This is a genomic window from Phenylobacterium sp. (assembly GCF_030680185.1).
Classification (GTDB): domain Bacteria; phylum Pseudomonadota; class Alphaproteobacteria; order Caulobacterales; family Caulobacteraceae; genus Phenylobacterium.
Genome location: NZ_JAUXVZ010000027.1, coordinates 1 through 56770, shown reverse-complemented (window position 1 = coordinate 56770; position 56770 = coordinate 1). Strand labels below are relative to the sequence as shown.

Here is a 56770-nt window from a genome sequence, read left to right as displayed (position 1 = left end):
GATCACGACTGTCCCGGAAGGAGACAGAGCCGGCTTGGTCCGAATTCTTCTGCAAGCCCCATGCGGCCGCGATTGGCCGCGACTGGAGCCGCGCAGCGATGTCGATGTGCCATCCAAACACGGAACGGTTGATAGACTATTGGCAAGATCGGGCTCTTCCGGGGGGGCCGCCGCCGCGGACGTCGATCAGTCCGGCTGACTTTGCCGACCTGCTGCCCCAGGTCGTGATGCTGGGGCGGGTCTGTTCGGGCATCTATCCGATCCGTCTGGCCGGCGCCCTGGTCGGTGAACTGCACCAGCGCGATCTGCGCCAGCAGAACGCCCTTTCGCTGTTCAGCGCTCAGGATCGGATGGACTTGCAGACCGCCCTGGAGATGGCGCGCCGACGGCCAGAGCCCATTGTCGTGACCGCCAAGGCCCATGCTGAAGGCGTCGCCATCGGCATGGAGATTCTGTTCGCGCCGCTGGCCGGCCCGGAAGACGGTCCCGACCGCTTCCTCTGCCTCTACCAGCCCCTGACCATGGTCGCCCGGCTCAAGGGCCTGCCGCTGCTGAGCTTTTCCCTGGTGGATATCCGCAAGGGCGGCGCCTCCAACCAGGCCGCGCCGCGCCTGCGCCTGGCCGCCATCGACGGGCGCCGCATCGCCTAGGATCCTGGGCGCGCGGCGCGCCACCTCTCCAGCGCTCTCGGCGCCGAGGATGACCCTGCGGCGCCGATGAGATAAGCTTAAGACGGAAAAGCGGCCCGTCCGCGCGACAACTCCTGATGAGGTGAGATGCCCAAGCGCGTAGCGCTGCCCGCCGAGCCGATGCTCGTCTCGCTCGACGCCCGCGCCACGCCTTCGCAAAGCCGCGCGCGCAACACGTTTGAGGCCGTGCTCTCGACGGCGGGCGAGCTTCTGGGCGAGGTGGGCTTCGAGCGCCTGTCCACCAACCTCGTCTGCGAGCGGGCGGGGATCACGCCGCCTGCCCTCTACCGGTACTTCCCGAACAAGTACGCCATCCTCGGAGAGCTGGCGCGCCGGTTGATGGAGGCGCAGGACGAAGCCGTGTTCGCCTGGGTTCAGTCCGGCGGTCTGCAGGCCGCCAGCCTTGATGAGGCCGTCGCGAAGAACCGGGAGATGCAGCGCCAGGTGAATGAAATCACCCGCAACAGCCCCGGCGGGATCTGGATCATGCGCGCCCTTCGCGCTGTGCCACTGTTGCGGGACATCCGCATCGCGTCGCGCGACCAGGTCGCCGCGCAGATCAGCGCGCGCCTCACCAGCTCTTATCCGGACGTTCCCGAAGTCGAGCTGTTCCGCTCAGCGCGCCTCACCACCGAGATGATGTACGCCGCCACGGAGATGGTGCTGGAAGAGCCGACCGAGGACGAGGATCGGATCAACGAGGACGTCTGCTGGATGGTGGCGATGCATTATCGCCGGCTGGCCGAGCGCTACGCCAAGAGCTAAACGCCGCTTGGCAGCGGGCCTTTGCGCGCAAGCGCCACCACGACGCCGACAAACAGGACAAGCGCCGCGGCCAGGCAGACGCCGGCCAGCTTCATCGCCCCGTCCGCATTGCTTTCGCCCACCAGCAGCGCCGCCGCCAGCGGGCCTGCGCTGCTGCCCAGAAGCTGGGCGGCGCCGAGTTGCATGGCGGAGCGGCGGGTCGGGTCAATGCCGATCAGAAGCACGGTGTAGAACGGAAGCACGAACAGCCACAGGAAGCCAAAGGCGGCCACCAGGCCGATGAACACCAGCCCGGCGGGATGGGCCGACAGGCCGACCACCAGGCCAAGATTGATGACTGCTGCGGTGATGATCACGTGGCTCGCCCTCAGGCGCGCGCCGATCAGGGTCGCCGCCAAACCGCCCAGGACCTGCATGGCCAAGGCGGCCGCCACAGCGTCGTGAGCCTGCGCCGGCGCCAGGCCCGCAGCGGCGGCCAGGGGCTCCAGATAGACCCAGATCGCCACGATGAAGGCCATGTAGAGGAACACCGCAAACAGCCCGACCCAGGCCAGCGGCGGCAGGCCCGTCGCACCGGCGGTCGGTCGCGGCAAGGGGGCGAAGCTGCGCGGCGCGCCTAGGGCGGCCAGGGCTGCAGTCAGCGAAATTACGGCCAGGGCCACAAGGGCGCCGTCCACGCCAAACGCCGTCATGACCGTCCGCGGCAGCAGCGCCGCCAGCAACAGCTGGGCCAGGGTCTGACCCGTGATGAAGATGCCGGCCTGACGCTCGGGCCGGACCGAGCGCGAGATCATCCCGATGGTCGACCAGAGCATCACGCCGGCCGCAGCCCCGGCCAGGCCCCGCAGGCCGATCAGGACCCCATCGGCGCCCCAGACACTGGCAAGGTTACAGGCGGCGTGGGCCAGGCAGGCCACCGCCAGCTTGGCCCGCAGATGTGTGGGCCGCAGCAGGGCGGCGGCCAGGCCGCAGACCGCCCCCAGGGCCAGCAGTTCAGCCGTGGCGGCAAGCCCGATGCCCGAGACCGTCAGTCGACCGGCCTCGGCCAGCCCGCCCAGCACCAGGGGCTGCAGGCCCGCGATCAGAAGGGCGACGATGCCGATATGCAGGATGGCAAAGTTCAGTGGCTCGGGCCGCTCCAGAGTCTCGGCCGACGCGCTCACTTCGTCTGCCCGTAGGAGCCGAACCGCACCAGAATCTCGTCCATCTGGTCGTCTGACAGCAGATTAGGACCGCCGATGGCCAGACAGCCCCAATAGACCGCGGCCTGTTCCTCAATCTCCTCGGCGATCATCAGGGCCGCGCCGAGCGTCGGGGCCACCGTGATCTGGCCATGGTTGGCCATCAGGGCTGCATTCCGGCCATCCAGCGCCGCCACGACGAGATCGGCGAGCTCTTCGGAGCCGAAGGTCGCATAGGGCGCCAAGGGGACGCTCGGCCCGCCGCTGACGCCGACCATGTAATGAACCGCCGGGATCGGCCGCCCGGCGCAGGCCAGGATGGTGGCGTGGCGGGAGTGACAATGGACGACGGCGCCGACATCGGGCCGCCGTCGCAGGATCTGCATGTGCATCCGCCACTCGCTGGACGGCTTCAGCTGGCCTGCGGGAATGGAGTCGTCAGCAGCGACGAACACCATCGCTTCGGGGGTGAGCCGCTCCGGCGGCACGCCGCTGGGGGTCACCAGCATCCCCTCGCCCAGTCGGGCCGAAAGATTGCCCGAAGTGCCACGGTTCAGGCCGCGGGCGTCCATGGCCCGCATGGTCTCCACCATTCGGCTCCGTAGCCTGGCTTCCTTGTCCGCCGACATCAGCCCGGCTCCTTCAAGCGCATCGTCCTCATCGCCTGAAGGACGCCGTCATAGGAGTCCAGCTTGCCCAGGGTGGCCAGGCCTTGCGCCACCAGCGCCGCCACCGCCGTCGCGAAACGGGCGGCGTCCAACGGGGCGAGGCCGCGGCTCAGGCCGGCGATGAAGCCCGCGCAGTAGGAATCGCCACAGCTCGTCGTGTCGACAGGCGTGATGTCATAGGCCGGCAGAACCGTCCGCTCCGCCCCCAGCGCGACATAGGAGCCGGCCCCCCCGTTCTTGATGATTACGGCGCCGGCGCCCAGACCCAGGAACACATCAGCCGCCGCCGAGAGATCCTGCGCGCCCGACAGGGCGAAGGCCTCGCTGACGCTGGGCATGAAGTAGTCGGTATAGGGCAGCAGCCGTTCCAGCTCGGCCAGCGCCGTGGCCTGCGGCGAGATCAGGTCGCAGGTCACGACCGCGCCCGCCGCCTTCGCCGCCTGCATGACGGCCAGGCCAGGCCCGCCATCCGTGGCCGGCCCGCCGATGGCGCCGTAGTGGAAAAAGGCGGCCGCCTTTGCGGCGGCGATGACCGGCTCGCCGACCGGCGCAAACAGCCCGGCGCCGAGGGCGTGGAAGTTCGGGCGGCCCCCGCCTGAATCGATCGTCAGGACCGTGGCCGAGGTCGGAGACCCTTCGATGACCTGGAGGAGAGAGGTGTCGACGCCCTGCTCTTCCAGGCCAAGCCGCACCACCCGACCCATGAAATCGGAGCCGATGCTGCCCGCCAGCTGCGTCGCGACGCCGAGGCGGGCGGCCACCATCGCCGCCCCTGCGGCTGTGCCCGCCGGCGCGACGGCGACCCCCTCGATCAGGCGCGTCCCCTCGCCCTTCGGCAGCGCGTCGATGGGGCGGGCCGCCACGTCCAGCGTGGTCAGCCCGATACAGAGTAGGCCGCCAGTCATGCTATCTCCGTCCGATGCGTGGTTGATTTGTAGCCTTGCGCATATAAGGTAGTCAAAGCTATCTTTTCTGATGGGGTTACAGGCGATGAGCTGGACCAACAGCAAGAACAAGGCGCTCGTCGAACGCGCGCAAGCGGTTATCCCCAGGGGCATGTACGGGCATCAGTCCGTGGCGCTCCTGCCTGACGACTACCCTCAGTTCTTCGCCCGCGCCGAGGGCGCCCACCTGTGGGACGTGGACGGCAACCGCTACCTCGACTTCCTCGGCGGATATGGCCCGAACCTGTTTGGCTATGGCGACCGCGAAATCGACGACGCCTATGTCGCGCAGATGCGCCAGGGCGACACCATGACGGGGCCGGCCGAAGTCATGGTCGAACTCGCCGAGACCATGGTGGGCATGGTCGGCCACGCCGACTGGGCGATGTTCTGCAAGAACGGCACAGACGCCACGACCATGGCGCTGATGATCGCCCGCAACCACACCCGCAAGAATACGGTCTTGCTGGCCCGCGGCGCCTACCATGGGGCCGCCCCCTGGTGCACGCCGCTGAAGCGGGGCGTCTCGCCAGGCGATCGGGCCCATCAGGTCTTCTACGACTATAACGATGTGGAGAGCCTTGAGGCCGCCGTGCGCGAAGCCGGCGACGACCTGGCGGCCATCTTCGCAGCCCCGATCAAGCACGACACCTTCATCGACCAGGAACTGCCCGATCCGGCCTATGCCCGGCGGGCCCGAGAGCTCTGCGACGCGCACGGCGCCCTGCTGATCGTCGATGACGTGCGCGCAGGCTTCCGGCTGGCGCGGGACTCAAGCTGGTCCCTGGTGGGCGTGAAGCCTGACCTGTCGTCCTGGGGCAAGGCCATCGCCAACGGCCACCCCATCTCGGCCCTGATGGGGGCGGAGGTCGCCCGCGAGGCGGCGATGACGATCTACGCCACCGGCTCCTTCTGGTTCTCGGCGGCGCCCATGGCGGCCAGCCTGAAGACATTGGCCCGGATCCGGGACACCGACTATCTCGAGCGCACGGAGACCCTGGGCCAGCGGCTGCGGGATGGCCTGGACGAAAGCGCCCGCCGCCACGGCTTCCCCCTGCGCCAGAGCGGCCCGGCCCAAATGCCCTTGATCATGTTCGAAGACGACCCGGCCCTGGCCAAGGGCTACTTCTGGGCCCAGGCGCTGATGAAGCGGGGGGTCTACGTGCACCCCTGGCACAACATGTTCATCTGCGCGGCCATGACGGACGGCGATATCGACTTCGCGGTCCAGGCCGCCGACGACGCCTTCAAGCTGATGAAGGCCGCCGGTCCCCTGGAGGCGCCGGCCAAGCTGGCCTTCATGACCCAGATGCTCGACCACTGATCGGACGGCCGAACGCGCCCCGCCTTCAGATCAGGCGGGCGCGCCCGGCCGGCTGACGCCGAAGCGGCGCAGGACATTATGGGTGATGGTCTCGACGAACGGGTCCCGCGCGCCCAGGCCATGGGCCCATTCGGTCGTGCCGCTGTTGAACACCTCGCCCGCGCCGCGCTTGAAGCTGGCCAGCACCGCATGGCCCCGCAGCACCTTAGCCTGCGCCTCGGGGCTGCTTTCCCCGAACATCACGTCGGCGATCACGTCCAGCTTCTCTGGCGGGATGATCGGATTGTAGCCGCGGCCGGCCTCCTCGCCGAAGGCGCAAGGCGCGATGCCGATGATCTCCAGGTTCGCCGGCACGCCGAGGGCAGGCGTCGCCCGCGGCAGGCCGTCATCCCCGAACTGGAAGCGACAGCCGTCGCTCTCATAGCCGATCAGCGGCAGGTCGCCGCCCAACAGGTCGCCATAGAAGAGGTCTGATCCCTCGAGCGCCCAATGGCGGTCGTCATAGACTGTGAAGCCCCCCTGCCCGCGCGCCACGCAAAGGCCCAGGCGGTGGTAGCCGGCGAAGACGAAGCTCAGGCCCGTAATCTCGGCCTCGGGCTTGCCGAAGGCCGGGTGCGACCAGAGGTGGGTCGCCTGCTCCGGCGGGACGTCCTCGGCCTCGAAGCCGCGCCACTTGTGGCAGACATAGGTCTTGCCGTCGTTTTCCCAGCGCACCTTCCAGAAGCAGGTGTTGCCCGACAGAATCGCCGCCCGGCCGCCGGCGTCCACAAAGCGCTCCACCTGGTCGCGCTCGCCCACCGACCAGTATTCGCTGTGGCCGACGAACAGCACCGCCTCATAGCCGTCGAGGAAGTTGGGCTCGACCTCCAGGTCGTAGTCGGTGGCGAAGTCGAGGACGTAGCCCTCGGCCTCGGCCCAGGCCACGAACACGTGCTCCCACTTATGCAGAAAACCCGCCGAGCCGTCATAGGGCGAGGCCTTGTGCTTGGACATCCAGGCATAGTCGGAGGCCCAGGGCCGCTCGCGATATCCGCGCTTGCGAAGATTGACCAGCCGCGGCACATCGGCGGGCGGCGCGACGATCAAAGGTGGAAAGGGCCGCTGGGTCGACAGGACCCCGATCGCCTCGTCCATCGCCTGATCGAACGGCGTCTCGCCCGACATCAGTTCGGCGACGTTGGCATAGGCGTTCGCCCCGCCCCAGTAGTTGTAGGACTGATAGGTGTTGGTCGACAGCACCATGACGGCGCTGGACCGGCGCTCGCCCAGGGGCGGCTTGACGCAGACAAAGTGGTGCGCCTCCTCCCCGTCCGCATCGGTCAGCACGATGTCGTAATAGCCCGACGCCCAGTCGCCGCCGACTTCGACCTCCAGGGCCACCGGCCAGCCGCACCCATCACGGTCGGCATGGGGCGGGACCGGGTGGTCGCCGACGATGACGCCCTCCAGCGCCAGGACCTCGCGCCGGTCCATGCCCACCCGCGCCATGGAGAGGCGACAGGGCCCGCGCGCCGCGGTGGCGTGCAACGCAAAACGCTCGCCCGGTCGTACGCTCAGGCGGTCGGTATAACAGGCCAGCATCGACGCCCCTTTCGTTCGAGAAGAGTAGCAGTCCCTATCGTTCGCAAGGCGCGATGCCCGCGCAAAGGCCGTTCGACCAAGCCTCGGTCATAAGCTCGGTGCGGCGCCGCAAACCTGATCATCCCCGCAGATGCGATCGCGGCGACGAGCAGCTCACTTGATTTGCATAGTTTTTACTATCGTATAAGCGGGGTCGCAAGAATGATGTGAAGAGGGGATCCCGATGAGAGCCGTATTGTTCGTGAGTTGCGCCGTGGTGGCGCTGTCTGGCGGAAGCGCGATGGCGCAGACCGCTGACAGCATGATGATCCAGGAGGTGGTGGTCACCGCCCAGAAGCGCAGCGAGAACCTTCAGGATGTGCCGGTCTCAGTGACGGCGTTCTCGGGCGAGGCGCTGAGCACCCGCGGCGTCACCAATGTGACCGGGCTCAACAACCTCGCCCCCGGCTTGCGGGTGAGCAGCGGCGACGCCGCCGCCAACCCCAAGATCTTCATCCGCGGCGTGGGCCTGAGCGACTTCAATCCCAACTCATCGAGCGGCGTCGGCATCTATGTGGACGGGGTCTATGTCAGCTCGCCGCTGGCGCAGATGGCCGGCTTCTTCGACATCGGCCAGATCGAGATTCTGCGCGGGCCGCAGGGCACGCTCTATGGCCGCAACACCAACGGCGGCGCGGTGAACGTCACCACCAACCGGCCCACCCGCACCTTCAGCGCCGAGGCCGCCGCCGAGTACGCGACCTACAATGCGGTCAATCTGACCGGCGCGGTGAGCGGTCCGGTTATTGAGGACGTGCTATCCGTGCGCGCCGCCGGCCAGGTCGTGCGCGATGACGGGACCACCTACAACCGCGTCACGGGCGACGACGTCAACGCCACCGACTATTGGGCGATCCGCCTGTCGGCCCTCTACACGCCCCACGAGGACGTCGAGGCGCTGTTCCAGGTCAACCGCTTCGTCAATCGCGGCGAAGCCACCCAGCCGCAGCACCGGGCGCTGTTTCCCTTCACGGCCGAGGCTACGGGTCCCGACGGCTTCTGCGCGCCGACCTTCTATGGCTCGGGCCTGTGCGGCGACGCCTTTGGCTATAGCGACACCGACGGCGACGACCGCGCCCTGGACGCCAACGCCGAGGGCAAGGACAAGATCGACCTGTTCGGCGCCTCAGCGCAGGTGGACTGGGACCTGGGCGCCATCTCCCTGGTCTCGGTGACCGCCTATTCCTGGGCGCACCGCAACGCGTTTGAGAACACCGACTCCAGCCCCAACCAGATGCTGGAAATCAACTATCTGGCTCGCCAGAACCAGTTCACCCAGGAATTGCGGCTGCAGTCGAACGACACAGGCGACGATCGCCTGAAGTGGGTGGCCGGCGGCTACTATATGGACGAAACGGTCAAGGACGCCTCGACCCAGGACGTGCTGCGCGATCTGCGTCCGCTGTTCCCGGACGGCTTCAGCCTCGCCGACAGCGTCGCGGCCTTCAGCTATCCCTACACCCAGAAGACCAAGAGCTACGCCTTCTTCGGCCAGGCCGACTACCAGCTCGCCGAGCGCCTCACCGCCACGGTCGGCCTGCGCTATTCGGCCGACGAAAAGTCCTTCGACTACCGCAGCCAGGCCGAAGGCGGCCTGATCGTCCTGCTCACCTCGCAACAGGAGAAGACCTTCTCGGCCTGGTCGGGCCGGCTGGGCCTGCGCTACGAGGTCAATGACGAACTCAACCTCTATGCGACCTACAATCGCGGCTTCAAGAGCGGCGGCTTCTTCGGCGGTCTGGCGACGACGCCCGAGGAGCTGATCCCCTATGACAACGAACAGCTGGACGCCTACGAGGTGGGCCTGAAGTCCGAACTGTTCGACCGGCGCGTGCGGCTGAACATGTCGGCCTTCTACTATGACTACCAGGATCAGCAGGTCTTCGCCCAGGCCCTGCGCAACGGGCTGACGGTGCTGGTTCTGGACAACGCCGCCAACTCCGAAGTCTATGGGGCTGAGATCGAGGCGACCGCGCGGGTCAGCGAAAACCTGTCGATCGACGCCGGGCTCTCCCTCCTTGACGCCACCTACGGCGAGTACTTCTCGGAGGGCGACGACTTCACCGGCAATCGACTGCCGCAGTCGCCGGAAGTCACCTTCAATGCGGCGGCCAACTATCGCCATCCCCTGCCCCAGGGCGGCGAACTGGTGGGCACGCTCGATGCGGCCTATTCGTCGAAGGTCTATTTCGACAATTCGAACGCCGAGCGCCTCTCGCAGGACGCCGTCTGGGTCGTGGGCGCGCAGGCGGGCTGGCAGGCGCCGGACGGGCGCATCGAGCTTGGCCTCTTCGCGCGCAACCTGTTTGACGAGACCTACAAGGTTTCGATCTCGAACATCGACAGCCTGGGGGTCGATCTGCTCACCCTGAACCGTCCCCGCAGCCTGGGGGCCTATCTCCGCTATCGGTACTGAAGATCTGACAGATCGAACCCACTCGCGCGGGATGGTCCCCATCAAGCGCGAGTGGGCGCTCAGCCGGCGAAGGCTTTCCACAGCAGCTGGGCGCCGACCGCGATCATCAGCAGATAGATGGCGGTATAGAAGCGCTCGGGCTTGATCCGCCGAACGAGCCAGACCCCGGCCAGGGTCGAGGCGATCGCCACCGGCGTCAGGGCCGCGGCCGTCAGGAGGTTTTCCGATGTGAACTGGCCGAGCGCCAGATAGGCGGGGACCTTCAGCCAGTTGATCACCGCAAAGAAGATCGCCGTCGTGCCGACCAGGACGGCCGGCGGCAATCCCTTGGGCAGGACCCACATCTGAAACGGCGGCTGCCCGGCGTGGGCGATTTGGCTGGTGAAGCCCGATGCGACGCCAAGCACACCGCCCAGAGCCAGGGGCGCATGGCTGGGAGCCTGGATACGGCCGCCGCGGGCGAGCCAGAGCCGGTGAAGGGCGAAGACGATGCTGATGGCGCCCAGCACGGCCAATATGGTCGTGGCCGACACCTGCGCCGCCAGCAGATAGCCCAAGGCGATGCCGACGGCGGCGGATGGGATCATGAGCGCGAGGATCGACCGGTCCCAGCTGCGCCGGAACGCCCAGACCCCGACAATGTCCTGAACGATGAGCACCGGCAGCAGGATGGCCGCCGCCTTCACCGGCGAGATCACCAGCGCCATCAGGGGCAGCGCCACCGCCCCCACGCCAGCGAACCCGCCCTTGGCCAGGCCCAGCAGGATCACCGCCGGGATGGCCAGGGCGTAGAAGGCCGGATCGCTCAACACCGCGCCGCGCCTCGCATTACGTCGCCATCGCCGGTTCGGGCCTGCGCACGCTGACGACGCGCAGTTCCCGTTCACGGCCTTCGCGGTCGGGCCACTGGATGGACTGGCCTGGACGGAGGCCAAGCAGGCCAGCACCCACGGGGGTGAGGATCGAGACGCGCCCGGCGCTGATGTCGGCCTCCCCCGGATAGACCAGCGTCACCGTCCGGCTGCCCCCGTGGGACAGATCGATGAACTCGACGCAGGCGCCCATACCGACGACGTCGTCGGGCATCGCCCCGTCTGGACGCACCTCGGCGCGCTCGACCTCTTCCAGCAAAAGATCCGCAAGGCCAGGCGTGCGGGCGCGCGCGCTCAGAGCCAGGTCGGTGACGCGCTCGGCGTCCGTTTCGCAAATGATGATGGTGGGGCGCAGGGCCTTGGAGTCGGGGGCTGACATGGTGGCAATCCGATTGCAGGAATGAGCATGGAGCCAGGACGGCTCATGCTCGCCCCGGCGGTCAGATACGGCGGATTGACCCCGAGCCTGGCTGACACGCAGCGCATGCTCGGGGCTCGGAGCCTGCCGCCAGGTCCCGCCCTCGAATTCGGATTCGCAATGTGCGCGCGCTCGCCATGCGGTCAGCAAGCCCATCAAGCCCAGGCGAAGTCAATCGGACCTCAGGCCGCGGCGCTGGCCGTATCCAGCGCCTTCAGGTCCTCAGGCGTCAGCTTGAGCCGCGCCGATCCCATCAGTTCATCCAGCTGCGCGACGCTGGTGGCGCTGGCGATCGGTCCGGTGAGGCCGGGCTGAGCCATCACCCAGGCCAGAGCCACCTGAACTGGCGTGGCCGAGTGGGCGCCGGCCACCTGATCGAGGGCGGCCAGGATCTTCATGCCGCGGTCGTCCATGTACTTCTTGGCGCCCCGGCCGCGGGGGCTCTTGGCCAGGTCTTCTTCGGAGCGGTACTTGCCGGTCAGGAACCCGCTGGCCAGGCCGTAATAGGGGATGACCCCCACCTCTTCGGCGATGCAGACCTGCTGCAGGCCGGCCTCGAAGCCCGCCCGGTCATAGAGGTTGTAGAGCGGCTGCTCGCTTTCATAGCGCGGCGCGCCGAGCGCCTTGGACGCCTCCAGCGCGGACTTCAGGCGCTCTGGGCTGAAGTTGGACGAGCCGATGACCCGCACCTTGCCGGCCTTGACCAGCCGCTCATAGGCCTTGGCGGTCTCCTCCTGCGGCGTATCGGCATCGTCGCGGTGGGACTGGTAGAGGTCGATATAGTCGGTCTGCAGGCGCTTGAGGGAAGCCTCCACCGCCTGCTCGATATAGTGAGCCGACAGCCCCTTCATCCCCTCGCCCATCTCCGAGCCGACCTTGGTGGCCAGCACGATCCGGTCGCGGCGACCGCCCTGGGCGATCCAGTTTCCGATGACGGTCTCCGAGGCCCCGGCGCCGGCCGGCGACCAGCGGGAATAGACGTCGGCGGTGTCGACGGCGTTGAACCCGCCGTCGACAAAGGCGTCGAGGATCGCGAACGAGGTCTTCTCATCGGCCGTCCAGCCGAAGACGTTCGTGCCCAGCACCAGCGGGGCCACCATGAGGTCGGAACGTCCCAGTCTGCGCAGCTCCATGAGCGGCCTCCCTTATTATGATCAGGCGGCCTTCTGGCCGTCCTCGTAAACTGGCGCCTCCTCGGCCGGCAGGGCCGGGCGCCCCAGGATCATATCCGAAGCCTTCTCGGCGATCATGATGGTTGGCGCATTTGTATTGCCCCCCACTAGGGTCGGCATCACCGAGGCGTCGATGACGCGGAGGCCCGAGAGCCCCCGGACCTTCAGTTCGCCGTCGACCACCGCCATGGAATCGTCAGCCGTCCCCATCTTGCAGGTGCCCACCGGGTGATAGATCGTCTCCGACGTCCGGCGGATCCAGGCGTCGATTTCGGCGTCGGTCTGCACCGCCTCGCCCGGCGAGAACTCCGCCCCGCGATAGGGGTCCAGCGCGCTCTGGGCCGCCACATGGCGCATCATCTTGACGCCCTCGCGGATCGCCCGGCGGTCTTCCTCGGTGGCCAGATAGTTGCCGAAGATGGCGGGGTTGGCCATGGGATCGGCCGAACGCAGGCCCACCCGCCCGCGGCTCTCGGGACGCAGCTGGCAGACGTGGAAGGTGAAGCCGTCCTTGGCCACCGAGACCTTGCCGTGGTCCTGCATGATGGCCAGCACGCAGTGAATCTGCAGGTCGGGGCGATCAAGATCCGGCCGCGAGCGCAGGAAGGCGCCCGATTCCAGGAACTGCTGGCGACCGGGGCCCTTGTTGAAGAACATGTAGTTCATGCCGACGCCGAGCGTCCTGATCAGGCCCTTGCGCATGGAATAGGCGGTGATCGGCAGCGGGCATTCCCAGGACAGGGTCACGTCCAGATGGTCCTGCAGATTGGCGCCGACGCCCTTCAGTTCATGCACCGGCGTGATGCCGTGGGCGGTCAGCTCTTCAGGATCGCCGATGCCCGACAGTTGCAGGATGTGCGGCGACTGGACGGCGCCGGCGCATAGCAGCACCTCAGCCTCGGCATAGACCTTGCGGACCTCCTTGGTCTTGTCGTCGACGTACTCGACGCCGGTCGCCCGACCGTTCTCCACCAGAATCCGGCTGGTCCGCGCGCCGGTCAGCGCCGTCAGATTGGGTCGCTTCAGCGCCGGATGCAGATAGGCCTTGGCCGCGCTCCACCGCTGGCCGTCGTGAACGGTCAGTTGATATGGCCCCCAACCTTCCTGCTGGAAGCCATTGAAGTCCTTGGTGATCGGGTGACCAGCCTGCCGTCCGGCCTCGACCGTGGCGGCGTAGATGGGATTGGTGGACGAGGCCTTGGAGACCTTCAGCGGCCCCTCCCCCCCGTGCCAGGCGTCGCCGCCGCCTTCCAGCGCTTCGGAGCGTTTGAAGTAGGGCAGCACCTCGGCGTAGGACCAGCCGGTCAGACCCATCTGGCGCCACTGGTCGTAATCGCGCGCGTGGCCGCGGATATAGATCATGCCGTTGATCGAGGACGAGCCGCCCCAGCCCCGGCCCCGGGGCCACCAGAGCTTGCGGTCATCCAGGTTCGGCTCGGGCTCGGTCCAGAACCCCCAGTTGTAGGGGCCTTCCTTGCCGATCAGGCCGCCGACGCCGGCCGGCATCTTGACCATGATGGAGTTGTCCCGGCCGCCGGCCTCCAGCAACAGCACCTTGGTGGCCGGGTTTTCGCTGAGTCGATTGGCGAGCACGCAGCCGGCCGAGCCGGCGCCGATGATGATGTAGTCGTAGCGGTCCATGTGACCGGCCTCCCCTGAAACTCACGCCGGGCTGGCTGCCCGTTCTCTTGAATAACTGGCCCTAGCGGCCCTTCCATTGCGGCGGCCGCTTCTGGGCGAAGGCCATCGGGCCTTCCTTGAAGTCCTCCGACCGGAGCATGGCCGAAGTCGCCGGATAGCGCATCTGACCGGCCATGGCGGCCTGCAGGGTGGGTTCGTCCAGACCCTTGAACACCGCCTCCTTCGAGGCGCGGATCGACATGGGCGACAGCTCGCAGATCTGCGCCGCCCAGCGGCGGGCGGCGTCCATCAGTTCGGCGGCCGGGACCACTTCGTTGACGAAGCCCAGCTCGCGCCCCTCGGCGGCGGCCACGCGCCGGCCGGTGAGGATCATGCCCATCGCCTGCTTCTGGCCGATCTGGCGCGGAAGGCGATGCAGGCCGCCAGCCAGGGCCGCCAGGCCGACGCGGGGCTCGGGCAAGGCGAAGGTGGCGGTCTCGGCCGCAATGATCAGGTCGCAGGCCAGGGCGATCTCGAAACCGCCGCCCATGGCCACCCCATTGACCGCCGCGATCAGCGGCTTGGTGAGATCAAAGCGTTCGGTCAGCCCCGCAAATCCCGAAGGCGGCAGGCCCATGCCGCCGCCGCCCGCCTGATGCTTGAGATCGTTGCCCGCGGAAAAGGCCCGCTCACCGGCCCCGGTGACGATGGCCACCCACTGGTCGGGATCGGCGGCGAAGGAGTCGAAGGCCTCATGCAGTTCATGGTGCGCCGGGGAATGGAGCGCGTTCATGACCTCGGGACGGTTGAGGGTGACCACAGTCACCGGCCCCTCCCGCTCCACCTTGATGAACTCATAGGCCATGGCGCGCTCCCTTATGTCTTTTGAAGACCTTCCCTAAGGCGCCCTTGCGTCCGTCAAGCCTCACCGCAGCGCCGGCGACAACGGAGACGTCGGCCCCCTCGGGCCAACGCCTCCCGCCGGCCCGGCAAGGCCGAGGCAGATCAGTCCTAGTTCGCTTCCCGTTCGAACGCCGCGGTGATCTTCAGCTTCACCTCATCGGACACCACCGGGACCGCATAGCCGAGATTGAAGTCGCTGCGCTTGATGGTCGAGGTCGCCGTGAAGCCCACCGTCTGGGCCTGGCTCATCGGATTGGCGCCGGCGCCCATCAGCTCGGCCTCCAGCACCACAGGCTTGGTCACGCCCTTCAGGGTCAGGTCGCCGGTGATGGTGGCCTTGGTCCCGTCAGCAACCACCGAGGTCGAAACGAAGCGACCCGTGGGGTACTTTTCCACCTCGAAGAAGTCGGCCGAGGCCAGGTGCGTAGCGAAGTCGCTGGAGGTCACCGTCAGGCCCGAAAGCGGGATGTCGATGGCCAGCTTCGCCGCCGACAGATTGGCCGGATCGAGGGTGAGCGTGCCGCTCATCTCGCCAAACATCCCATAGAGGGTGGAAAAGCCCATGTGATCCACCGACCAGACCGCCTGGGTGTGGTGAGGATCGACCTTGTAGGTCCCGGCCGCAACGCGGGCGGCCTCGGGTTGGCCAGGCATCTCCGGCGCCTGGGCGAAGGCCGGCGTCGCCAGCAGGATGGCCGTAGCGGCGATGATGGGGGAAAATCTCATGATGGACCTCAGAGGTTTGCTCGCCGCTGCTCGGGCGAGCCGGTTCAAGCCAGCGAGACCATAATGGGGATCAGGCCCTGGCGCATGCGGATTGCGCCATCGCCTCCGCGGCGGGCGCGGGCGCGGCCTATCAGACCGCCCGCAGCTCGCGATGATAGCGCTTCCAGTTCTCCACATAGTGGTGGGCCGACGCGGTCAGGATGCGGGCCTGGCCCTCGGAGACTTCGCGGACCACCTTGCCGGGCGCGCCCATGACCAGGCTGTTGTCCGGGATCTCCTTGCCCTCGGTGATCAGGCAGTTGGCGCCGATTAGGCAGTTCTTCCCGATTTTCGCGCCGTTCAGGATGATCGAGCCGATGCCCACCAGGCTGTTGTCCCCGATGGTGCAGCCATGAAGCATGACCATGTGTCCGACAGTGACATCGCGGCCAATGGTCAAGGGCGAGCCCGCATCGGTATGAAGAACTGAGCCGTCCTGGATATTGGAGTTTTCGCCGATGATGATGGGGTCATTGTCGCCCCGCAGGGTCGCGCCGAACCAGACGGATGCGTTTTGCTTGAGAATCACATTGCCCATCACCGCAGCGGTGGGGGCAATCCAGTATTCACCCTCCGGCGGCAGATCCGGAGCCACATCGCCCAAGTTATAGACAGCCATCCGTACACCTCACATCTTGTCGAAAACGTCGCACTTCAGCCTTCGTTAATCACGCTAGCATCATAGTTGCGATGCGATTCGAGGCGATCATACCGCTCTCGACGCGCCGCCGGGCCGGCTTCCGGTCCGCAGGTTCGAGTTGGACGGAGTGCATGTCGCTGCGTTTGTGGTCCTGGCGGGGTCCCCCCGCAACCGCTGTCCCGGCCACGGTCGGGTCCGGGCCGCCCATCGGGCGCGCCGCATGCCCCTCTTCCTTCTTTTCGTCCTCCCCAAGGGGCGGTCCGCGCAGGACTCGCCCCTTTTTCATGCCCCTATGGAGGCTTTGATGACCAAGCGAGCCCTGAAGCGACAGCTGCGCGAAGGCGCCTTCGATGCTGAGCAGTTCGATGATTCAAAAATCCGCCGCCTGCCCATTGAACGCGGCTGGTCGCCGCTGGGCGTGGCCGAGGAGGGCCGTGAGCAGGGCTATCTGAAAACGATCAAGGCCAAGTCCCCAGGCCAGGAGGAGCTGATCGCCGCCATCGACGCCAAGAACTTGGTCCTGGCCCTGGGTCCGGCCGGCACCGGCAAGACCTATCTGGCCATCGCCAAGGCGGTCGAAGCCCTGGAGGCTGGGCGCGTGGGCCGCATCGTGCTGTCGCGCCCGGCGGTGGAGGCCGGCGAATCCATCGGCTTCCTGCCCGGCGAGATGGAGGACAAGCTCGCCCCCTATCTCCGGCCCCTCTATGACGCTCTGTCCGACCGCCTGTCGATGAAGCGGGTCCGCTCGCTGATGGCCGAGGGCGCCATCGAGATCGCGCCGGTGGGCTTCATGCGCGGCCGCACCCTGAACAACGCCTTCGTGGTCATCGATGAAGCGCAGAACTGCACCTATGTGCAGCTCAAGATGCTGCTCACCCGCCTGGGCTGGCACTCCACCATGGTGGTCACCGGCGACCCGGCTCAGTCTGACCTGCTGCCGGAGCTCTCAGGGCTGGGGCCGGTGGCCGAGAAGCTGGACACCGTCGGCAACATCGCCGTGGTGCGCCTGAAGGATCGCGACATCGTCCGCCACCCGCTGGTGGCCGAAATGCTGGGCGTCCTCTGAGGTCCTGCGGCCGGGCGGCGCTCCTGCCCGCCCGGCCCTAGGTCTTTATCGCTGCGGCCAGACCGGTCTTGAGGAAGGCGAGCGCCGCCTCTCGAGTGGTTTCAGGCGGACGCCCCACCAGTTCGGCCAGCGACCGACCGATCAGGCCGACCCCCATGGCGAGCGAGACGGCCACCAGGATCAGGTTGGTCGCCCGCTCAGGATCGACCCCCTTCTGGGCCATGGGACCGGAAATGACCTCGGCGACGGCTTCGCGCACCAGGGTCAGGCGGCGGGTCTCGCCGGTCAGTTCCAGCCAGGCGGCCAGGCGGGCGCCGCCGGCCGACTCGAACGCATCGAACAGGACCTGCCCGACCCCCTCCAGCTGCGCCTCCGGATCGTCGGGTCGCTCAGCCTCCAGAACGCGGGCCACCAATTGACGGATCATGGCCTCGGCCAGGGCGGTCTGAACACCGTCGATGGAGCCGAAGTGGTGCAGGACCGTGGCATGGGAGACGCCAGCGCCCTGGGCCACCTCCACCAGCTTCAGTCCCTGCGGCCCCCGCTCCAGCAGCAGGCGCTCGGCCGACTGCAGGATGTTCTCACGGGCCGCTTCTGGCGAGCGGCGCACACGGCGGGCAGACTCTATTGACATTTTTGTAGGTAACTCTAACTTGGAGCCCGAACAAGCCGCAGGGGGACGAACACCCCTGTTCCACAGGATCACGCCATGACGCGCAAGACCACGCCCGCCGATGTCGAGGTGAGCCCCCGCGACATCCATTTCGACGCCAGCCTCACCAATTCCGGCCATTGGCTGGATGGCGATCCGGTCGCCACGGCGGTGTTCAACGCCCTGTCGCTGACTTTCCCCGATGGCGAGCGGCTGTTCATGGACGCGGTGCGCCACTATCGCGACCGGGTCTCGGGTAAGCTTGCCGAGGACGTGCGCGGCTTCATCGCCCAGGAGGCGATCCATTCGCGGGAGCATCACAGCCTCAACCAACTGATCGATCGCGAACGCTATCCGGTCGCTGAGATTGAAGCCCGGGTGCGCGAACGAGTGGCCTTCAGCCGGAGCCGCGGCCCCATGGCCATGCTCATCTCGACCATCGCCCTGGAGCACTTCACAGCCATGATGGCCGAGGTGCACATCCGCCACCGGGACGAGCTGTTCCAGAAGACCGACCCGGCCATTGAACGGCTCTGGCGCTGGCACGCCCTGGAAGAGACCGAGCACAAGGCGGTCGCCTTCGACGTCTTCATGGCCGCCACCCAGGACTGGTCGCCCCTCCTGCGCTATCGCCGCCGCTGCATCGCCATGGCGCTGATCACGGTGATGTTCACCCGCAACATCAGCCGCTACGCCGCCCGATTGTTGGAGGCCGACGGCTATACGCCGCAGGCCGCGCTCAAGGCCGTGAAGCAGTTTGTCTGGATCAGACCTGGCCTCTTCCGCCGGGGCTGGAAGACCTACCTGGCCTGGTACCGCCCAGGCTTCCATCCCTGGGATCAGAAGTCGACCGGCCCCACGATCGCAGCCTGGAAGGCCGAGTTCGACGATGCGGCCCTGAAAGCCGCCTAATTGGCCGCCCCATTGGCAGGCGTCTGGTCAAGGCTGGCGCTGACCCGCTTCACCGCCGCCACGATCTCGGCATTGTGGGCGTGCGAAAGCAAGGTGGCGTGGCCAGCGGCGGACACCGCCGCATAGCTGCCATGCTGCGACGCCTCGACGGGCGCCAAGCGCGCGTCCGCCCAGGCGCTGTCGCGGATGCGGGCCGAAGGGCCGGCGGTGACCACCGCCACCGGCCAGGCCGGATCGAGCTGTCCCGCCGCGCGCGTCATCCTTGCGCTTTCCAGCCAATGGGCGGCTTCATTGGCGGCGTTACGCGCATGGCGGCCGGACACGAACGCCGCCTGCTTCTCGCGCACCGCCGGCCCGCTGAGGCCGATCCGATCCCCGAGGAAGAAGAGCGGCTTGGCCAGGCCCGCACTGGTGAGCAGGGCGACCCCTTGCGACAGACGGCCGAAGGTGGCGACGAACCGCCAAACCATGGGGATCTCGACCGCCTCAGGGGTGGCGGCGTCCAGCAGGACCACACCGGCCACCCGCTCGGGATGGCGCACGGCGAACAGGCGGACGTGCTGGCCGCCCATGGAGTGGCCCACCAGGATCGCCGGCCTTGTGACGCCGGCTTGCGTCATCAGCTGATCAAGGTCGCTTACGATGGCCTCACTGTCCCGCGGCCAAGGGCCAGGGTCGGAGAATCCCAGGCCCGCCCGGTCATAGGCGCAGGCGCGGAAGCCCTCCCGCGCCAGGGTGGCCTGCAGGTCGGCGAAGTCGGCGGAGAACCCGAAGGCGCCCGCCTCCAGCCAGACCAGGGGCCCCGTTTCCGGACCCTCGCACACCAGCCGCAGGCGCCGATCGCCGAGGTTGACCATCTCGCCCCGCAGGCTCTTCGGGGCGAAAGCCGCCTCGATGGCCAGGCCCAGCCCGATCCAGGCCACGAGCAGCACGCCGAGACCCAGGGCGATGAATTTCAACATGGATGCGACGCGCCTCGGCGGAGATGAGCCTCCCCCTTAGCCCTGGGCCTCAGGCGGCGGAACCCTCAAGTTCCGTGGACGGCGTTTCCTGCGGCGACAGGTTGCGTTCGACGGTCTTGAGAAAGGCCGACGGCTGGATCGGCTTGGACACGAAATCGTCCATGCCGGCGGCGAAACAGGCATCCTGATCGGACTGCATGGCGTTGGCCGTCATGGCGATGATGGGGGTTCGACCTGCCGGCCCCTCGACGGTGCGGATGCGGCGGGTGGCCTCCAGCCCGTCCATCACCGGCATCTGCATGTCCATCAGGATCAGATCATAGGTCTCGGCCTCGACCGCGGCGACGGCCAGGGCGCCGTTCACAACACAGTCCACATGGCAGCCGATCTCACTCAGAAGCGTCTTGGTGAGCAGGGTGTTGATCTCGTTGTCCTCCACCAGAAGGATCCGGGCCGCCGGCGCGTCCGGCTCGGGCGGCAGGGTGACAACCGCCTCAGGCGCAGCGGGCGCGGAGGCTGGGCCTGGGCGAGATGACAGCGCCATGCGCCCCAGGCATTCGGTGAGGACGTGATGGCGGACGGGCTTGGTCAGGAAGGCGTCCAGGGCCGGCCAGGTCTCCAGTTCGGTGCGGCTGGGGGCGCCCATGGACGACGCCATGACGATCCGCGGCTGATCGGCCCCGCCAGCGGCGCGGACGGCTCTGGCCACCTCGTCCCCGGCCATGCCAGGCATCATGTGGTCGAGCAGCAGGATGTCGAAAGGGGCGCCATCGTCGCGGGCCTTCGCCATGAGAGCCAGAGCTTCGCGGCCCCCTTCGGCCTCGGTGATCAACGCGCCTTCCGCCTCGAGCTGACGACGGAAGATGTGCCGATTGAGATCGATATCGTCGACCACCAGCACTCGCACGCCATCCAGCATGCAGGGCTGAGCAGGTACGGCGCGCGGCGCCGCGGCCGGGCTGAGCTCAAGCTCGACCCAGAAGACGCAACCGCCACCTGGCCGGTCGCTCACCCCGATCCGCCCCCCCATCAGTTCGACCAGTTGCCGGCAGATCGAGAGTCCGAGACCCGTGCCGCCGTACTTGCGGGTGATGGAGCCGTCGGCCTGATGGAACTTCTGAAACAGGCCGACCTTCGCCTCGCGGCTGAGGCCAGGACCGGTGTCGGCCACCTCGAAGCGAAGCTGCCGACGCCCCTGAGACAGGTCCTCGGACTTGACCTCGATGGCGACGAAGCCGCGTTCGGTAAACTTCACCGCGTTGGCCGCCAAGTTCAGCAAAATCTGGCGCAGGCGGGTGGGGTCGCCGGTAAAGCCACCCTGCGCGCCGTCGTCCAGATAGCAGGCGATCTCCAGGTTCTTCTCGGCCGCCCTGGGGGCGAGCAACTCGGCCACATTCTCCACGAGGTCGGTGAGATCAAAGTCGATGGCCTCCAGATCGACCTTGCCGGCCTCAAGTTTGGAGACATCGAGAATGTCGTTGATGATCGCCAGCAGGCTTTCGGCCGAGCTCTGAACCGCCTCGGCGAACTTGCGCTGCTCTGGCGCCAGGGTGCTGCGCAGCAGAAGGGAGTTCATGCCGATCACCCCGTTCATGGGGGTGCGGATCTCGTGGCTCATATTGGCCAGGAATTCGCTCTTGGCGCGGTTGGCGGCTTCGGCGTCGTCCCGGGCCCGGGCCATCTCCGCTTCGGCGACCTTGCGGGCGGTGATGTTCTGCAGGGCCCCAATCAGGCGCTGCGGCCGCCCCTGGCTGTCGGATATCAGCTCCGAGGTGGAGAAGGCCCAGACTTCCTTTCCGTCGGTGCGATTGACGCGGTACTCGACCCGGAAGGGCTCGCCGGTGGCCTGGTGCCGGTCCCAGACCACCTTGGCCGCGGGTCGGTCCTCCGGCAGCACGCTCGACCAGACATCGGCGTACAGGTCGGCATAGGTCAGCGGCTTGTCGAAGAAGGTGTCCTCGGCGCCGATCTTCAACAGCTCCCGGGCCTGGTAGTCGATCTCGTAGACGTGGATTTCCGAGAGCGCCATGGCCACGCGCATGCGCTGTTCTGAACGCTGCGCCCGGTCCAGGGCCTCCACCAGATCGGATATATCCTGGGACAGGAACAGCAGACCGCCGATCTGGCCCTGCGGATCGCGCCACGGCGTGACCTCGACCCGCGCCCAGATATGCCGGCCATCCGCGGTGGCGAACCGGATCCGGTCGGCCTTCAGCGTGTCGCCTTCGAGGCAGGCCTCGATGCGTTCACCCCAGCGCGCGGCGACGTCCGGCAGAAGCTCGGCCATCGGCCGGCCGATTACGCCCTGGCCCTCGAGGCCAAGCTCCTGGCTCCATCGAGGGCTGGCATGCATCAGCCGCAGATCGCGGTCCGTGACGGCCAGGGCGACCGGCGCCGAAGCCATCATGTTGAGCAGGAGCTGTTCGGCGGCGCCGGCTTCGGCCCGGGCCTGATCCTGGCGGCTGGCGGCGTAAAGCCGCTCGGCCGTGGTGGCGACGCCGTCGGCCAGATCGGCCAGGATCTCCGCCAGAGCCTCGTCGCGGGGGCGGGATGACGCAAAGATAGTCAAGCGGCCGCGGAGGCCCTGGGCGGTGAACCGGACCGGCGCGCTCGCCGCCAGATCCGCCCCTTCAAAACCGAGTTCGGCGTTCCGCCTTTTCGAAACCGACCATAGGGGCTCTGCGAAAAGCACCTCGGGGCCGGCGTCCAGGACCAGTTGAAGAACGCCGTCTTCGCCGCAACGGAACGCGTCATCCCCGTCGTGCAGAACGATTTCGACGGAATGGGCGGCGAAATGCGCCCGGGCGGCCTGCGCCATTCGCCGGAGCGTCGGACGCAGAGATTCGGCGTCGAACTTCGGTCCGACGCCGTCGCCCCAAAGCTGCATAGTTCCAAACATTCGAAACCCACCCAGAACCCGTCCGGGAGAGATTCAACCTGTGGGAGTTAATGACACGTCAAACGACGTTTGGATGAGCTTGTTCAGCCTAATTCTCAGGCGCCGTCCGAAGGCGAAGCCTCAGGGCAGATCCTCGGCGAGGATCGCCATTTCGAACATGAAGGACCCGTCTTCGTCCTCGTCCTCGAAGACCACGCCGATGAACTCATCGGCGATATAGACCTCGGCGGAGTCCTTTTGCTTGGGGCGCGGAACCAGGGTGATCCTGGCGTTGGCGAAGGTGCCGCGCAGGTGGCCTTCGACTTTACGCATGGCGCGTTCGTCCACGGGGGGCTCCTTTGGAATCTAACGAGGCCGCGAACCTAGACGCTCGCGGCCTCCTGTTAAACCTCGGCCGGACCAAATTCGGTCAGATGACGTAGTCGTACACAGCCTCGGCCAGGGTGTGGTCCATGCTGCGGGCCGGTTCGTCGCAGGTCGGGCAATTGACCAGGCGGGCCGGCACCCCGGCCGCCGTGCAGTGGGCGGGCACGGGCTTCAGCACCACCGAGCCCGAGGCCACCTTGGCGTAGTCGCCGATGGTGATATTGCCCAGCACCTTGGCGCCGGCGCCCAGCAGCACCCCACGCCCGATCTTGGGATGGCGATCACCGCGCTCGGCGCCCGTGCCGCCCAGGGTCACGCCTTGCAGCAGCGAGACGTCATCGCCGATGACGGCCGTCTCTCCGATGACGATGCCGGTGCCGTGGTCGATGAAGACGCCCGAGCCGATCCGGGTGGCCGGGTGGATGTCCACCTGGAAGATTTCGGACATGCGGCTCTGAAGATAAAAGGCCATGGTGTCGCGGCCCTGGCCCCAGAGCCAATGGGCCACCCGCTGGGTCTGCAGGGCCAGGAATCCCTTGAAGAACAAGAAGGGCTGGACATAGCCCTTGCAGGCCGGGTCGCGCTCAAACACGGCCTTGAGATCGGCCTCGGCGATCTCCACCAGTTCAGGCGCCGCGGCATAGGCCTGCTCGGCGATGTCACGCAGGCTCATGGCCCGCAGTTCCTGGTCCCCAAGCTTCCGCGCCAACTGGTAGGACAGGGCGTCGCCCAGGCTGTCATGGCTGAGGATCACGGCGTTCAACAACGACGCCAGGGCCGCCTCGTCGCGAGCGGCCCGCTCGGCCTCGTTTCGCAACGCCGCCCAGACCGGCGGGGCGTGGCCCGGATCGATGACTTCCAGCCTTGCGGCGTCTTCGCGGCCCATGGGCTCTCTCCCTAGCTCAGCACCCGACGCGCCAGCGCCGACGGCAAGGCCCCTTCCCGGGCCATATGGTAGACGCGCAGCAGCATCGCCACGGTCAGCATATCTAACATATGACCTGATAGCGCAGTTTCCAGCACTTCGCGGAAAGGCGCCCTGACCACCGCCAGATCTTCGGTCTCGTCCGGCGCCCTGGGCGTGGGGGTGAGATCCGTCGCCAGGAAGCCGACGGCGCGCTCATCGGTGACCGAGTTGGAGAGCTGAGCCCGCAACACTTCGCGCCAGGTCGCGGCGGCCAGGCCCACTTCCTCCCTCAGCTCGCGGCGCGCGCCCTCCAGCGGATCTTCGCCCAACGGCCCGCCGCCCTCGGGAATCTCCCAACTGTAGTCCCGGTGGGGAAAGCGGTTCTGGCCCACCAGGGTGACGGTCCCATCCTCGTGCAGAGGCAAGACGGCCAGGGCGAGGTTCTTGAACTTGACCACACCATATGGGGCTGAGACGCCTGTGGGGGCGCTCGCCGCATACTCGTCCACGGCGATCCAAGGGTTTTCATAGACGCGCCGGGGGGCCTCTGCGCCCCATGGGCGACCATGGGGCTGGAGCCAGGGAGGTTTTTGCGACATATTCTCAACTAGAATGACAGGCCTATGCTGATGCCAGCGATAGAATCACGCCGACGTCCACGAAAAGGAACACCTTGACCCACGCCCTCCCTGCGCCCTCCCCGCTTGGAACCCCGATGCCGATCGCGGCGAGCCCGGAAGTTCTGAACTTCCTGGCCGTTCGACGCTCGGCCTCGGCCCTGACCCTGACCTCCCCCGGCCCCGAGGCTGACGAACTCGACACGCTCCTGCGCCTGGCGAGCCGCGTGCCCGACCATGGCAAGCTGACCCCCTGGCGAATGATCGTCCTGGAACCTGCGGCCAAGACCGAGTTCGCCGCGCGCCTGGAGGCGCTCGCGCTCAGCCGCGATGACGCCAAGGCCGCCGCCAAGCTCGCCAAGCTCAAGACCCCGCCCATGGGGGTGGCGGTGATCTCGCGGCCGCGGCCGTCCGAGATTCCGGAATGGGAGCAACTTCTGTCCTCGGCCGTGGTCTGCGCCAACCTGCTCTATGGCGCGACGGCCATGGGCTACGGCGCCAACTGGATCACGGACTGGTACGCTTATGATCCCGAGGCGATGACCATCCTGGGCCTGGAGGCCGGGGAACGTGTGGCCGGCTATGTGTTGATCGGGACCGCCAAGGAGCCGCCGCTGGAGCGCGACCGCCCCGACTGGACCGGACTGGTCAGCCGCTGGACGGCTTAAGCAGGTTCGCGAAGCCCCAAAAAGGCCGGATCTGGAATCACAAAGGCCGGACGGCGCAGATGCGCCGCCCGGCCCCAGGTGACACGCCCGAGGAGAGTTGGGCAGCTTCTATATAGCTGATCGCAAGCCATCCCGCCAGTCGGCCCCGAATTTGGCCGAAACCCAAAATGGGTCTCCATGACCTGGGTGAATCACGGGTTCGTCTAAGCTTTCGGCTTGCGAGACGTCATCTTTGGTCCCCGCCGCGAACATTGGCGCATCAGCCGGGAACTCGGATTCTAACCCCGCCCCCTGTAGGGGGCCACGCCCTGATCGGGCAGCCAGAGGCCCTCGGGCGGCGGTCCCGATTGCCAGAACACGTCGATGGGAATGCCGCCGCGCGGGTACCAGTAACCGCCGATCCGAAGCCAGCGGGGCTGAGCCACTTCGACGATCCGACGGCCAATGGCGACCGTGCAGTCCTCGTGGAAGGCGCCATGGTTGCGGAACGAAGCCAGATAGAGCTTCAGCGATTTTGACTCGATCAGCCACTGGTCCGGGGCGTAGTCGATCACAAGATGGGCGAAGTCCGGCTGCGCCGTCACCGGGCAGAGCGAGGTGAATTCAGGGGCGGTGAAACGCGCCAGGTACAGGGTGTCGGCCTGCGGGTTGGCGACCCGCTCCAGCACGGCGTCCTCTGGACTGGCGAAGCCCGCCACGGCTTGGCCGAGCTGGGTCAGATGGGTCTCTTCCATGGGCGGGCTTTAGCCCTGGTTCGGACCATGGGCAACCGTTCGCACAGGGGCGACAGCGCAGGGCCGCCTCGCTAAACCTTGGTCAGATCTATTAGCGCAGACGAAGATCTGCATCACCGGAGGAAACATCGATGAGCGGTCAGGACTTCAAGGACTATGTCGTGGTGGTGACGGGCGCCTCCACCGGCCTCGGGCGCGCCATCGCCATCGAAACCGCAGCCCGCGGCGCCGGGGCCGTCATCGTCAACTATGCCCGCAGCCGCGATGAAGCCGAGGAGACCGGCCGCCTTGTGGAGGCCCAGGGCGCCCGCGCCATCCTGGTCCAGGCCGATGTGGGCGACGACGCCGATTGCCGGAAGATCGCCGCGGCCGCCGAGCCGCTGGGCCGTATCGACGCCCTGTTCAACAATGCCGGCATGACCCGGTTCGCCCCCAACCATGCGGACCTGGATGCGGTCTCGGCCGACGACTTTCTCGACCTCTACCGGGTCAATGTGGTGGGCGCCTATCAGGCCCTGCGCGCCTGCCGCAGCCTGTTGGAGGCCGCGCCGCAGCCTGGGGCGGTGGTGAACACGTCGTCGGTCGCCGGCGTCATGGGCATCGGCTCGTCGGTGCCCTACGCCGCCTCGAAAGGCGCGCTGACCACCATGACCATCTCGCTAGCCCGAGCGTTGGCGCCGAAGATCCGGGTGAACGCCGTCTGTCCCGGCTTCATCGACACGCCCTGGTTCGAGAAGGGACTGCCGGCCGGGCGGGCCGAAAAGATGCGGGAGGGGGCGGCGGCGTCTACGCCCCTGAAGGCGGCGTCCACCGCCGAAGACGTGGCGGGCGCGACCGTCTTCCTGGCCTCGCCAGCAGCCCGTCACATCACCGGCGAAACCCTGCTGGTCGATGCGGGGACTCACCTGGGGTATGCCCCGCTGGCCATGCGCTAAACCTGTGGCAGAAGCGTGACAGTGGCGAGCCTTTTATTTGGGCGCCGTTTCCGGGGCGTGCCGAATATTTCGCCACGGTCTAAGCTCAAGGCTCCGAGGGGCCAACCTCCGTTGATCTGCTCTCCTTCACCATGAGGATGCAGAACATCGGTCGGGCAAGGCCCGATCGGGAACTCAAGGGGATAATAAATGAAAACTCTCAAGCTCGCGCTTCTCGCCGCCGCCACTACTGTCGCCATGGGCGGCGTCGCCGCTGCTCAGGAATCGCCTGTCAGCTTCAATGTCGGCGTTGCGTCCGACTACGTTTTCCGCGGCGTCAGCCAAACCGATGAAGGTCCGCAGGTGTTCGGCGGCGTCGACCTCGCCATCGGTGAGATGGGCTATGCGGGCGTGTGGGCCTCTAACGTCGATTTTGGCGACGACACCGCTGCTGAAGTCGACTTCTACGCGGGCATCACGCCCACCCTGGGTCCGGTGTCGGCCGACTTTGCGGCGATCTACTACGCCTATGTCGATGCGCCGTCCGGCTCGGACTACAACTATTGGGAATTCGCCGCCTCGGGTACGATCCCGGCTGGCCCGGCTGAAATCGGCGCGGCGGTCTACTATTCGCCGGAATTCTTCGGCGGCATCGGCGACGCCTTCTATTATGAAGTGAACGCTGCGGCCCCGCTGACCGACAAGCTGAGCGTGAGCGGCGCTCTGGGCCGTCAAGAGTTCGACGGCGGCGGTGACTACACCACCTGGAACGTTGGTCTGGGCGTCGCCTTCAACGACACCATCGGCCTCGACCTGCGCTATCACGACACCGATGAAGACGCCCTTGGCGACATCGGCGAAGGCCGCCTGGTGGCCAGCCTGACCGCCGCCTTCTAAGGCACGAAAAAGCCACACTACGAGAAGCCGTCGCCGAAAGGCGGCGGCTTTCTTATTTCCAACACGATCACGCCTCAAAGCCATCCCAGGCTTTGGCAAGAACATCGCCAAGAACCTGGTGGCCGGGGATCGCTTCGTCCCCGGATTGAGTTTGGTTGGAGGGGTGATAAGCCCCGGCTATGTTGTCGGCTCGCAGGGAGTCGCGGAGATCAGCCCATGATGCGGATGGCCTTCCGAGCGCAGACCGTCGTTGTCGATGTCGGCATCGCCGCCCTGGCCTTCCTGTGCGCCTATCTCCTTTCCCCCTCAGCCTTGCCTGATCTTGGCTTTGACGGGCGATCGTCTCTCAACATCATCCAGCTGACCGCCACCTACGCCGCCTTCGCCGCGGTGTTCACCACCCTTTTCCGCGGCGAGCTTTCCCCCTGGCGTTACGCCTCCATCCCTGACGCCCTGGTCATCGGCCGGATCGCGGCCCTGACCGCCGTTCTCTTTCTCCTGGCGGTCTGGGTCATGGACCGCGCCTCCACCCTGCCCCGTTCGGCTCTGGCCATGGCGGCGGTCTTCCATGTGACCGGCTGCCTGGGGCTGCGCGTGCTTCGCCGCGCCATCCATGAGCGCGCCCTGGTCAAGGTGGCCCCGATTCGGTCCAAGACCGGGACCCAGGCCCCGGCCCTCCTGCTGATCGGTCCGCCGGCCCTGGCCGACACCTATCTGCGCGACGCCGCCCGCGCCCATGACCGCCGCTACAATCCGGTGGGCATCATCGGGCTGGATTTGCGCGATGTGGGCCAGCAGGTCCGCGGCGTTTGCATCCTGGAAAGCCTGGATCGACTGGATGAGGCCCTGGTCGATCTGCGCCGCTGGAATCGTTATCCGCGGGCTGTGCTGTTCCTGGACGAACCCAGCAGGATCAAGGGCCTCAGCCCCGACCATCTGGGGCGCTTCAAGGCCGAGGGCGTGCGGATGCTCCGCCTGCCCAGCATCGTGGATCTGCGCCATCACGAGGGCGTCGCCCTGATGCCGCTACGCGATGTCAGCGTCGAGGAGTTGCTGGCGCGGGAGCCCATCGAGCTGGACGCCGCGCCCCTGGCCGCCCTGATCCGCGGTCGGCGGGTGTTGATCACCGGCGCCGGCGGCAGCATCGGCGGCGAACTGGCCCGTCAGGTCGCCAGTTTCGACTGCGCCCACCTGACCCTGGTCGACAGCTCCGAGTCGGCGCTGTTCGCCATCGAGCGGGAAGTGGCCGAAACCTATCCAGGCGTGTCACGCACCGCCGTCCTCTGCGACGTCCGCCATGCCGGCCGGTTGCAGGGCCATTTCGCCGCCCAGGCGCCCGATCTCGTCTTCCATGCGGCGGCTCTGAAGCATGTCTCCATGGTCGAGCGTCACCCCTGCGAAGGGGTTCTGACCAATGTGATCGGCACCTGGAACGTGGCCGAGGCCGCCCGCCTCAGCGGGGCGGCTCAGATGGTGCTGATCTCCACCGACAAGGCGGTCGATCCGACCAATGTGATGGGCGCCACCAAGCGGCTGGCCGAGGCCGTCATCCAGGCCCAGCAGACCCATGGCGGAAAGACCCGGTTCGCCGCCGTGCGATTCGGCAATGTGCTGGGCTCGGCCGGCTCGGTCGTGCCCATCTTTAAGTCACAGATCGAGCGGGGCGGGCCGGTGACCCTCACCCACCCCGACATGACCCGGTTCTTCATGACCATTCCCGAGGCCGTCCAGTTGGTGCTGCACGCCACGGCGGCGAGCGCCGAAGACCGGGACGCCCAGGCGCGGCTCTTCATCCTCGATATGGGCGAGCCCGTCCGCATCATCGATCTGGCGCGCCAGATGATCGCTTTGTCGGGCCGCACCCTCGGTCACGACATCGAAATTGAGGTCACGGGCCTGCGCCCCGGTGAAAAGCTCACCGAGACCCTGCTTGACGCCGACGAACAGGCCACCCCATGCGCGCCCAAGGTGATGCAGGTGGTGTCGAATTCCGCCGTCGGCATAACCCCGGGCCACCTGCAAACCCTCGAAGCCCTGGCCGAGCAGGCCGATGCGGAGGGCGTGCGCACCGCGCTGTTTGACCTGGTCGGCCAGGTCCGCGGCCAACGCCCCGGCGGGGCGCCGCGGCTGAAGGTGGTGGCGGGGGGCTAGAGCCTAGGCTCAAAGCTCTGCGATCGGCGGCTGAGGACGACCAGACGTCTTTGAAACGACCCGCCAAGCCAGACCAGAACCGGTGTATTCAGATTGTACGAGAGCTCCGCCACAGAACTACGGCGGCAAGACGAGTCAGGCTGAGCCTGCAGCCGACAGCCGACGCCCGGGGCCAGACAGGCCGATCCAAGCCACGTGTCGCATAGCGCGATCGACAGCCGCCTTGGCGGTTTCCTGGCAGGCGTCCAGACCGGAGGCGACGATCTCGCCGGCCTCGTCATAGACACTCCAGGCCCAGCCGGACGTATCCTGGCTCATCGAATAGGCGAAGAGCGGCTCAGACATCCCTAGCCTCTTTTGCGCTGCAACATCATCAGACATCAGACGTCTCCGAAACGCACTGTGTCAAGTTTCGATCCCCGGCCGATAGACGCCGGGCGATGCCGCCGCACGATTGGGCAAGCGGCGGCATCCTACTCGGCCGCCACCGTCTGACCGCGGCGCTCGCGTTCGAGACGGCCGACCAGCGCGGCGTGCTCATCCCACAGCGCCTGCGGCAGGCGCTCGCCGAAGCGCTCATAGGCCGGCGGAATGAGAGCGGCTTCCTGGCTCCAGATGTCGGCGTCGACGCTCAGCAGCAGATCGAGCTGGGCGTCGGTCAGCGTCAGCCCGCTCAGGTCGAGGCTCTCTCGAGTGGGCAGGCGGCCAATGGGCGTATCGACAGCCTGGGCGCGGCCCTCGAGACGCTCGACGATCCACTTCAGCACACGGCTGTTTTCGCCAAAGCCCGGCCAGACGAACTTGCCGCGCTCGTCCTTGCGGAACCAGTTGACGAAGTAGATGCGGGGCAGCTTGGCCGCATCGGCCTGGGCGCCGAGCTTGAGCCAATGGCCGAAGTAGTCGCCCATATTGTAGCCGCAGAACGGCAGCATGGCGAAGGGATCGCGACGCAACTCGCCAATGGCGTTCTCGGCCGCCGCCGTGCCTTCCGAAGCCACGTTGGAGGCCAGGAACACCCCATGGCGCCAGTCGAAGGACTCAGTGACCAGCGGCACGGCGCTGGCGCGGCGACCGCCGAACAGAATGGCCGAGATGGGCACACCGGCGGGATCTTCCCATTCCGGGGCGATCACCGGGCACTGGTCGGCCGGTACGGTGAAGCGGGCGTTGGGGTGGGCCGCGGGCGTCTCGGACGCCGGCGTCCAGGGATTGCCCCGCCAGTCGGTGAGGTGCGGCGGGGGCTCGGCCGTCAGGCCCTCCCACCAGACGTCGCCGTCGGGAGTGAGCGCCACATTGGTGAAGACGCAGTTGGCGTGCAGCGCGTCGATGGCGTTCTTGTTGGTCTCGATCCCGGTGCCCGGCGCCACGCCGAAGAAGCCGGCCTCGGGGTTCACCGCATAGAGCCGCCCGTCGTCGCCAAAGCGCATCCAGCAGATGTCGTCGCCGATGGTCTCGGCCTTCCAGCCGGCCAGGGTCGGTTGCAGCATGGCCATATTGGTCTTGCCGCAGGCGCTGGGGAAGGCCGCGGCGATATAGCGGACCTCGTTCTGTGGCGAGGTCAGCTTGAGAATCAGCATGTGCTCGGCCAGCCACCCCTCGTCGCGGGCCATCACCGAGGCGATGCGCAGGGCGAAACACTTCTTGCCCAGCAGCGCATTGCCGCCATAGCCGGAGCCATAGGACCAGATCTCCCGGGTCTCCGGGAAATGAACGATGTACTTCTCGTCGTTGCAGGGCCAGGCGACATCGGCCTCGCCAGCGGCCAGGGGCGCGCCGACACTGTGAATGGCCGGCACGAAGAAGCCGTCCTCGCCCAGTTGCTCCAGGGCTTCGGCGCCCATGCGGGTCATGACGCGCATCGAGATGGCCACATAGGCGCTGTCGGTGATCTCCACGCCGATGGCGCTGATCTTCGAACCCAGCGGTCCCATGCAGAAGGGCGCCACATACATGGTGCGGCCGCGCATGCAGCCGTCGAAGAGGCCCTGAAGCTTGGCCCGCATCTGCGCCGGCTCGGCCCAGTTGTTGGTGGGGCCGGCGTCGGCCGCGTCGGCCGAGCAGATGAAGGTGCGGCTTTCCACCCGCGCCACATCGCGCGGATCTGAGGCGGCATAGAAGGAATTGGGCCGGATTTCGGGATTGAGCTGGGTGAGCGTGCCGCTCTCGACCAGTTCCGACGTCAGCCGTTCCCACTCCGCATCAGAGCCATCGCACCAATAGACCCGGTCCGGCTTGGTCAGGGCTGCGACCTCAGCGACCCAGGCGACCAGGCCGGCATGGCGGGTCGGGGCGGCGTCCAAACCAGGAATAGGGGTTGCGTCGCTCATTATCGTCTCCGTCACCTGGCCGTCCGCGCGCAGGCCTCTTCGTGCCCGCCGATGTCCGATTATGAACAAGTCCATAATGCGTGAGGCGGGCTGTGCAAACTGCAGGCCGCGGAAATTCGTATGCTAAGCTTGTTATTGCCCCTGCCGGGCTCAGGCTGCGGGCCGGCGCCGCCGCCGCCCGAGGGCGCCTGGCTGGCCCCGCGAGGCGGCTGCCACCGCAGGGGCCCTGGCCACCGGCGAAAGCGCGTTCAAGACCAGGCGCAGGCCGGCCTCCAGCCACCCTGGCGTCATCGAACCATCCCCATGAACTCAACCCCTTCCCCGAGCGCTCATGGAGGAAAGGCTGGCGCCCCCAGCGGCGGCAATGATCCAGGGGCTCAATTTGAGCAGTCCCAAGATCCGCGCCACGCCAGAGGCGCCCATTCTCGGCGTAGGGTTAGAAAAAGCGTTCTTTGATGCGGATCGTATCGCCCGGCGCCACAGGGGTCATCGGGGTCAATGGATATTCCCGCTCCGCATCGTCATCGGCGCGCTTGATAAAGACGCGACGATTATTGGCCCGATAGGTGAAGCCCCCCGCGGTCGCAACCGCGTTCAGCACGGACAGGCCATTGGTATAGGGATACTCGCCCGGGGTTTCGACTTCGCCCAGAATGTAGAATGGCCGATAGTTCAGCACTTCCACGCTGACCCGCGGCTCCTTCAGATAGCCTTTCTGAAGTTCCGCTTCGATCGCACGCTGGAATTCCGGGATGGTCTGTCCCTGGGCGCGCACCTCGCCGATGAGCGGGAGCGAGATATTGCCCGACCCCCCGACGAAGAACTCGCCCGTCAGGCTCTCCTCACCAAAGGTGATCACCCGCACCTTGTCCCCCGGACCCATTCGATAATCCGGGATCACCCGAACCTCGCCCGGCGCGAGGGTCTGGGCCTGTCCGAGACCTGGCGCCGCCATGGCCAGAAGCACCGCTGAAAATGCGGCCAGCAGCGTCAACAACCTCTGCATCAAACTCACGCTCCACGTCATTCAGCGTCCCTTACCGCTTTATTACCGCAGTGCGGCGAAACGCGAAACTCCCCTCACGCAGCTTTGCGCAAGAGGCAGGCATATAGATAACGAAATTGGAACCATGTGTTTAGCAAACGGAAATGCCCAATTTACCCATTGTAAACGTTAACGCACAAGTCACCGTAAATCGTATCCGTTTCTATACTATATAATTAGATCAATACTTAATCGGCCTTATCGTAAACACGCCATCAGATAACTCCAGAAAGGGGTACTGGTGGTGGTAGTCAGAAAGACTTTGTTTACACGGGCAGCCGTGGTTACTGCATTACTAAATCTCTCGGCCTGCGCCACGCTGCCCGAGGCCAGCACGCCGATGGTGCTGAGCGAAGCTGCAGCGGCGCCGAACGGCTATCTGGATTTTTGTCGGCGCCAGCCTCAGGACTGTGGCGGCGCCCCTGCGCCGGTCGTTCGAAAGGTCGCTGAGATGGAATTGGCCCGGCGGGGCGCGTCGAATGAGCGGAGCGTCGCTGCAGGTCTTCCGCGACACGCACCGGCGGCCCAGCAGGTGAACTGGACGCAGGCCTTCGCCGAAGCCCGCCGCCGGCGGGAAATGGCGGAAATCTCCAACGCCGCGGTGGCCGCCGCCATGGTCGCCGTCCAGCAGGCCGAACTTGAGCCAAGGACGGACGCGCCCTGGGCGTCCCACGCTGGGCTCCAGCGGGTGTCTTATACAGCGACGGTTCAGGGCGCGATGCCAGGGACGGGACCAGGGACGGTCGCAGATCGGCGCGCAAGCCGGTCGCAGCCGCCAGTGATGGCGCAGGCGGCCCCCGCAACCTTGGACATGACCCCCGAGCTCTGGTCTCAGATCAATAAGGCGAATGACAAGGTGAACCGCGCCATCGGTCGGCGCAGCGACCTGGCCACCTATGGAGTCCAGGATCACTGGGCCACGCCCCTGGCCCAGGGTACTGGCTTCGGCGACTGCGAAGACTATGTGCTGGAAAAGCGCAGGGCCCTGATCGCCGGCGGCGTCCCCGAGACCGCCCTGTCCATCGCCGTGGCGACGACGAGCTGGGGTGAGCACCATGCCGTCCTTCTGGTCGATACCGCCCAGGGGGCCTACGTTCTCGACAGCCTGACGCCCTGGGTCCTGCCCTGGCGCAAGGCCAACCTGATCTGGCACGAACGACAGGTCGCCGGCGCGCCCTTCCGGTGGTCCATGGTCGATGTCACCGGAGCGCCCCGCCCCGTCGCCCCGGCGCCGGCGGCGACCCTGGCCGCACAACCGGCGGCTCAGCCGGCCGACAGGCCCGAAGGCGAGCTCCGTCCTTCGCTGCAGCCGGCGGAGCCTCTGGCCCTGGCCCAGGGATACCTGGCCCTCAGGGGCCGCCTTTAGGTCGATGCTGGCGTCTGGCGCTGGTCTTGCTTAAACCAGCGTCGACGTCGGCGTCGTCCCACGTCAGAACATTCGAACCGGCGGCCGCGCAAGCGCCAGCAAGCGGAGCACGAGACCGTTGGGGGGGAAACATAGGGCAAGCCGGAGGTCCGGGGCGCAGGCCTCGCCGCGTCGTGAAGGTCGGCTGCCGGACGGACTGATCCTGTCGGCCGCAGGCGTCGGCCTCGTTTTCGCCGGTCACATGGCCTATGGCGCGATCCGAATCGAGCCGGCGCTCATCGCCACCATTCTTGCAGCCCTCCTGCTGGCGGTCTGCATCGCCGTCCCGCCCCTGCGTCGGGACCTGCTGCGGATACGTGGCCTGGTCTGGCCTACGATCCTGTTCGCCCTGGTCCTCGCCATGGGCCTGCTATCTCTCACCCCATTTGCGCTGGGAGGCCCCCACCCTGTCTGGGCCTATGTGGGCGCAGGGCCGGGATCAGGCACTGTGGACCCTTCTGCAACCATCCTGGAGCTGATCAAGCTCGGCGGCCTCGCCTGCCTGTTCGTCGTGGGCGTCACGACGGGCGCCTCCGATGAGCGGGCGCGCACGGCGGTGAACGTGCTGATCGCCTTGTCTGTGCTGTTCGGCCTCTGGGCCTTTTTCGCCTTCACCACCGGAGCCATATTCCAGACCCAGCGCGGACGGCTGGAGGGCATGTTGATGAGCCCGAACACGGCCGGCACCTTCTTCGCCGCCCTGTTGGTGGTCACGCTCGGCCCGCTGATGCGCAATCTGCGGGGCGTCCAGGCCAGCCGCGCCCTGCAGGCCGGCTCGGGCTACTGGATCGCGCTCCTGGTGCTGGCCGCCTGCCTGCTGATGACCGCGTCCCGCGGCGCGGCTCTGGGCGCCGCGGCCGGCGCGGTCGGCCTCGTCATCATGCTGTTCTTCGCTGGCCAAGCGAGCTTGAACCGGGCGAGCATACTCCTGCTCGCCGCTGTTTTCGGCGCCGCCGCGGCCCTTTATGCATTCGGCGGCAATCTCGTCGAGCGGTTCGCCGACATCAACGACGGGGCGACGGGCCGTGCGGAACTGTTCGCCATGCACTGGCGGGCCTTTCAAGCCGCCCCTCTGGGCGGCTACGGCCTGGGGACGTTCGAGACCATCCATCGCACCCTTCTTGACGCCCAGGCGCTGGAGTCGGTCTGGCGCATCCGCGCCACGCACAACGTCTATATCCAGTGGCTCGAAGAGGCTGGGCTCGCCGGCGCGCTTCCGATGTTCGCCTGCATTGCCTCGATTATGGGCATGGCGCTGGTTCGCGGCATGAGGCGGAGCCGCATGACCCACGTGCTGTTCGCCCTGATCGCCGCCGACCTTGTCTTCCTGATCCACGGCTTCACCGACTTTGCGCTGCAAACCCCCTCCATGGCGATGATGTGGAGCTATCTCCTGGGCCTGCAATTCGCCCTCTCGCAGGGATCACGCCGATGAGCCGCCTGCACACAGCCGCATGGATTGGGACCTTGGGGGTCTTCGCCCTGGGTCTGGCGTGCGCCGCCATCGCCGCCCTGGTCTCCGTGACGCCTTCCACCACGCCGTCAAACTCGCCTCTTATCCTCGCCATCGGCGAGGGGCGGAGGGCGGACCTCGCGCTCGCAGCCACCCCGCCAGACCTTGCTGTGGGCGCGCCAGCGGCGGCTCGCGCGTCGGCGCTCGCGCCCTACGACTCCAGCGCCAGGCTACGCCTGGCCTATATCGACGCCCTGGATGGAGACCTGGGGCCCGAGGGGATGAAGGCGCTGGAGCTCTCATATGAGTTGCTCCCCTTCGACCATTACGTCGCCGCCTGGCGGGTCCGTTTCGCCCTCGATCATTGGGGCCAGCTCACACCAGAGCTTCGCGCCCGGGTTGAATCTGAAGCCTTTGGATTCGCCCGAACGAGCCGCCGAGCCGAGATGATCGCCGCCCTCTCTTCTGTACGGTCACCGGTGGGAATCGTGCCAGCCACGTTTTGGCGGCTGCGAATGCAACGTGAACACCGTCGGAGGGTCGCCGAACGCCGCATGGAAGCGTCAACGCGCTGAGCTTAATTGCAGAAATGCCACGCAATGGGCAAATTTTCCCCAATCTAAGCGGTCTTTACTAAACGATCACAAGAAGCCCCTTGAGAACCCGCCCGGGTTGTGACTTTAGGTGAGCCTGGCATTAACGCCGCGAAACGTTGCACGAAGGAGAGGCGACATGAGCCTCAAGAAGTTTGGCCTCAGCGCCGCGGCGCGCGCCATGGTTGCGGTTTCCGCCCTTGGCGTGGTCGCCCTGCCCGCTCCGATCGCGTTGGCCCAGGAGACCGCCGCCGAGGCGGCTCAGGTCGAGGCCTTGGCTGAAGCCATCGCCACTGCGGTCGCCGAAGCGGTCGCCGCGACCGAGGGGCAGTCGGAAGAAGCCCAGGAGGCCGCTGTCGAGGCCGCCATCGCAAACACCGTGGCGGCCAGCGGCCTGCCGGCGACCCTTGTCGCCGCCGCAATTTCCCGGGCCAGCGCCATCCTCGTCGCCGCCGGCATCTCCACGCCCGCCGTGACGGCCGCCATCGCCACTGCGGCCCAGGCCGCTCAAGTCGCCGCCAACGCAGCGCCGGGCGCCTTGGCTGGTCCGCTCGGAAGCACCCCGGCCCCGACAACCGCGATCACCGCTCCGATCTACGTGCCGCCGGGTGCCACGCCGTAAGCGATCTGATCAGGCTCGCCGCCTACCGGCAGGCCAAACTCTGGGTAACGGGGGCGGGATGCCCGCCCCCGTCATAATTTCCACAAGGGTCTGCGCGAGGCGCGGTCCTCCAATCTGAGGGTATGCCCGTGACTGCGGACAAACGTGTACTTATGGCTGGTGCGGCGATCGCTGTCGCCGTCAGCGTCGCCCAACCCGCCGCCGCCCAGCGGGCGCCCGGCGAGCAATCGGCCCGCAGCGGCCTGGCTTCGGCAAGTGAAGCCGACACCAACTTCGCGCGCGACCGCAACATCAGCGTGATGCAGCGGCCGCGCGATGGATATCAGGCGGTCGGCGGTCGGATGGGGGCCTTCACACTCTATCCGAAGCTGTCCCTGACGGCTGAGCACAACGACAACATCTACGCCACCGACACCAACGAGACCGACGATCTGGTCTGGAAGGTCGAGCCGGAACTGAACATCGCCTCCGATTGGTCGCGGCATGCGCTCAGCGCCTATGCCCGGGCCTCGATCCTCCGCTATCAGGACGCCAATACGGAAGACTCCGAGGACTACACCCTCGGGGCGAACGCCCAGATCGACATGCTTCGCAACAGCTTCCTCAGGCTGGGCGCTGACTGGGCCGAACTCACCGAGCCTCGGACCTCGCCCAACGCGGTCAACGGCGCCGTGGAGCCCACCCGTTACGAAACCACCGGCGCCCGCGCCTCGGTCAGCCATGAACTGAATCGCCTGCGGCTGTCGGCCGGCTATGACTTCAAGAGCTTCGACTACGAAGACGGCCGCAACGCCGCCGGCGGCGTCATCCCGCAAAACTATCGCGACCGGGATGTCCACACCCTCACGGCCCGCGCCGACTATGCGGTGAGCCCGGCGACGGCGCTCTTCCTGGAAGTCAGCCGCAATGAGCGTGACTACAGCCTGACCCGTCCGGCGGTGACCCTCGTCCGGGACTCCGATGGGATTCAGGCCCTGGTCGGCGCCAACTTCGAACTGGGCGCGGTGGCCCGCGGTGAAATCGGCGTGGGTTACTTCGAACAGCAGTACGACGACCCCACCCTGAACGACATCGACGGCTTCGGCGCCCGCGCTCAGGTGGAATGGTTCCCCACCCAGCTGACGACGGTCACCTTCACCGGCTCGCGCACTATTGAGGAAAGCGCCTCGCCCGGCTCGGCAGGCTATGTCTCGGCGAACGCGGCGGTCCGAGTGGACCACGAACTGGTCCGCAACATCCTGCTGACGGGCCAAGCCGCGGTCGGCAATGACGACTATGAAGGGATCACCCGCGAGGATGATCGCTTCAACGCCAGCGTCGGCGCCACCTACCTGCTGAATCGCTATGCCGGCGTGACCCTGGCCTACAGCCACATGACCATGGATTCCTCCGGGGTGGGTGGGCAGGACTTCAAGGTCAACAAGCTCGGCGCCACCCTCGCCCTGCAGTTCTGACCGGCGGCGGCCGGGGTGTAAGCCCGGCCGCCCAAATCCCGGCGTTTATCGGCCTTAACGTGGCCCTGGCCTTGCACGCCTCACCACCATAAAGCCAGTTTCGGGACATCGAGTTCGATGAACGCATTTTCTCAGTCTTCCGTTGATCCGGGCTTCGAGGAGGCTGGGGGATCTCGCCGCCAGGGCGGTGGTTTGGCCGACCAGTTCGATCTGCGTCGTCTGGCGAACATGTTCCGGCGCCGCAGCCGACTTTTCGCCGCCATCGCCGCTCTGGTCTTTGTCGCCGTGGTGCTGGTCACCATGACGGCGACGCCGATGTACACGGCGACCGCCAATGTCATGCTCGACACCCGCGCTGAGCAGGTGGTCAATGTTGAGGCCGTGCTATCAGGCCTGCCGGCCGACTCCAGTGTCGTGGACACTGAGGTGGAAATCCTGAAATCTCGCCGACTGGCCGAGCGGGTTGTCAACTCGCTCCAGTTGGACAAGGACCCCGAATTCAATTCCGCCCTCCGCTCGCCGGGCTTGGCCGCCATGGCGAGGGGTAGCGTGCGCTCGGCTATCGCGATGGTATCACCGCCGGAGGCGCAAGACCCGGCCGTGGCCGAACAAAAGGCGCATGAGCGGGTGGTCAATAACGTCCTGAGCCGCCTGAGCGTCCGGCGTCTGGGGCTTACCTACGTGATCAATGTCAGCTTCGAGTCCGAACAGGCCACCAAAGCCGCGACAATCGCCAACAAATTCGCTGAGCTCTACCTTTTAGAACAACTGGAAGCCAAGTTTGACGCCACCCAGCAGGCTACCAACTGGCTGAACTCGCGTCTCGAAGGCCTTCGCGAACAGGTGCTGACGGCCGAGGCGGCCGTCCAGCAGTATAAGATCGCCAACAATCTGCTGAGCGCCGCCGGCACCAGCCTGACTGAAACCGAGATTTCCAATTACAATCAAAGCCTTGCCCAGGCTCGCGCCCAGGTGGCCGAAGACGAGGCCCGGCTTTCCACGGCCCGCAGCCAGCTGGCCCGGGGCTCCACCGGCGACGACCTGGGCGAGGCCCTGAGTTCGCCGGTCATCCAGCAGCTCCGCCAGCAACGCGCTACGGTGAGTTCGCGGGTCGCCGACCTGCAGGGCCGCTACGGCGACAGGCACCCTGAAATGCTCACGGCCAACCGCCAGCTTTCGGACATCGATTCCCAGATCCAGGCAGAAATCCAGCGGATCATTTCCAACCTGGAGGCCAAGGTCCAGGTGTCGCGCCAGCGCGCCGGGGCGATCGGCGGCAGCCTTTCCAGCGCCCGCGGCACCCTGGCCGGCAACAATCAGGCCCTGGTGCGGCTCAATGAGCTCGAGCGGACCGCCGAAGCGTCGCGGACCCTCTATGAGAGCTATCTGAACCGCTACAAGGAGACGAGTTCGCAGCAGGGTATCGAGCAGTCGGACGCCCGGGTGGTCTCCCAGGCGACGATTCCCACGGGCCAAAGCTCGCCGAAGGTTCCGCTCAATCTGGCGCTAGGCCTGGTGCTGGCTCTGGGCTGCGGCGTTGCCGGCGTGGTCTTGGCCGAAATGCTCGACGCCGGGCTGGCGACGGCCGAGGACGTGGAACAGCGACTAGACGTCTCGTATCTCGGCGCCATTCCCCTGCTCGCCTCCGTCGCCGAGGGGCGCACGTCGGCCCCCATCGACTATGTGATCGACAAACCGCTGTCGAGCTTCGCCGAGGCGTTCCGAAACCTCCGCGCCTCGGTGATGTATTCCCGACTGGGCGAAACCGTGAAGGTCGTGGCGATCACCTCAGCGCTTCCGGGCGAGGGCAAGACCACCACCTCGGTCTGCCTGGCGCGCTCCGCCGCGCAACAGGGCAATAGCGTCATCCTGATCGACTGCGACCTGCGGCGTCGCTCGGTGAACCGGATGTTCGGCGAGGAACCCCAGCGCGGCCTGATCGAGGTCTTGGCCGGGGAAGCCACGCTGGAAGACGTCGTGACGATCGATAGCGTCACGGGCCTCCGTCTGCTGCCCCTGGCCAAGTCCAGCCTGACGCCGAAGGACGTGTTCGGTTCGGCGGCCATGGATCGCCTGCTTGAGCAGCTTCGCGCCTCCTACGACCTGATCGTTCTGGATACGGCCCCCGTTCTGCCGGTGGCGGATACGCGGGTTCTGGCCCCCAAGGCGGATGCCGTCGTCTTCCTCGCCCGCTGGCGCAAGACGCCGCAACACGCCATCGAGGCGGCGTTCCGCCTGCTGTCGGGCACGGGCGCGCATCTGGCCGGCGTCGCCCTGACCCAGGTCGACATGAAGCAGCAGTCGAAATACGGCTACGGCGATCCCGGCTACTATTATGCCGAATACAAGAAGTACTATGTGAGCTGAGCAGCTGGCCCTCGGTGAGGGCTAGCCCAATGCTTTCAGGCTCAGCTGAAACAGCAGAGCCGCTGCGATCCAGAAGGATCCGCAGGTAACCGCCACGAAGGCGACTGTCTTTCGCGCCGACCAAGGGGCAGCTGCCGGGGGCGCCAGAGACTCCCGCAACTGGTCTTGAAGCCGCCTCGCCGGGCTTTCGCCCCCGAAGTCTTCGGCCGACGCCAGTCTTGCGGATCGACGCGCAGGCGTTTGCGGAGACGTAACAGGTGTAGCGACCGCTTCTGCGATCTTAGGCTCAGGTTTGGCGCCCACGTCCGGATCCTCCGAGTGACAGGATCTCTACTAGCAAGGGGCGCCTAACAAACCGTCTCCAACAAGGCCTGTGGCCTACTGTCGGAGCGAATTCTTTTCGAGGCTCCAGTCTGTCTTAATTGAGTCTTACCGGCGTAACGAAGACGACAGCAATATCGCCCTATGGTTGCAGGGCGAATTTCATCGAGGGGGTGGAATGCAGAAGGTTTTGGTCACCGGCGGCGCCGGCTATGTAGGCGCCCATACCTGCCTTCGGCTTTCAGAGGCGGGCTTCCTGCCGGTCGTCTATGACAATCTCAGCAATGGCCACGCCGAGTTCGCCCAGTGGGGCCCCCTCGAGGTTGGCGACATCGGCGACGCTGCAAGGCTGGACGCGGTCTTCGCCGCACACACCCCCGTCGCGGTGCTCCACTTCGCCGCTCTGATCGAGGTCGGCGAGTCTGTCCGGCAGCCAGACAGGTTCTACGACAACAATGTCGCCGGCGCGCTTTGCCTGATCAACGCCGCGCGCCGGGCCGGCGTTGAGGCCATGGTCTTCTCCTCCACCTGCGCCACCTATGGCGAGCCCCAACAGATGCCGATGGACGAGACCCATCCGCAGACGCCCCTCAATCCTTACGGGCGCACCAAGCTGATGGTCGAGCAGATGCTGCGGGACTTCGACCAGTATTCGGGATTTCGCTCCGTGGCCCTGCGTTACTTCAACGCCGCCGGCGCAGATTTCGAAGGCCGGATCGGTGAGTGGCACAGCCCGGAGACCCACGCCATTCCCCTGGCCATCGCCGCGGCCCAGGGCTCCAACGCCGGTTTCAAGGTCATGGGGCGGGACTATCCGACCCGCGACGGCACCGCCGTACGCGACTACATCCACGTCCTGGATCTGGCCGAGGCCCATGTCCTTGCGTTGAAGTATCTGCTGGCGGGCGGAGCCACTGACGTCTTTAACCTCGGCACCGGGACGGGATCGACCGTGCAGGAGGTGGTGGACGCCGTAGCCCGGGTCTCGGGCCGCCCCTTCGAGGTGGCCGACGCCCCAAGACGGGAGGGCGACGCCCCCGCCCTGGTGGCCGACAACCGCAAGGCTCGCGAGATCCTCGGCTGGACCCCTCGGTTCGGTCTTTCAGAAATCCTTGAAAGCGCATGGAAATGGCACACAGAAGGCCTTCCAGCCCTTCAGGACGCTCAGACATGACAGTTCTTGCCGCAGTGCACACTTTGGGCGCCTCAACAGGTGGCGCCAAGCGACAACACCATCCATAAGACCGCTCAACCCTGCGACGAAATGACTAGATCGGCATAGGGTCAGAGGGTAAAGACTGCGACAACCGTAAGGGGCTGCAGCGTGTATTTTTCCGACACGAAGAACATCACCCTCCAGACTACGGGCCTGACCGGCCTGCAAGGGGGCGCGTTGTACTCAGATACCGCTGTAAAGGGGGGGCATAAGCTCAGCCTCGATATGTGTCGGTTTCTTGACGTCGTCATCGCGCTGGCCGTGCTTCTGTTCATCGCCCCGCTGATGCTGGTGATCGCTGGCCTCATCAAACTGCAGGATGGCGGTCCGGCGCTGTTTCGCCAAGCCCGCATCGGCCAGGGCGGCGAGGCGTTTTACTGCCTCAAGTTCCGCACCATGGTCACCGACGCCGAGGTTCGCCTCAACGCCCTGCTTGCGCGCGACCCTGAGGCCCGTCGGGAATGGGAGCTCGATCACAAGCTGCGTAAGGATCCCCGGATTACGGCCCTGGGCGCCTTCCTGCGCAAGTCGAGCCTGGATGAGCTGCCGCAACTGTTCAACGTCCTGAAGGGCGAGATGAGCCTGGTGGGGCCGCGGCCCATCGTGACGGCGGAAATCCCTCGCTATGGCCGTTGGTTCGCCCACTATTGTGCGGTTCGGCCCGGCGTCACCGGCCTCTGGCAGGTGAATGGCCGCAACGACGTCTCTTACCGTCGCAGGGTCGCCCTGGACGTGCTCTATGCGCGCACGGTCGGCGTTCGGCGCTATGTGCAGATCATGGCGGCCACCGTGCCGGCCGTTCTGCTTCGCAGCGGCTCCTATTGAGCAATACGAGCTACCTATAGTCTTCCGCGCGTCTTGCCTGCGGTCAGTCTAAGTAAAATGCCGGGGCGGGGGCCTGGTGCGATATGTCTCAAGCGTTCGATCTTGCCGATGACGCCCGGCTCGCGTCCGATCTAGCCCAGCAGGCCGGGGTTCTGCTCCTCAAGGCGCGCGAACTGACCCGCATCACAGGCAAGCCGCTCGGCGCCCTGGGTGACGCGGTCGGCCAACAGTTTCTCAGCCATTCCCTGCAAAGCCTCCGCCCGCATGATGCGGTCCTGTCGGAAGAAGCCACAGACGACGCCGCCCGTCTCGAGCGTTCGCGCGTCTGGATCATCGACCCCCTCGACGGCACCCGGGAATATTCCGAGGGCCGAGACGACTGGGCCATCCATGTGGCCCTCTGCGTCGATGGCGAACCGTTGGTGGGCGCCGTCGCCCTCCCCGCCCTGGATCTGGTCCTCGACACCAGCACCCCGCCGAAGATGCCCGACGCGCCGAACGGCCTGAAGATCCTTGTCAGCCGATCGCGCCCGCCCGAGGTCGCCAGCCGGGCGGCCGAGGTGCTCGGCGGCGAACTGGTAGGTATGGGTTCGGCCGGGGCCAAGACCATGGCCGTCGTCCGCGGCGAGGCCCACGCCTATGTTCACGCCGGCGGCCAGTACGAATGGGACTCCGCCGCCCCGGTCGCCGTGGCCCTGGCCGCCGGCTTCCACGTCTCCCGCCTCGATGGCGCCCCGATGGTCTACAACCAGAAGGACGTCTACATGCCCGACCTGGTCGTCTGCCGTCCCGAGCTGAAAGACCGGCTGATGGCGGCGGTGGGTTGACCCGCTCCCACCGGTCGCCGAGCTTGGCTTCGGAGAAATGTCAGAGATGCGGGTCGCACTGATACACTACTGGCTTGTGGGCATGCGTGGCGGCGAGAAGGTTCTCGAGGCTCTATGCCGGATCTTTCCTGACGCCGATATCTATACACATGTCTACGATCCTGATGCTGTGAGCCCTACGATCGCGCGCCACCGGATCAAAACAACCTTCATCAGTCGCCTCCCAATGGCGCGCAGACTTTATCAGAGTTACCTGCCGCTTATGCCCCAGGCTCTGGAAGAGCTTGATCTCACCAACTATGACCTTGTGATCTCTAGCGAGTCTGGACCGGCTAAGGGCGTGATACCGGCGCCAAGCGCCGTGCATATCAGCTATTGCCACTCGCCTATGCGGTACCTCTGGGATCAGTACCACCTTTACAAGCAGCAGGCTGGCCCCCTCGCCCGACTGGCCATGCCCCTGCTAAGTCACCGTCTTCGGATGTGGGACGTAACCAGCGCCGCGCGGGTCGACAGTTTTGTCGCCAACTCAACGCACGTCGCAAATCGCATTCAGAAGTACTGGCGGCGGGATGCTACCGTGGTTCATCCCCCGGTTGCAGTTGACGATTTCGAAGTCGCGCCACGAGATGAGGTCGGCGATTACTACCTGTGGCTCGGCGAACTGGCTCCCTACAAACGACCGGACTTGGCTATCGCAGCGTTCACCCGCCTTGGTCTACCACTGGTGGTCATTGGCGGCCCTCAGGCTGAGGCCTCATCGCTAGCCAGGGATGCTGGCCCGACCATTCGCTTCCTTGGGAAGGCGTCGTTCGAAACGGTTCGCCATCATCTGGCCCGTTGCCGCGCCTTGGTCTTCCCCGGCGAAGAGGACTTCGGCTTGGTGCCCGTTGAGGCCATGGCTTCTGGTCGCCCCGTCGTCGCCCTCGGCAAGGGCGGCGCTCTCGACACCGTGATCGATGGGCAGACAGGGGTTCTGTTCAATGAACAGAGCGTCGAAGGACTGGTGTCCGCCCTGCAGGCCTTCGAAGCTCAGACACTATATGACGTATCTCCAGACGCTCTCGTCGCCCACGCTAGACAGTTCGATGAGAACCACTTCCGAGACGGTTTTGCCGCGGTGGCAATGAGCGTCGGCATTACCCTCTGACGGCGACCTCGGCGCCGGCCGAGAAGGCGCGGCGAGTCTGGATGACGCCTTGGACCTCATTCCAAAGGTCATCGTTGACGTCCCGCACCAGGCAGGCCTCGTCCTCAGACAACACCTTATTCCAGTAGCTGTTGGCCTGCTCGGCCGTTCGGTTCCAGTCGTGAGTTTTTCCTGACTTCGGAACATCCCGTCCCACCCCGGCCTGACGCTCTGCAAGCAGCGCCTGGGCGCGCGCCGGCATGTCGTAGCCCAGCCAATGGAACAGGTGTTCATAGGCTACAGCTTCGCTCTCTCCCGTGACTGCGGGGGCAAACAAATAGGCGGTCTCGAGGCTCGCACCCGAAAGGTTCAGCAGCCTGAGATGGATCAGGTGCCATAGGAGCGCGCCAGCCCCGACGGAGTCGAACTCAAGTTGATCTAGCCGATCTTCCACGACGGCCACAGCCCCGTAGACACTACGATAGCGATCATAGATTTCCCGAATTTTGGGTAACCAGCCGAGCCGGCGGTAGCTGGCGGCCTGAGCGAGCGGCGGCCGGAAGGTGACGACAGAACGAAAGTCGTTATCGGCGCCCTCTGGGATGCAAAATACCGCGAGGGGATCTTTCCAGATCAGCGTCTGGCGATAAGGCATGAGCTTGGCGATCCGATATGTGGCCAAGGCTCGAGTGCCAATCAACCGGATCATGGCGCGTCGCATGGGCGAAGCTACGGCGGCATCGCGCCGCTGACTGTGATACCTCAAACGCAGGTGGCGCAGGTCGTCGACAAAAGTTGCGAGGTCAAGGCGGGAAAAGTCTGGCTCACCTGGCATGGGAAAGCGCTGGGTAATTCGTCGATCCCCAGAAAGCCCCATTGGCTCATAGAGGCTTATTGCCTTCGGCAGCGTCTCCAACATAGCGCCCATAGGCGTAGTACCGCTGCGCGGCGCCCCTGTAACTAGGATTACATTAGAGAATGCCATTTGGATCTGATGGTCTCCAAATTGAATTAGACGATCAGACGGCGAAGACCGAAGGACTTCAAAGCTGAAAGGTCGATGTCTGGCGAGGTCGAGTACATATGCAGATCGAAGCCGCGCATGATCGCTAGCACTTGATCCGTGGCCTCCTCACTGAGGCGTGATTTCCAGCTCAGTCTTGGGTCGCGTTCGCTCAGCACATTTGAATCGCCAGCCGTCGTCCGGCTGGGCTTATCAACGACATCCCGAGGCAGGCGGCGCACCTTCAAGCCGACGGAGGCAGCTAGGCGCCCAAAGGATTCGGGGCTGGCGACAAGGCCTTCATAGGAGGCGAAGGCAAACCGTGACCGCGCATGCTCCGAAGCCAGCGGAACGGCGATGTCGAGACAGGCGGTCACCGCAATCCGTTCTTCGCGGCTGAGCTCGCGCTTCAGCAGGTTTGCCAGATGCGGCCATGTCGAAAGGTCGGCGGGCGAGACGATGGGATGGGCCTTAGCGATGACCTCATCGGTCCACTGAGGATGCTGCTTGGCCACCCCCTCCTGCGTGAACGGGTGATTGAGCTGGGACGCAACCACTGCCAACGGATTCCTCAAGAGAACGACGCCTTCGTTAACCGTCTCTCGCGCCACCCAATCCAGGGCACGCTGTAAGAAAACAAACTTGATGAGGGTCGCGGGCGCCGAGGCGATGCGCTGGAGGCTCCGTCGTGATCCCAGGCTTCGAACACGCGCCATCACGGGCCGGCGCGGCGCCCCGCCGGCCAGGACCCGGCGGATTTCGGCGGCCATGGGGCCGCCCCCGTCAAGGTGCTCGGAATTCGGCCGCATCCACCCCATGGCGTCGTCGACTCGATCGTAATCAAGATCATAGAGATAGTAGTTGATTGGCTCCCAATGCCGGCGCGCATCCGTCATGTGCTCAAGCACCTCAAGCACCCACGTGGTGCCAGAGCGCGGCGATCCCGAAATAAATGCTGGGGGCATTCCGCCCCCGGACAGGCGGCCGATGGCCCACGCGGCCGTTAGCGCCAAGGAGCGAACATCCACCATGTCAGTCAGTCTTTCGAAGAGGCGCGAATGCGCTATCGAGAGACACCCGAATGCGCTCTAGATCCGCCCGTAGCACAGCGTCGTCTTCCCTGATCAGATTGGGTTGAGCCGCCAGATTATTGGCCTTCCACACCTCATGAGGCTTTACGATCTGCTCGGCATGAGCCTGGAGTTGGTCGAGAGGCTGAAACAGGACGGGCTCCACCCCCAGGAAAGCGCCGACCCGCTCCGCCATTTCTTTCGGGTTCTCTATGAGATCCTCATAATCGACAACCAGCCCATCCCGACGCGCCGCTTCCAGTTCGATGGTTGCCCGGTCCGCAAACCATCGCGAGATGGCCAAAAGATCCTCATTTCCTTGGATCTTGCTCCATCGCGCCCGCGCATTACGCATTGATCGGATCGTGCCCAATGGCTCGCGTCTAACAAAGATGAAGCGCGCTCCAGGCGTCGTTCTGGCGATCAACGCGACGTAGTTGAGATGGCGGGGCGTTTTCTCCAGCCAAATCGGCTTGCCTTCAGCAAGAGCTTTAGAATCAAGACAGGCAACGAACTCTCGGGCCGCGCCATCCACGCCGAAGAAAAGCCGTGGTCGACGCTCGACACCCTGGGTTTGTCGCCATTTATCGAGAAACCTATACGCTCGCAGAGCGTAAGCCACCCGCTTCCAACGAGGTCCGATTGTCTGCAAGCGCGCAAAAAAATGGGTCTCTGAGAACGATGTCACGCGGCCCGTGCTCATAAGCCACGTTTGGAAGAGCGTCGTGCCAGAGCGTGGCGAGCCCACCAGGAACACACGCATGGGCGCCTTAGACCCTGCTAACTCGAGTCGGCGATCCATCATTTCGGCGCCCCTGGCCGAAGGGCCGGCACGAACATCAATATGGAAGGGTCGAGCCCCAGGCGTCGGCGGGCGATCACCACAGTGCTCACATTGAAGAAGGTCTGCGCGACCACCGTCGCAATCCCGCAGCCAATCGCGCCAACCCAAGGGATCAAGGCCAGGTCGAGCAAGATATTGATCCCAAGCGATACCCATAACAGCCGCGCCACGATATTCTCGTGCCCGCTCATCGTGAGAACCGGGCCGCTCGCGCCGGTGAGAAGCGAAATAAATACCCCCAGGACATAGACGCGCATGATCCATGCGCCCTCGACAAACCCCGGGCCGAACACACCCATGACCTCTTCGCCGAAAAAGACGGCAATGAGAAAGAGGGGCGTGCCAGTCAGCGTGAATACAAGACAGAGCTTGCGGATATGGTCAGCGAACAGTTTCGTCTCGCCGCGACCGCTGGCTCGCGCGAGTAGGGGCTTGTATTGAAGCAGGGCCACGGCGCGCAGCATGCCAATCGCTTCGGCCACGCGGGCGCTGACCCGAACAAGCGCGACATCAGAGGGCTCACCCAGCACGCCCAGAATAAAGAAGTCGATATTTTGGCTCAGCACAAACCCAGAACCAACAAGGCCGAGACTTACCCCCGAAATCAAGATTGTCCTGGGCCTCGGAGCGTCCCCTTCGGTCGAACTGACACGAAGCGCCAGGACCTTCCAGCTTCGCCCAAGCACAACTAGGGCTGCGAGGGTGCTACCGATCATCGCCAGGACGTACAGGACAGTGATGGAGGTCGTGTCTTTGGAACCTTCCATCGCGAAGACTACTCCCCCGCCTAGTATGACGAGGAAGGGGAAGATCAGCTGGCTGCCGATGATCGAGCGAAGCACCCGTTGAGACCCTTGGACGATCGCTTCGCAATACTTCCGGATGATCATCAACGGAAGGGCGATACAGGCTCCGATCAGGGTCGTCCGGTAGGCGCCACCAAGATCCTGCCAAACAAGCAAAGTCAGGCCGATCACTAGGATCAGAGCGGTCACAGAGGATGAAAATACAAGGCTGAAGCCCAGGAGCTTCCGCCAATGCAGATCGGTTCGGACTTCATCCTCACCAAGGGCCGCCAAGCGACGCATAAGCAACTGGTCGAACCCACAGGCGGCCACGAGAGTGGCGAGGGCGCAGCTAGAAATGGCAAATGTTAGAGCGCCATACGCATCTGGTCCAAAAACGCGCGTCAGAACGACCGTCTGGGCGAACGTCAAGCCAATAGCCAGAAACCGAACCCCGAACAGCGACGAAAGCTGACGAATGATCCGCGCCGGGATCATTCTCACGACAGCCCAGCGCGGCCTGAAACAGGCGCCTTAAACCCAACCGACTGGACTAGATCTAGGATGCGGCCATCGACGCCGCCTCTTATCGCCGCCCCGTCCAACGGCCGCGCCTTCGAATGCGGGACCTTTGCCAGACGCCCCACCGCCGTCGCCGTCGCCTCCGGCCCTCGGCCGACAAAATGGCTGATATCCTGCAATGCCCTATGAGGGTCGGCCACCATCTGTTCGTAGGAAAGCATGAGCACCAATTCAGGGTTCATCACAGCCATGCTCGCCCACTTGCAGTGATAGGCGTCCCACTCCCTCACGTACGCAGAACCAAGGTTAGGACATTCAAAGAAGGATTCAATATCGGCGAACCACTTATTGGCCAATCCCCACCTAAGTATGCTGTCAACCCACGACGACGGCGTCTTATATATGACAATATGTTGCTGCATCATGGGATATGAACATATTTTGTTGATATCTATAATTGTTGAAACAGAATACCTATTATCATACTCTTTATCCATGACAATGGTATCTTTATCGTCCTGCCACCTACAATGTTTATGCCTTGGGCTTGATCTCCTAGGGTCAACTTTATTTAGAATATAAAATCCTGATAGTTCAAGAGTTGCGCATAGATAATTTGTCCCAGATCTTTGTATTCCGTGATGAACTAGCTTTCGATCCTGCGCATAATTATTCTGAGATAACTCGTGGGCAATTTGCTTAAACCGCTGACGAACGGGCGCATAAAATCTCTTCCGAAGACCTGCCATGACATCTTCCCTAGCCTTGATCAAGAATCATCGGTTCATCAAATAATTTATTGTATATTCGACAGGCTATATGTGTAGGTTTGAAAGATATAACATCACGGATCCCTAAATATGAAGATACTTGCTTGGCCGGCGCACTCGACAGCGAGTCGAAATCCATATCAACACCTTCTTTATTCGTCTATGTCCAACATTGAAGGCGTGTCTATTAAGGAATTCTCCCTAGTTCGCCTATTATTCGAGCCAAGATTGGATATTCTGCACCTTCACTGGCCAGATGTCTTCGTAGCAACGGCTCGACCTGGGCGCGCGAAAGTTAAACTCGCGCTACTTAAAGCGATTATCGGCTTCGCCAAGCTGCGCGGCCTGCGGGTCGTATGGACGGCGCATAACCTTAAGCGCGTAGGGCAGCGCAACGGGCCCCTCATGACGCGAGCCTTCTGGCCCGCATTTATCGCAGCCCTGGACGGGGTCATCTACCTCACGGAAAGCTCCAAACTGATCGCGTCCCGCGATGAGCCCGCCTTGGCTAGGATAGCCTCTGCCGTTATCCCCCATGGCCCATATGAGCCGCCCCCAGGAGCCCGACTGGGCGACGCCCCCACCACATCCCCTATCCTCATCTTCTTCGGCAGCATAGTTCCCTACAAGAACGCCGCAGCGCTGGTTAAGGCGTTCGGCGAGCTCAAGCCAGGCACAGCCAATCTTTGGATACTTGGCAAGATGAGCGTCAACAATCCGGACCTTGATCTGGAGCCCGCCCTTGAGCGCCTGCCGGCCGACGCTCGTGCCCATGTGACGTACGACAACAGGTTCCTGTCCGAGGACGAGCTCGCCAGTTCTGTCCGCGCTGCTACCCTCGTGGTGCTGCCGTATCGGGAGGTGCTTAACTCCGGAAGCGTCATCTATTCCCTCTCCGCCCGCACGCCCGTCTTGGCCTCCCGCTTGCCGTTGTTCGACGAGCTGGCTGAGGTAGTGGGAGAAGACTGGCTGACGACCTATGAAGCCTCGCTCACTGGGGAGATACTGCGCAGAGCGCTCGATCATGCCGAACACCTGAAACGATCTCCCGCCAATCCCAATCTTGAACCCTTCGCTTGGCCCACGATCGCTCGGCAAACGGCGGTTTTCTTCTCGAGCCTGCTCAAGCGCTGAAGCTCCAATCAATGGCGTCGGGCGGGGCAACCTGTCGCAAAATTGCCTCGTCCACCGAATAGATTTCGGTCAATTCAGCCCTGATTTCCGCACATAAAGGCGCAGCGCGCTGACGCGTGCGGGCTGCGAGATAATCGACGCCTCGTCCGAGCACCTGCCCAATAACGCGGGGCGCAAAGCGTTCCCGCGCTTTGCGCCGCAGCCCTCCAGGCATAACCTCGGTCTTTAACCTGCTGACAAACCACGCCGCTCGAAGCAACTGGGGATGGTATATGCCCACGTTTCGAGACTGGGGCTCATCGTTGGCCGGCCGGCCGCCGGCAGGCAAACCCAAATGGGTCCGGCAGGCGTTAATCGCTCCGATTGGATCCCTACGCACAGCTTCCTGCGATAGAATTAGAAATCGGTCTGAAGAATAACTCTGCTGCCACGATTGGAGGGCGGTTCCGTAGCATCCATATCTAATGATGTTTGACGATGTAGATTTCTCCCCCCGCCGAAATGCTGCAAGGCTGCTATTGAGTCCCTGATTCAGTTCAACGGGAGGAAGATGGGCATGGCGCACAAGATGATAGTAAGCCGAAACGGCGCGGCCTATTGGTTCGCGAAGTACGACGATGAATTTTGCATCTGGCAGATCACGTACTATTCGCTCGCGAATGTCAGCGTCGCATAAATTATCAGGTCTTTTCAGGCCACAAATCTCGGCCTTCTTTGTCGGGTCGCCAAACCGCCGCCAGTAGCCAGCGCTATACTCCGGCTCCTCGAAAAGCGGGCTTTCTCCTGCAGGCATGTAGATGTCGGGGTCGGCGCTCAAGGCGGCCTGGAGAGTGGAGGTCGCTGCTTTCTGGGCGCCCAGGATCATGAAGTCGATCACGCCCGCATCCTCTGCGGCGTCGTCGTCCTTACTGCAAGCCAAACCAGAAAACAGGCAAGGAATGCGCTGCCAAACTGAGGCGCCACGCCGTTAAGTGCGCCGCGTAGTATGATTGTTATGTAGCCAGCCATCAATGCGTAGACAAACAAGGCGGCAGGGCCGGACTTGGTGACGGTAGCGACAAGCGCCCGGCGCTCGATGTAGGCAATGAGAACACCGAATAGGAAGAGAATGAAGACGACCCCGATCAACCCGAACGCCGCCATTGCTTCGGCTGGCAGTGGATTGGACACGTTGGTGTAGGTGTACCCCAAGCCCTCTGAGACATATTTTCCGGTATCGTAGGGTTTCGATGGCCATAGCGCTCTAGGAACGAAGAAAAGTAGTGCGCCAAAAAAATTATACCCCCACCTATGGTCTGCGTATCCATAGTATATCAGCGTATCTGTCACCTGTTTATAGGCATCGAAGTCCGCCGTAAGCATATACATGTACAGCTCACGCCCGCCTAAAAGTGCGTCCAAAAACTCCGTGAAGCTCCCACCCCTTGTTAAAACCTTAATAACGGGGAACACATAGAATAAGAATACGCCACCAACTGTCCCAATGACAATTTTGAGCGCGGGACGGTAAAGATTCACGAACATGACTATCAGAGCTAACGCCGCTCCCATCATCTGGAATCTCGGCAGGCTCAGCGGGAAGAACAGCAGCAAGCCAATTGGCAATGCCACAATTGAGACCGCGTATATTGGTCGCCGTTGACCTCGGGGGGTATTGAGAAACAGATAGCTGAGGATCACAAGAGACAGCAGGGCAAGAGAGCGGCCGATAAATATAATTTGCTGTCTCGCCCCACCATCCGCCGTCGCCATCTCGCGGAGCCCACCACGCGTATTGACCAGCACGCCGGGGCCTACATAGACAATGGCCAAGAAGGCTAGGCCAAGCAACACCAGGACAGCCATGAAGTACCGGTTCCACTCAAGTTCCTGAAGCGGAACAGCCGCTGGGCGCGCGGGAAGGCCGCGGGTTTTCACTGCGGCTTGGCCAGCCATAAGGCTGAGCATCGCCATTGCGAGAATGGTGTGGGTCATGCCCAGGTGTTCGGGCGTGTAGCGTGACCCCCAAGGAAAGAGGTCTAGCGATATCTGAACCACAGCTGGCAAGGCGACGAAAAACATAAAGAAGAAGTAGGCCATCAGCGAGGCGGCCCCGCGGTTTGGATTGACCATGGCGTGAACGAGCGCTCCCGCCGATCCCCCCAAGAACAGCCAAGCAACAACCAAAGCCACGCCCATTGACCCCGCGACCGGCCCAAGGAGGGCCGCCAGGAAGAGCAAGGCCAGCGCAATAACGAAAGAGAGGCGTGATATCATCGTCATGCGTCAGACCCAGCAGGTTGGGACAGCAGCTCGTCCAGCCAGAGCTGGCGAACGTGGGAAATATGAAAACGGTTCGCCGCGCGCCTTTGGCCATCCTTAAGGCGCGTCAAAGCGGACCGATCATTAGCGCAACGCCGGAGCAGCCCAAGCACGCCCTTCAGGTCATCTTCTGAAAAAATTGTCTCGGCCTCCGGTCCCAATATCGTCCGCGGTCCGACGTGATCGCTGGCCACCACCAGAAGACCCGCCGCGATCCCTTCCACGAGGGCGATGCCAAATAGCTCTTCCCAGTTTGCAGTCCTCTGGGAAAGGAGCAACATGATGTCATGAGACTTCATGAGCTGGGCCATCTCATGTCGATCCAAGATGGGTCCCAGATAGGTAATGCCTGGCGGCGTCCTTCCCCCCTCTAGATGACTGGACATCGGACCTGTCCCGACGATCGTCAGGCTGACGTCTTGGTCAGCTAGGCTGGACATGAGTGTGATAAGTTGCGGAATTCCCTTCTTCTCAGAGACTTCGCCGACGAAGATCAGCTTCAGGCCGCCCTCGGGCGTCGCGTCAACTCGATCGCGGCCCGCCTGGAAAAAAACCTCCGGCACAGCGTGAGGTATAACCTTGGCGGGCAAGCCCGTCTCATGCTCATAACTTGCGGCTACGGCGTCAGTGACCGCCACAGTGCGGACGTTCGGTCCGCTCAGTATCTTGAGCCAGATCCAACGGAGCAGGGCGGTTGCGGGGCCTGCCTGCCGGGGCGTAGCTCGGAGGCGCCAGTCTGGCCAGGACGTGTGATAGATGACTTGGTTGCGATAGCTCAGAGCGCCATAGAGCAGCATCCTGAAATCCCAGGGCGCAAAGCCCAGGATCACCGTCTCTCCGCGCACGAAGGGAAGCCTGAGTCGAAAGGCGAGGTCGCCGAGGGCGTTCATGGTTCGCTGGCCGAGAGGGAGCCGGTCTTTAACGGCAGAGCGGGCCCACTCCTTGATCACGCTATAGCGATGAGCGCCGGTCAGGTGAATCTGACCCGCTTCAGCCAGGTCGAATAGCGCTGGAAAGTACTTTCTAGGGTTCGTTTCATGAACCAGACGGACCCGCCACGTCGGCATCTTAGGCATCATCAAACGCCCTCAAGCTTCAGCAACGCGAGCACGTCCCTTGCCTGTCGCCCCCAAGAGTATTTTGCCGCCTGAAGGCGGCCCCGCTGGGCGTAGTCGGCCCACCGGGCTTGTGAGGATGTCAAGGAACGCGCGGCTTCGACTATGGAACCAGTGTCGTGGGCGTCGCAATAGACCGCGGCGTCACCGCATCGTTCTTCTAAGCTTGGGATGCGGCTTGCAACTACAGGGCAGCCAAAGGACATGGCTTCGATTGGAGGCAGAGGTGATGCCTCATAAAAGGAGGGAAACAGAAGGGCCTTGGCTTTGCGGTACTCCTCGAAGATCTTACCAGCGTCGTTGATCTGACCCAGGAACCTGAGTTTTCCCTCTAAGTCTGACGGGACATCTAGGGTTGTGCCTTCAAAGCTTGGACCATTTGCCCCCACAAAGGTGATGCTCGCCCCGTCCTCGCGCGCGAGAATGAGGCTTGCCTCTAGCAGGCCTTGGGCGTTTTTCCTCTTAGTGAGAGACCCCACATAGAGGTAGTCGTTTGGCCGGCCTTCGAAGGGCGGTGCGTCCGCCATCGTCCGGTCTTCGAGGCCGCCATTCTGCGTGAAGCTGAACCGGGGGTCGTCGGCCATAAAGGGGTAGTGCCGCGATATGGCGGCACGCTCCGAGGCCGACACCGTGACAACGGCGTCGCTCCAGCGCAGCACCCGCGGCATAATGATTTGGTAGAGCGCACGGAATTTCCAGTCATACGCCGCCGGAAAGTAGGCGTAGGACAGGTCATGGACCATGGTGACGGTGCGACCACGGCGCGTCAGCAGTCTCGCTATGGGTGCAGTATTACCCAGACAAAGTAGCGGTTCGCTGCCCGCCAGCCATGGCAACTCAGCCTGTTCCCAGGCGTGCCCACTTAATCGCCCTGCCCGTTCGACCCTCACGACTTTCAAAACAGGCGCTTCAATCAAGTCACCCGCCGCGGGCGCCATGACCCGGACCCTCAGGTCCGCTTCACCGGCATGGATCATGCGATCGAGTTCTGACAGAAACTCGCGTGCAACTCTTTGAACACCGGTGATGGGCTGTGTCAGAAATCGGCCATTCAAGGTCAAGTCGTATGGCCCGTCCACGACATTGGGATGCATCATCTGCTCCCGGTCCGTCATCATGTCAGAGCCCACTCTCGGCCCGCCCGACGCTGGTATAGCTGAACCCCTGCCGACGGACCTCGGCGGGGTTGTAGATGTTGCGCAGGTCGACGAGCACCGGAGCGGCCATGTCGGCCTTGAGCCGGTCGAGGTCCAGCGCCCGGAACTGATCCCATTCGGTGATGATCACGACCGCGTCGGCGTTCTTGGCCGCGGCGTAGGGATCTGCGACGAAGTCCACATCCTTGAGCAGATGGCGCGCCTCGCGCTCGCCTTCGGGGTCGAAGGCGCTGATCGTCGCGCCGGCCGCCTGCAGGGCCGGGATGATGTCCAGGCTCGGCGCATCGCGCATGTCGTCGGTATTGGGCTTGAAGGTCAGGCCGAGCACGCCGACCTTCTTGCCGGCCAGGTCCCCGCCCATGGCGGTGATGACCTTCTGGGCCATGGCCTTCTTGCGCTGATCATTGACCCGCACCGTGGTCTCGATCAGCTGCACCGGCGCGCCGAAGTCGGTGGCGGTGCGCACGAGCGCCAGGGTGTCCTTGGGGAAGCATGAGCCCCCATAGCCGGGACCGGCGTTCAGGAACTTCGACCCGATCCGCCCGTCCAGGCCGATGCCCTTGGCCACCTGCTGCACATCGGCCCCGACGGCTTCGCAGAGATCGGCCATCTCGTTGATGAAGGTGATCTTCATGGCCAGGAAGGCGTTGGCCGCATACTTGATCAGCTCGCTGGTCCGCCGGCCGGTGAAGACGATGGGCGTCTCGTTCAGGAACAGCGGCCGGTAGAGCTCGCTCATCACC

The 56770-nt window shown here is 64.8% G+C and carries 52 protein-coding genes; 21 read left to right on the top strand and 31 right to left on the bottom strand.

Annotated elements, in window-relative coordinates:
* The first annotated feature begins 98 nt into the window (after positions 1–98).
* Entirely contained in the window at positions 99–650 is a 552-nt protein-coding gene (locus Q8L83_RS04840) for a PAS domain-containing protein (protein WP_370868351.1), read from the top strand.
* A gap of 126 nt (positions 651–776) precedes the next feature.
* Positions 777–1454 carry a TetR/AcrR family transcriptional regulator gene (locus Q8L83_RS04835; protein WP_305285072.1) on the top strand — a complete coding sequence of 226 codons (678 nt, stop codon included), beginning with the start codon at positions 777–779 and terminating at the stop codon, positions 1452–1454.
* Here the strand turns inward: Q8L83_RS04835 and Q8L83_RS04830 are convergent.
* Genes Q8L83_RS04830 through Q8L83_RS04820 form a run of 3 tightly spaced genes read right to left on the bottom strand, consistent with a single transcriptional unit; the run spans position 1451 to position 4208 of the window.
* On the bottom strand, positions 1451–2617 hold the full coding sequence (locus Q8L83_RS04830) for an MFS transporter (RefSeq protein ID WP_305285071.1): 1167 nt from the start codon (positions 2615–2617) through the stop codon (positions 1451–1453). The genes Q8L83_RS04835 and Q8L83_RS04830 overlap by 4 nt on opposite strands.
* Positions 2614–3264: a class II aldolase/adducin family protein gene (locus tag Q8L83_RS04825; RefSeq protein ID WP_305285070.1), complete on the bottom strand. Its 651-nt coding sequence runs from the start codon at positions 3262–3264 to the stop codon at positions 2614–2616. The genes Q8L83_RS04830 and Q8L83_RS04825 overlap by 4 nt, the downstream gene beginning before the upstream one ends.
* Positions 3264–4208 carry a carbohydrate kinase family protein gene (locus tag Q8L83_RS04820; RefSeq protein ID WP_305285067.1) on the bottom strand — a complete coding sequence of 315 codons (945 nt, stop codon included), beginning with the start codon at positions 4206–4208 and terminating at the stop codon, positions 3264–3266. The genes Q8L83_RS04825 and Q8L83_RS04820 overlap by 1 nt, the downstream gene beginning before the upstream one ends.
* An 85-nt stretch (positions 4209–4293) precedes the next feature.
* Here Q8L83_RS04820 and Q8L83_RS04815 point away from each other — a divergent pair, with 85 nt between their 5' ends.
* Positions 4294–5571, top strand: coding sequence for an aminotransferase class III-fold pyridoxal phosphate-dependent enzyme (locus Q8L83_RS04815; RefSeq protein ID WP_305285066.1), 1278 nt, complete (start codon positions 4294–4296; stop codon positions 5569–5571).
* A gap of 30 nt (positions 5572–5601) precedes the next feature.
* On the opposite strand, the gene Q8L83_RS04810 is transcribed toward Q8L83_RS04815, so the two are convergent.
* Entirely contained in the window at positions 5602–7152 is a 1551-nt protein-coding gene (locus Q8L83_RS04810) for a N,N-dimethylformamidase beta subunit family domain-containing protein (RefSeq protein WP_305285065.1), read from the bottom strand.
* 223 nt (positions 7153–7375) lie between these two features.
* Between Q8L83_RS04810 and Q8L83_RS04805 the strand changes: the two genes are divergently transcribed.
* Positions 7376–9607 (top strand): TonB-dependent receptor, encoded by a 2232-nt coding sequence (locus tag Q8L83_RS04805; RefSeq protein WP_305285064.1) that lies wholly within the window; start codon positions 7376–7378, stop codon positions 9605–9607.
* A gap of 59 nt (positions 9608–9666) precedes the next feature.
* Here Q8L83_RS04805 and Q8L83_RS04800 read toward each other — a convergent pair whose 3' ends face one another.
* From Q8L83_RS04800 to Q8L83_RS04770, 7 genes are all read right to left on the bottom strand, one after another.
* Complete coding sequence (locus Q8L83_RS04800) at positions 9667–10419, bottom strand: sulfite exporter TauE/SafE family protein (protein ID WP_305285063.1); 753 nt, start codon at positions 10417–10419, stop codon at positions 9667–9669.
* Positions 10420–10435: 16 nt separating this feature from the next.
* On the bottom strand, positions 10436–10858 hold the full coding sequence (gene rnk / locus Q8L83_RS04795; RefSeq protein WP_305285061.1) for a nucleoside diphosphate kinase regulator: 423 nt from the start codon (positions 10856–10858) through the stop codon (positions 10436–10438).
* 221 nt (positions 10859–11079) lie between these two features.
* Positions 11080–12030 carry an aldo/keto reductase gene (locus Q8L83_RS04790; RefSeq protein WP_305285060.1) on the bottom strand — a complete coding sequence of 317 codons (951 nt, stop codon included), beginning with the start codon at positions 12028–12030 and terminating at the stop codon, positions 11080–11082.
* Between the two features lie 21 nt (positions 12031–12051).
* Positions 12052–13710 (bottom strand): choline dehydrogenase, encoded by a 1659-nt coding sequence (locus tag Q8L83_RS04785; protein WP_305285059.1) that lies wholly within the window; start codon positions 13708–13710, stop codon positions 12052–12054.
* Between the two features lie 61 nt (positions 13711–13771).
* A complete protein-coding gene (locus tag Q8L83_RS04780; RefSeq protein ID WP_305285058.1) occupies positions 13772–14554 on the bottom strand; it encodes an enoyl-CoA hydratase-related protein in 783 nt (260 codons plus the stop codon).
* 146 nt (positions 14555–14700) lie between these two features.
* Complete coding sequence (locus tag Q8L83_RS04775; protein ID WP_305285057.1) at positions 14701–15318, bottom strand: YceI family protein; 618 nt, start codon at positions 15316–15318, stop codon at positions 14701–14703.
* A 130-nt stretch (positions 15319–15448) separates the two neighbouring features.
* Positions 15449–15976 (bottom strand): gamma carbonic anhydrase family protein, encoded by a 528-nt coding sequence (locus Q8L83_RS04770; protein WP_305285056.1) that lies wholly within the window; start codon positions 15974–15976, stop codon positions 15449–15451.
* 313 nt (positions 15977–16289) lie between these two features.
* Here Q8L83_RS04770 and Q8L83_RS04765 point away from each other — a divergent pair, with 313 nt between their 5' ends.
* Positions 16290–17063 (top strand): PhoH family protein, encoded by a 774-nt coding sequence (locus Q8L83_RS04765; RefSeq protein ID WP_305285055.1) that lies wholly within the window; start codon positions 16290–16292, stop codon positions 17061–17063.
* A gap of 37 nt (positions 17064–17100) precedes the next feature.
* Here the strand turns inward: Q8L83_RS04765 and Q8L83_RS04760 are convergent, their stop codons facing one another.
* The gene (locus Q8L83_RS04760) at positions 17101–17697 is read right to left on the bottom strand and encodes a TetR/AcrR family transcriptional regulator (protein WP_305285054.1); all 597 of its coding nucleotides are present in this window, start codon (positions 17695–17697) and stop codon (positions 17101–17103) included.
* Positions 17698–17772: 75 nt separating this feature from the next.
* On the opposite strand from Q8L83_RS04760, the gene Q8L83_RS04755 reads away from it, so the two are divergent.
* Complete coding sequence (locus tag Q8L83_RS04755) at positions 17773–18627, top strand: metal-dependent hydrolase (RefSeq protein WP_305285053.1); 855 nt, start codon at positions 17773–17775, stop codon at positions 18625–18627.
* Here the strand turns inward: Q8L83_RS04755 and Q8L83_RS04750 are convergent.
* The 5 genes from Q8L83_RS04750 to Q8L83_RS04730 form a co-directional block, all read right to left on the bottom strand.
* Positions 18624–19589 carry an alpha/beta hydrolase gene (locus tag Q8L83_RS04750; RefSeq protein ID WP_305285052.1) on the bottom strand — a complete coding sequence of 322 codons (966 nt, stop codon included), beginning with the start codon at positions 19587–19589 and terminating at the stop codon, positions 18624–18626. The genes Q8L83_RS04755 and Q8L83_RS04750 overlap by 4 nt on opposite strands.
* A gap of 49 nt (positions 19590–19638) precedes the next feature.
* A complete protein-coding gene (locus Q8L83_RS04745; protein ID WP_305285050.1) occupies positions 19639–22476 on the bottom strand; it encodes a response regulator in 2838 nt (945 codons plus the stop codon).
* A 132-nt stretch (positions 22477–22608) separates the two neighbouring features.
* On the bottom strand, positions 22609–22800 hold the full coding sequence (locus Q8L83_RS04740; RefSeq protein ID WP_370868353.1) for a DUF3126 family protein: 192 nt from the start codon (positions 22798–22800) through the stop codon (positions 22609–22611).
* Positions 22801–22897: 97 nt separating this feature from the next.
* A complete protein-coding gene (gene cysE, locus Q8L83_RS04735) occupies positions 22898–23740 on the bottom strand; it encodes a serine O-acetyltransferase (protein WP_305285048.1) in 843 nt (280 codons plus the stop codon).
* Positions 23741–23751: 11 nt separating this feature from the next.
* Positions 23752–24270, bottom strand: coding sequence for an NUDIX domain-containing protein (locus tag Q8L83_RS04730; RefSeq protein WP_370868350.1), 519 nt, complete (start codon positions 24268–24270; stop codon positions 23752–23754).
* A 206-nt stretch (positions 24271–24476) separates the two neighbouring features.
* On the opposite strand from Q8L83_RS04730, the gene Q8L83_RS04725 reads away from it, so the two are divergent.
* A complete protein-coding gene (locus tag Q8L83_RS04725; RefSeq protein WP_305285045.1) occupies positions 24477–25046 on the top strand; it encodes a nitroreductase in 570 nt (189 codons plus the stop codon).
* Between the two features lie 278 nt (positions 25047–25324).
* Here Q8L83_RS04725 and queF read toward each other — a convergent pair whose 3' ends face one another.
* Positions 25325–25780 carry a preQ(1) synthase gene (gene queF / locus Q8L83_RS04720; RefSeq protein ID WP_305285044.1) on the bottom strand — a complete coding sequence of 152 codons (456 nt, stop codon included), beginning with the start codon at positions 25778–25780 and terminating at the stop codon, positions 25325–25327.
* A gap of 131 nt (positions 25781–25911) precedes the next feature.
* Here queF and Q8L83_RS04715 point away from each other — a divergent pair, with 131 nt between their 5' ends.
* The 3 genes from Q8L83_RS04715 (at position 25912) to Q8L83_RS04705 (ending at position 29742) form a co-directional block, all read left to right on the top strand.
* Positions 25912–26715: an SDR family NAD(P)-dependent oxidoreductase gene (locus Q8L83_RS04715; RefSeq protein WP_305285042.1), complete on the top strand. Its 804-nt coding sequence runs from the start codon at positions 25912–25914 to the stop codon at positions 26713–26715.
* 189 nt (positions 26716–26904) lie between these two features.
* On the top strand, positions 26905–27591 hold the full coding sequence (locus Q8L83_RS04710; RefSeq protein WP_305285041.1) for a TorF family putative porin: 687 nt from the start codon (positions 26905–26907) through the stop codon (positions 27589–27591).
* Positions 27592–27807: 216 nt separating this feature from the next.
* A complete protein-coding gene (locus tag Q8L83_RS04705) occupies positions 27808–29742 on the top strand; it encodes a nucleoside-diphosphate sugar epimerase/dehydratase (RefSeq protein WP_305285040.1) in 1935 nt (644 codons plus the stop codon).
* 135 nt (positions 29743–29877) lie between these two features.
* Here Q8L83_RS04705 and Q8L83_RS04700 read toward each other — a convergent pair whose 3' ends face one another.
* The 3 genes from Q8L83_RS04700 to Q8L83_RS04690 all read right to left on the bottom strand — a co-directional run bounded on the left by Q8L83_RS04700 (position 29878) and on the right by Q8L83_RS04690 (position 33024).
* A complete protein-coding gene (locus tag Q8L83_RS04700; protein WP_305285039.1) occupies positions 29878–30087 on the bottom strand; it encodes a hypothetical protein in 210 nt (69 codons plus the stop codon).
* Positions 30088–30215: 128 nt separating this feature from the next.
* Positions 30216–32069 carry a phosphoenolpyruvate carboxykinase (GTP) gene (locus Q8L83_RS04695; RefSeq protein WP_305285038.1) on the bottom strand — a complete coding sequence of 618 codons (1854 nt, stop codon included), beginning with the start codon at positions 32067–32069 and terminating at the stop codon, positions 30216–30218.
* Positions 32070–32505: 436 nt separating this feature from the next.
* Positions 32506–33024: a polysaccharide biosynthesis/export family protein gene (locus Q8L83_RS04690; protein ID WP_305285087.1), complete on the bottom strand. Its 519-nt coding sequence runs from the start codon at positions 33022–33024 to the stop codon at positions 32506–32508.
* Between the two features lie 430 nt (positions 33025–33454).
* Between Q8L83_RS04690 and Q8L83_RS18620 the strand changes: the two genes are divergently transcribed.
* From Q8L83_RS18620 to Q8L83_RS04640, 10 genes are all read left to right on the top strand, one after another.
* Positions 33455–34480 carry a transglutaminase-like cysteine peptidase gene (locus Q8L83_RS18620; protein WP_370868352.1) on the top strand — a complete coding sequence of 342 codons (1026 nt, stop codon included), beginning with the start codon at positions 33455–33457 and terminating at the stop codon, positions 34478–34480.
* Positions 34481–34721: 241 nt separating this feature from the next.
* Positions 34722–35954, top strand: coding sequence for an O-antigen ligase (locus tag Q8L83_RS04680; protein WP_305285035.1), 1233 nt, complete (start codon positions 34722–34724; stop codon positions 35952–35954).
* Positions 35951–36547 carry a hypothetical protein gene (locus Q8L83_RS04675; protein ID WP_305285033.1) on the top strand — a complete coding sequence of 199 codons (597 nt, stop codon included), beginning with the start codon at positions 35951–35953 and terminating at the stop codon, positions 36545–36547. The genes Q8L83_RS04680 and Q8L83_RS04675 overlap by 4 nt, the downstream gene beginning before the upstream one ends.
* Positions 36548–36704: 157 nt before the next feature.
* The gene (locus Q8L83_RS04670; protein ID WP_305285032.1) at positions 36705–37187 is read left to right on the top strand and encodes a hypothetical protein; all 483 of its coding nucleotides are present in this window, start codon (positions 36705–36707) and stop codon (positions 37185–37187) included.
* 128 nt (positions 37188–37315) lie between these two features.
* Positions 37316–38641 carry an outer membrane beta-barrel protein gene (locus Q8L83_RS04665; RefSeq protein WP_305285030.1) on the top strand — a complete coding sequence of 442 codons (1326 nt, stop codon included), beginning with the start codon at positions 37316–37318 and terminating at the stop codon, positions 38639–38641.
* Positions 38642–38758: 117 nt separating this feature from the next.
* Complete coding sequence (locus tag Q8L83_RS04660; RefSeq protein WP_305285028.1) at positions 38759–41008, top strand: polysaccharide biosynthesis tyrosine autokinase; 2250 nt, start codon at positions 38759–38761, stop codon at positions 41006–41008.
* A gap of 499 nt (positions 41009–41507) precedes the next feature.
* Positions 41508–42503: a UDP-glucose 4-epimerase GalE gene (galE, locus tag Q8L83_RS04655; RefSeq protein WP_305285027.1), complete on the top strand. Its 996-nt coding sequence runs from the start codon at positions 41508–41510 to the stop codon at positions 42501–42503.
* Between the two features lie 267 nt (positions 42504–42770).
* Positions 42771–43370 (top strand): sugar transferase, encoded by a 600-nt coding sequence (locus Q8L83_RS04650; RefSeq protein ID WP_305285026.1) that lies wholly within the window; start codon positions 42771–42773, stop codon positions 43368–43370.
* An 83-nt stretch (positions 43371–43453) separates the two neighbouring features.
* The gene (locus Q8L83_RS04645) at positions 43454–44197 is read left to right on the top strand and encodes a 3'(2'),5'-bisphosphate nucleotidase CysQ (protein WP_305285025.1); all 744 of its coding nucleotides are present in this window, start codon (positions 43454–43456) and stop codon (positions 44195–44197) included.
* 46 nt (positions 44198–44243) lie between these two features.
* Positions 44244–45347 carry a glycosyltransferase gene (locus Q8L83_RS04640; RefSeq protein ID WP_305285024.1) on the top strand — a complete coding sequence of 368 codons (1104 nt, stop codon included), beginning with the start codon at positions 44244–44246 and terminating at the stop codon, positions 45345–45347.
* Here the strand turns inward: Q8L83_RS04640 and Q8L83_RS04635 are convergent.
* The 5 genes from Q8L83_RS04635 to Q8L83_RS04615 all read right to left on the bottom strand — a co-directional run bounded on the left by Q8L83_RS04635 (position 45337) and on the right by Q8L83_RS04615 (position 50047).
* Complete coding sequence (locus Q8L83_RS04635; protein WP_305285022.1) at positions 45337–46242, bottom strand: hypothetical protein; 906 nt, start codon at positions 46240–46242, stop codon at positions 45337–45339. The two genes, Q8L83_RS04640 and Q8L83_RS04635, sit on opposite strands and share 11 nt — an antisense overlap.
* A gap of 95 nt (positions 46243–46337) precedes the next feature.
* Positions 46338–47360 (bottom strand): hypothetical protein, encoded by a 1023-nt coding sequence (locus tag Q8L83_RS04630; RefSeq protein WP_305285020.1) that lies wholly within the window; start codon positions 47358–47360, stop codon positions 46338–46340.
* Between the two features lies 1 nt (position 47361).
* A complete protein-coding gene (locus Q8L83_RS04625; protein WP_305285018.1) occupies positions 47362–48162 on the bottom strand; it encodes a sulfotransferase in 801 nt (266 codons plus the stop codon).
* Between the two features lie 38 nt (positions 48163–48200).
* On the bottom strand, positions 48201–49526 hold the full coding sequence (locus Q8L83_RS04620; RefSeq protein ID WP_305285017.1) for a polysaccharide biosynthesis C-terminal domain-containing protein: 1326 nt from the start codon (positions 49524–49526) through the stop codon (positions 48201–48203).
* A gap of 2 nt (positions 49527–49528) precedes the next feature.
* Positions 49529–50047, bottom strand: a complete 519-nt coding sequence (locus Q8L83_RS04615; protein ID WP_305285016.1) for a hypothetical protein — start codon at positions 50045–50047, stop codon at positions 49529–49531.
* 501 nt (positions 50048–50548) lie between these two features.
* Here Q8L83_RS04615 and Q8L83_RS04610 point away from each other — a divergent pair.
* Positions 50549–51454 carry a glycosyltransferase gene (locus tag Q8L83_RS04610; protein WP_305285015.1) on the top strand — a complete coding sequence of 302 codons (906 nt, stop codon included), beginning with the start codon at positions 50549–50551 and terminating at the stop codon, positions 51452–51454.
* Here the strand turns inward: Q8L83_RS04610 and Q8L83_RS04605 are convergent.
* The 5 genes from Q8L83_RS04605 to Q8L83_RS04585 all read right to left on the bottom strand — a co-directional run.
* Entirely contained in the window at positions 51444–52331 is an 888-nt protein-coding gene (locus Q8L83_RS04605; RefSeq protein WP_305285014.1) for a sulfotransferase, read from the bottom strand. The genes Q8L83_RS04610 and Q8L83_RS04605 overlap by 11 nt on opposite strands.
* Positions 52328–53716 (bottom strand): O-antigen polymerase, encoded by a 1389-nt coding sequence (locus Q8L83_RS04600; protein ID WP_305285012.1) that lies wholly within the window; start codon positions 53714–53716, stop codon positions 52328–52330. The genes Q8L83_RS04605 and Q8L83_RS04600 overlap by 4 nt, the downstream gene beginning before the upstream one ends.
* Positions 53713–54834, bottom strand: a complete 1122-nt coding sequence (locus Q8L83_RS04595) for a glycosyltransferase family 4 protein (RefSeq protein ID WP_305285011.1) — start codon at positions 54832–54834, stop codon at positions 53713–53715. The genes Q8L83_RS04600 and Q8L83_RS04595 overlap by 4 nt, the downstream gene beginning before the upstream one ends.
* The gene (locus tag Q8L83_RS04590) at positions 54834–55988 is read right to left on the bottom strand and encodes a glycosyltransferase family 1 protein (protein ID WP_305285009.1); all 1155 of its coding nucleotides are present in this window, start codon (positions 55986–55988) and stop codon (positions 54834–54836) included. Before Q8L83_RS04590 ends, Q8L83_RS04595 begins: the two co-directional genes overlap by 1 nt.
* Position 55989: 1 nt before the next feature.
* Positions 55990–56770 (bottom strand): UDP-glucose/GDP-mannose dehydrogenase family protein (locus tag Q8L83_RS04585; protein WP_305285008.1); only part of this gene is annotated, 781 nt, incomplete at its 5' end.

Coding starts and splice junctions, on each gene's coding strand:
- Q8L83_RS04815 (WP_305285066.1), top strand. CDS start 4,294: ATGAGCTGGACCAACAGCAAGAACAAGGCGCTCGTCGAACGCGCGCAA.
- cysE (WP_305285048.1), bottom strand. CDS start 23,740: ATGGGCCGCGAAGACGCCGCAAGGCTGGAAGTCATCGATCCGGGCCAC.
- Q8L83_RS04755 (WP_305285053.1), top strand. CDS start 17,773: ATGACGCGCAAGACCACGCCCGCCGATGTCGAGGTGAGCCCCCGCGAC.
- Q8L83_RS04680 (WP_305285035.1), top strand. CDS start 34,722: ATGGCCTATGGCGCGATCCGAATCGAGCCGGCGCTCATCGCCACCATT.
- Q8L83_RS04640 (WP_305285024.1), top strand. CDS start 44,244: ATGCGGGTCGCACTGATACACTACTGGCTTGTGGGCATGCGTGGCGGC.
- Q8L83_RS04700 (WP_305285039.1), bottom strand. CDS start 30,087: ATGTCTGAGCCGCTCTTCGCCTATTCGATGAGCCAGGATACGTCCGGC.
- Q8L83_RS04625 (WP_305285018.1), bottom strand. CDS start 48,162: ATGCGTGTGTTCCTGGTGGGCTCGCCACGCTCTGGCACGACGCTCTTC.
- rnk (WP_305285061.1), bottom strand. CDS start 10,858: ATGTCAGCCCCCGACTCCAAGGCCCTGCGCCCCACCATCATCATTTGC.
- Q8L83_RS04785 (WP_305285059.1), bottom strand. CDS start 13,710: ATGGACCGCTACGACTACATCATCATCGGCGCCGGCTCGGCCGGCTGC.
- Q8L83_RS04675 (WP_305285033.1), top strand. CDS start 35,951: ATGAGCCGCCTGCACACAGCCGCATGGATTGGGACCTTGGGGGTCTTC.
- Q8L83_RS04705 (WP_305285040.1), top strand. CDS start 27,808: ATGATGCGGATGGCCTTCCGAGCGCAGACCGTCGTTGTCGATGTCGGC.
- Q8L83_RS04670 (WP_305285032.1), top strand. CDS start 36,705: ATGAGCCTCAAGAAGTTTGGCCTCAGCGCCGCGGCGCGCGCCATGGTT.
- Q8L83_RS04615 (WP_305285016.1), bottom strand. CDS start 50,047: ATGGATAAAGAGTATGATAATAGGTATTCTGTTTCAACAATTATAGAT.
- Q8L83_RS04595 (WP_305285011.1), bottom strand. CDS start 54,834: ATGATGCCTAAGATGCCGACGTGGCGGGTCCGTCTGGTTCATGAAACG.
- Q8L83_RS04710 (WP_305285041.1), top strand. CDS start 26,905: ATGAAAACTCTCAAGCTCGCGCTTCTCGCCGCCGCCACTACTGTCGCC.
- Q8L83_RS04715 (WP_305285042.1), top strand. CDS start 25,912: ATGAGCGGTCAGGACTTCAAGGACTATGTCGTGGTGGTGACGGGCGCC.
- Q8L83_RS04650 (WP_305285026.1), top strand. CDS start 42,771: ATGTGTCGGTTTCTTGACGTCGTCATCGCGCTGGCCGTGCTTCTGTTC.
- Q8L83_RS04590 (WP_305285009.1), bottom strand. CDS start 55,988: ATGATGACGGACCGGGAGCAGATGATGCATCCCAATGTCGTGGACGGG.
- Q8L83_RS04805 (WP_305285064.1), top strand. CDS start 7,376: ATGAGAGCCGTATTGTTCGTGAGTTGCGCCGTGGTGGCGCTGTCTGGC.
- Q8L83_RS04695 (WP_305285038.1), bottom strand. CDS start 32,069: ATGAGCGACGCAACCCCTATTCCTGGTTTGGACGCCGCCCCGACCCGC.
- Q8L83_RS04765 (WP_305285055.1), top strand. CDS start 16,290: ATGGAGGCTTTGATGACCAAGCGAGCCCTGAAGCGACAGCTGCGCGAA.
- Q8L83_RS04630 (WP_305285020.1), bottom strand. CDS start 47,360: ATGGTGGATGTTCGCTCCTTGGCGCTAACGGCCGCGTGGGCCATCGGC.
- Q8L83_RS04600 (WP_305285012.1), bottom strand. CDS start 53,716: ATGACGATGATATCACGCCTCTCTTTCGTTATTGCGCTGGCCTTGCTC.
- Q8L83_RS04840 (WP_370868351.1), top strand. CDS start 99: ATGTCGATGTGCCATCCAAACACGGAACGGTTGATAGACTATTGGCAA.
- Q8L83_RS04760 (WP_305285054.1), bottom strand. CDS start 17,697: ATGTCAATAGAGTCTGCCCGCCGTGTGCGCCGCTCGCCAGAAGCGGCC.
- Q8L83_RS04825 (WP_305285070.1), bottom strand. CDS start 3,264: ATGTCGGCGGACAAGGAAGCCAGGCTACGGAGCCGAATGGTGGAGACC.
- Q8L83_RS18620 (WP_370868352.1), top strand. CDS start 33,455: ATGGTGCTGAGCGAAGCTGCAGCGGCGCCGAACGGCTATCTGGATTTT.
- Q8L83_RS04780 (WP_305285058.1), bottom strand. CDS start 14,554: ATGGCCTATGAGTTCATCAAGGTGGAGCGGGAGGGGCCGGTGACTGTG.
- Q8L83_RS04810 (WP_305285065.1), bottom strand. CDS start 7,152: ATGCTGGCCTGTTATACCGACCGCCTGAGCGTACGACCGGGCGAGCGT.
- Q8L83_RS04740 (WP_370868353.1), bottom strand. CDS start 22,800: ATGCGTAAAGTCGAAGGCCACCTGCGCGGCACCTTCGCCAACGCCAGG.
- Q8L83_RS04820 (WP_305285067.1), bottom strand. CDS start 4,208: ATGACTGGCGGCCTACTCTGTATCGGGCTGACCACGCTGGACGTGGCG.
- Q8L83_RS04750 (WP_305285052.1), bottom strand. CDS start 19,589: ATGTTGAAATTCATCGCCCTGGGTCTCGGCGTGCTGCTCGTGGCCTGG.
- Q8L83_RS04745 (WP_305285050.1), bottom strand. CDS start 22,476: ATGCAGCTTTGGGGCGACGGCGTCGGACCGAAGTTCGACGCCGAATCT.
- Q8L83_RS04645 (WP_305285025.1), top strand. CDS start 43,454: ATGTCTCAAGCGTTCGATCTTGCCGATGACGCCCGGCTCGCGTCCGAT.
- Q8L83_RS04660 (WP_305285028.1), top strand. CDS start 38,759: ATGAACGCATTTTCTCAGTCTTCCGTTGATCCGGGCTTCGAGGAGGCT.
- Q8L83_RS04690 (WP_305285087.1), bottom strand. CDS start 33,024: ATGGCGGCGCCAGGTCTCGGACAGGCCCAGACCCTCGCGCCGGGCGAG.
- Q8L83_RS04835 (WP_305285072.1), top strand. CDS start 777: ATGCCCAAGCGCGTAGCGCTGCCCGCCGAGCCGATGCTCGTCTCGCTC.
- Q8L83_RS04620 (WP_305285017.1), bottom strand. CDS start 49,526: ATGATCCCGGCGCGGATCATTCGTCAGCTTTCGTCGCTGTTCGGGGTT.
- Q8L83_RS04725 (WP_305285045.1), top strand. CDS start 24,477: ATGCCGATCGCGGCGAGCCCGGAAGTTCTGAACTTCCTGGCCGTTCGA.
- galE (WP_305285027.1), top strand. CDS start 41,508: ATGCAGAAGGTTTTGGTCACCGGCGGCGCCGGCTATGTAGGCGCCCAT.
- Q8L83_RS04775 (WP_305285057.1), bottom strand. CDS start 15,318: ATGAGATTTTCCCCCATCATCGCCGCTACGGCCATCCTGCTGGCGACG.
- queF (WP_305285044.1), bottom strand. CDS start 25,780: ATGGAAGAGACCCATCTGACCCAGCTCGGCCAAGCCGTGGCGGGCTTC.
- Q8L83_RS04790 (WP_305285060.1), bottom strand. CDS start 12,030: ATGGAGCTGCGCAGACTGGGACGTTCCGACCTCATGGTGGCCCCGCTG.
- Q8L83_RS04770 (WP_305285056.1), bottom strand. CDS start 15,976: ATGGCTGTCTATAACTTGGGCGATGTGGCTCCGGATCTGCCGCCGGAG.